General features: G+C 73.0%; 50 protein-coding genes and 1 pseudogene (1 of these 51 only partly in view). 23 read left to right on the top strand and 28 right to left on the bottom strand.

The features are described 5' to 3' along the window. The 5 genes from ACWCV3_RS24970 to ACWCV3_RS24950 all read left to right on the top strand — a co-directional run. Positions 1-29, top strand: partial view of a hypothetical protein gene (locus tag ACWCV3_RS24970; RefSeq protein ID WP_451228243.1) — the final stretch only. It extends 808 nt beyond the left edge of the window; only the last 29 of its 837 coding nucleotides appear in the window; its start codon lies off the left edge, out of view; its stop codon occupies positions 27-29. Positions 30-75: 46 nt separating this feature from the next. After that, positions 76-756, top strand: coding sequence for an O-methyltransferase (locus tag ACWCV3_RS24965; RefSeq protein WP_381938081.1), 681 nt, complete (start codon positions 76-78; stop codon positions 754-756). Positions 757-759: 3 nt separating this feature from the next. Beyond that, positions 760-2,253, top strand: a complete 1,494-nt coding sequence (locus ACWCV3_RS24960) for an FAD-dependent oxidoreductase (RefSeq protein ID WP_451228239.1) — start codon at positions 760-762, stop codon at positions 2,251-2,253. Between the two features lie 192 nt (positions 2,254-2,445). Then, positions 2,446-2,853 (top strand): hypothetical protein, encoded by a 408-nt coding sequence (locus ACWCV3_RS24955; protein ID WP_451228236.1) that lies wholly within the window; start codon positions 2,446-2,448, stop codon positions 2,851-2,853. 99 nt (positions 2,854-2,952) lie between these two features. Beyond that, a complete protein-coding gene (locus tag ACWCV3_RS24950) occupies positions 2,953-5,121 on the top strand; it encodes an MMPL family transporter (RefSeq protein WP_451228233.1) in 2,169 nt (722 codons plus the stop codon). Positions 5,122-5,595: 474 nt separating this feature from the next. Here ACWCV3_RS24950 and ACWCV3_RS24945 read toward each other — a convergent pair whose 3' ends face one another. The 4 genes from ACWCV3_RS24945 to ACWCV3_RS24930 form a co-directional block, all read right to left on the bottom strand. Continuing rightward, positions 5,596-6,258 carry a response regulator transcription factor gene (locus ACWCV3_RS24945; RefSeq protein WP_451228230.1) on the bottom strand — a complete coding sequence of 221 codons (663 nt, stop codon included), beginning with the start codon at positions 6,256-6,258 and terminating at the stop codon, positions 5,596-5,598. Beyond that, positions 6,243-7,571 (bottom strand): sensor histidine kinase, encoded by a 1,329-nt coding sequence (locus ACWCV3_RS24940; protein ID WP_451228228.1) that lies wholly within the window; start codon positions 7,569-7,571, stop codon positions 6,243-6,245. Before ACWCV3_RS24940 ends, ACWCV3_RS24945 begins: the two co-directional genes overlap by 16 nt. 1,275 nt (positions 7,572-8,846) lie before the next feature. Then, positions 8,847-9,725 carry an undecaprenyl-diphosphate phosphatase gene (locus ACWCV3_RS24935; RefSeq protein WP_451228225.1) on the bottom strand — a complete coding sequence of 293 codons (879 nt, stop codon included), beginning with the start codon at positions 9,723-9,725 and terminating at the stop codon, positions 8,847-8,849. Between the two features lie 160 nt (positions 9,726-9,885). Continuing rightward, positions 9,886-10,656, bottom strand: coding sequence for a TVP38/TMEM64 family protein (locus ACWCV3_RS24930; RefSeq protein WP_451228222.1), 771 nt, complete (start codon positions 10,654-10,656; stop codon positions 9,886-9,888). A gap of 313 nt (positions 10,657-10,969) precedes the next feature. Between ACWCV3_RS24930 and tuf the strand changes: the two genes are divergently transcribed. Together tuf and ACWCV3_RS24920 are read left to right on the top strand one after the other, a co-directional pair. Next, positions 10,970-12,139, top strand: coding sequence for an elongation factor Tu (gene tuf / locus ACWCV3_RS24925; RefSeq protein WP_451228219.1), 1,170 nt, complete (start codon positions 10,970-10,972; stop codon positions 12,137-12,139). A 62-nt stretch (positions 12,140-12,201) separates the two neighbouring features. Next, entirely contained in the window at positions 12,202-13,047 is an 846-nt protein-coding gene (locus tag ACWCV3_RS24920; RefSeq protein ID WP_451228216.1) for a spermidine synthase, read from the top strand. Positions 13,048-13,183: 136 nt separating this feature from the next. Here ACWCV3_RS24920 and ACWCV3_RS24915 read toward each other — a convergent pair whose 3' ends face one another. Further along, on the bottom strand, positions 13,184-14,176 hold the full coding sequence (locus ACWCV3_RS24915) for a hypothetical protein (RefSeq protein ID WP_451228213.1): 993 nt from the start codon (positions 14,174-14,176) through the stop codon (positions 13,184-13,186). A gap of 118 nt (positions 14,177-14,294) precedes the next feature. Here ACWCV3_RS24915 and ACWCV3_RS24910 point away from each other — a divergent pair, with 118 nt between their 5' ends. Together ACWCV3_RS24910 and ACWCV3_RS24905 are read left to right on the top strand one after the other, a co-directional pair. After that, positions 14,295-14,747, top strand: coding sequence for a DUF4442 domain-containing protein (locus ACWCV3_RS24910; protein ID WP_451228210.1), 453 nt, complete (start codon positions 14,295-14,297; stop codon positions 14,745-14,747). A 282-nt stretch (positions 14,748-15,029) separates the two neighbouring features. Continuing rightward, positions 15,030-15,677 carry a DedA family protein gene (locus tag ACWCV3_RS24905; protein ID WP_451228207.1) on the top strand — a complete coding sequence of 216 codons (648 nt, stop codon included), beginning with the start codon at positions 15,030-15,032 and terminating at the stop codon, positions 15,675-15,677. Between the two features lie 20 nt (positions 15,678-15,697). On the opposite strand, the gene ACWCV3_RS24900 is transcribed toward ACWCV3_RS24905, so the two are convergent. Beyond that, positions 15,698-16,225, bottom strand: a complete 528-nt coding sequence (locus tag ACWCV3_RS24900) for a gamma carbonic anhydrase family protein (protein ID WP_451228204.1) — start codon at positions 16,223-16,225, stop codon at positions 15,698-15,700. 155 nt (positions 16,226-16,380) lie between these two features. Here ACWCV3_RS24900 and ACWCV3_RS24895 point away from each other — a divergent pair, with 155 nt between their 5' ends. The 3 genes from ACWCV3_RS24895 (at position 16,381) to ACWCV3_RS24885 (ending at position 18,494) form a co-directional block, all read left to right on the top strand. Continuing rightward, positions 16,381-17,169: an acyltransferase gene (locus ACWCV3_RS24895; protein WP_451228201.1), complete on the top strand. Its 789-nt coding sequence runs from the start codon at positions 16,381-16,383 to the stop codon at positions 17,167-17,169. A 164-nt stretch (positions 17,170-17,333) separates the two neighbouring features. Beyond that, entirely contained in the window at positions 17,334-17,906 is a 573-nt protein-coding gene (locus ACWCV3_RS24890; protein WP_451228266.1) for a helix-turn-helix domain-containing protein, read from the top strand. 33 nt (positions 17,907-17,939) lie between these two features. Then, the gene (locus tag ACWCV3_RS24885; protein WP_451228198.1) at positions 17,940-18,494 is read left to right on the top strand and encodes a YbaK/EbsC family protein; all 555 of its coding nucleotides are present in this window, start codon (positions 17,940-17,942) and stop codon (positions 18,492-18,494) included. A gap of 128 nt (positions 18,495-18,622) precedes the next feature. Here the strand turns inward: ACWCV3_RS24885 and ACWCV3_RS24880 are convergent, their stop codons facing one another. Then, a complete protein-coding gene (locus tag ACWCV3_RS24880) occupies positions 18,623-19,030 on the bottom strand; it encodes a CoA-binding protein (RefSeq protein WP_451228263.1) in 408 nt (135 codons plus the stop codon). 140 nt (positions 19,031-19,170) lie between these two features. On the opposite strand from ACWCV3_RS24880, the gene ACWCV3_RS24875 reads away from it, so the two are divergent. Then, on the top strand, positions 19,171-19,902 hold the full coding sequence (locus tag ACWCV3_RS24875; RefSeq protein ID WP_451228195.1) for a hypothetical protein: 732 nt from the start codon (positions 19,171-19,173) through the stop codon (positions 19,900-19,902). A gap of 4 nt (positions 19,903-19,906) precedes the next feature. Here ACWCV3_RS24875 and ACWCV3_RS24870 read toward each other — a convergent pair whose 3' ends face one another. After that, entirely contained in the window at positions 19,907-21,889 is a 1,983-nt protein-coding gene (locus ACWCV3_RS24870) for an amino acid transporter (RefSeq protein WP_451228192.1), read from the bottom strand. Between the two features lie 123 nt (positions 21,890-22,012). Here ACWCV3_RS24870 and ACWCV3_RS24865 point away from each other — a divergent pair, with 123 nt between their 5' ends. From ACWCV3_RS24865 to ACWCV3_RS24855, 3 genes are all read left to right on the top strand, one after another. Further along, complete coding sequence (locus ACWCV3_RS24865) at positions 22,013-22,639, top strand: YigZ family protein (protein ID WP_451228189.1); 627 nt, start codon at positions 22,013-22,015, stop codon at positions 22,637-22,639. Between the two features lie 79 nt (positions 22,640-22,718). Then, positions 22,719-23,882, top strand: a complete 1,164-nt coding sequence (locus tag ACWCV3_RS24860; protein ID WP_451228186.1) for an exonuclease SbcCD subunit D — start codon at positions 22,719-22,721, stop codon at positions 23,880-23,882. Continuing rightward, on the top strand, positions 23,879-26,869 hold the full coding sequence (locus ACWCV3_RS24855) for an AAA family ATPase (RefSeq protein ID WP_451228183.1): 2,991 nt from the start codon (positions 23,879-23,881) through the stop codon (positions 26,867-26,869). Before ACWCV3_RS24860 ends, ACWCV3_RS24855 begins: the two co-directional genes overlap by 4 nt. A gap of 6 nt (positions 26,870-26,875) precedes the next feature. Here the strand turns inward: ACWCV3_RS24855 and ACWCV3_RS24850 are convergent, their stop codons facing one another. The 6 genes from ACWCV3_RS24850 to ACWCV3_RS24825 all read right to left on the bottom strand — a co-directional run bounded on the left by ACWCV3_RS24850 (position 26,876) and on the right by ACWCV3_RS24825 (position 32,895). Beyond that, the gene (locus ACWCV3_RS24850; RefSeq protein ID WP_451228180.1) at positions 26,876-28,114 is read right to left on the bottom strand and encodes a cytochrome P450; all 1,239 of its coding nucleotides are present in this window, start codon (positions 28,112-28,114) and stop codon (positions 26,876-26,878) included. Positions 28,115-28,156: 42 nt separating this feature from the next. Beyond that, positions 28,157-29,548, bottom strand: coding sequence for an NAD(P)/FAD-dependent oxidoreductase (locus tag ACWCV3_RS24845; protein WP_451228177.1), 1,392 nt, complete (start codon positions 29,546-29,548; stop codon positions 28,157-28,159). Beyond that, the gene (locus ACWCV3_RS24840) at positions 29,538-29,798 is read right to left on the bottom strand and encodes a ferredoxin (RefSeq protein WP_451228174.1); all 261 of its coding nucleotides are present in this window, start codon (positions 29,796-29,798) and stop codon (positions 29,538-29,540) included. The genes ACWCV3_RS24845 and ACWCV3_RS24840 overlap by 11 nt, the downstream gene beginning before the upstream one ends. Before the next feature lie 107 nt (positions 29,799-29,905). Then, positions 29,906-30,577 (bottom strand): hypothetical protein, encoded by a 672-nt coding sequence (locus tag ACWCV3_RS24835; RefSeq protein WP_451228171.1) that lies wholly within the window; start codon positions 30,575-30,577, stop codon positions 29,906-29,908. 90 nt (positions 30,578-30,667) lie between these two features. Beyond that, entirely contained in the window at positions 30,668-32,356 is a 1,689-nt protein-coding gene (locus ACWCV3_RS24830) for a DUF885 domain-containing protein (RefSeq protein ID WP_451228168.1), read from the bottom strand. A gap of 53 nt (positions 32,357-32,409) precedes the next feature. After that, positions 32,410-32,895: an Lrp/AsnC family transcriptional regulator gene (locus ACWCV3_RS24825; protein WP_451228165.1), complete on the bottom strand. Its 486-nt coding sequence runs from the start codon at positions 32,893-32,895 to the stop codon at positions 32,410-32,412. Positions 32,896-32,954: 59 nt separating this feature from the next. Between ACWCV3_RS24825 and ACWCV3_RS24820 the strand changes: the two genes are divergently transcribed. Next, positions 32,955-34,145, top strand: a complete 1,191-nt coding sequence (locus tag ACWCV3_RS24820; RefSeq protein ID WP_451228163.1) for a trans-sulfuration enzyme family protein — start codon at positions 32,955-32,957, stop codon at positions 34,143-34,145. Positions 34,146-34,220: 75 nt separating this feature from the next. Here the strand turns inward: ACWCV3_RS24820 and ACWCV3_RS24815 are convergent, their stop codons facing one another. Further along, positions 34,221-35,567, bottom strand: coding sequence for a GNAT family N-acetyltransferase (locus ACWCV3_RS24815; RefSeq protein ID WP_451228261.1), 1,347 nt, complete (start codon positions 35,565-35,567; stop codon positions 34,221-34,223). Between the two features lie 282 nt (positions 35,568-35,849). Further along, the gene (locus tag ACWCV3_RS24810) at positions 35,850-36,695 is read right to left on the bottom strand and encodes an alpha/beta fold hydrolase (protein ID WP_451228160.1); all 846 of its coding nucleotides are present in this window, start codon (positions 36,693-36,695) and stop codon (positions 35,850-35,852) included. 395 nt (positions 36,696-37,090) lie between these two features. Here ACWCV3_RS24810 and ACWCV3_RS24805 point away from each other — a divergent pair, with 395 nt between their 5' ends. Further along, positions 37,091-38,005: an RNA polymerase sigma-70 factor gene (locus ACWCV3_RS24805; protein ID WP_451228157.1), complete on the top strand. Its 915-nt coding sequence runs from the start codon at positions 37,091-37,093 to the stop codon at positions 38,003-38,005. Positions 38,006-38,160: 155 nt separating this feature from the next. Beyond that, positions 38,161-38,919 (top strand): GntR family transcriptional regulator, encoded by a 759-nt coding sequence (locus ACWCV3_RS24800; protein WP_451228154.1) that lies wholly within the window; start codon positions 38,161-38,163, stop codon positions 38,917-38,919. A gap of 81 nt (positions 38,920-39,000) precedes the next feature. Here ACWCV3_RS24800 and ACWCV3_RS24795 read toward each other — a convergent pair whose 3' ends face one another. From ACWCV3_RS24795 to ACWCV3_RS24785, 3 genes are all read right to left on the bottom strand, one after another. Then, complete coding sequence (locus ACWCV3_RS24795; protein WP_451228151.1) at positions 39,001-40,152, bottom strand: ROK family protein; 1,152 nt, start codon at positions 40,150-40,152, stop codon at positions 39,001-39,003. Between the two features lie 77 nt (positions 40,153-40,229). Then, positions 40,230-40,883 (bottom strand): response regulator, encoded by a 654-nt coding sequence (locus tag ACWCV3_RS24790; RefSeq protein WP_451228148.1) that lies wholly within the window; start codon positions 40,881-40,883, stop codon positions 40,230-40,232. 14 nt (positions 40,884-40,897) lie between these two features. Continuing rightward, positions 40,898-42,043, bottom strand: a complete 1,146-nt coding sequence (locus ACWCV3_RS24785) for a sensor histidine kinase (protein ID WP_451228145.1) — start codon at positions 42,041-42,043, stop codon at positions 40,898-40,900. Positions 42,044-42,150: 107 nt separating this feature from the next. On the opposite strand from ACWCV3_RS24785, the gene ACWCV3_RS24780 reads away from it, so the two are divergent. The 3 genes from ACWCV3_RS24780 to ACWCV3_RS24770 are packed head-to-tail and all read left to right on the top strand — an operon-like array spanning position 42,151 to position 44,215. Then, the gene (locus ACWCV3_RS24780) at positions 42,151-43,071 is read left to right on the top strand and encodes an ABC transporter ATP-binding protein (RefSeq protein WP_451228142.1); all 921 of its coding nucleotides are present in this window, start codon (positions 42,151-42,153) and stop codon (positions 43,069-43,071) included. 2 nt (positions 43,072-43,073) lie between these two features. Further along, on the top strand, positions 43,074-43,784 hold the full coding sequence (locus ACWCV3_RS24775) for an ABC transporter permease (RefSeq protein WP_451228139.1): 711 nt from the start codon (positions 43,074-43,076) through the stop codon (positions 43,782-43,784). 41 nt (positions 43,785-43,825) lie between these two features. Further along, positions 43,826-44,215, top strand: coding sequence for a hypothetical protein (locus ACWCV3_RS24770; protein WP_451228136.1), 390 nt, complete (start codon positions 43,826-43,828; stop codon positions 44,213-44,215). 160 nt (positions 44,216-44,375) lie between these two features. Here the strand turns inward: ACWCV3_RS24770 and mug are convergent, their stop codons facing one another. Beyond that, positions 44,376-44,861 carry a G/U mismatch-specific DNA glycosylase gene (mug, locus tag ACWCV3_RS24765; protein ID WP_451228133.1) on the bottom strand — a complete coding sequence of 162 codons (486 nt, stop codon included), beginning with the start codon at positions 44,859-44,861 and terminating at the stop codon, positions 44,376-44,378. A gap of 53 nt (positions 44,862-44,914) precedes the next feature. Then, the gene (gene purB, locus ACWCV3_RS24760; RefSeq protein WP_451228130.1) at positions 44,915-46,357 is read right to left on the bottom strand and encodes an adenylosuccinate lyase; all 1,443 of its coding nucleotides are present in this window, start codon (positions 46,355-46,357) and stop codon (positions 44,915-44,917) included. Between the two features lie 110 nt (positions 46,358-46,467). Here purB and ACWCV3_RS24755 point away from each other — a divergent pair, with 110 nt between their 5' ends. Next, positions 46,468-47,373, top strand: coding sequence for an NAD-dependent protein deacetylase (locus ACWCV3_RS24755; RefSeq protein WP_451228127.1), 906 nt, complete (start codon positions 46,468-46,470; stop codon positions 47,371-47,373). A 29-nt stretch (positions 47,374-47,402) separates the two neighbouring features. Here the strand turns inward: ACWCV3_RS24755 and ACWCV3_RS24750 are convergent, their stop codons facing one another. The 7 genes and pseudogenes from ACWCV3_RS24750 to ACWCV3_RS24720 all read right to left on the bottom strand — a co-directional run bounded on the left by ACWCV3_RS24750 (position 47,403) and on the right by ACWCV3_RS24720 (position 56,329). Next, positions 47,403-48,203, bottom strand: coding sequence for an SGNH/GDSL hydrolase family protein (locus ACWCV3_RS24750; protein WP_451228124.1), 801 nt, complete (start codon positions 48,201-48,203; stop codon positions 47,403-47,405). A gap of 56 nt (positions 48,204-48,259) precedes the next feature. Then, positions 48,260-49,273: a hemolysin family protein gene (locus ACWCV3_RS24745; protein WP_451228121.1), complete on the bottom strand. Its 1,014-nt coding sequence runs from the start codon at positions 49,271-49,273 to the stop codon at positions 48,260-48,262. Continuing rightward, on the bottom strand, positions 49,270-50,622 hold the full coding sequence (locus ACWCV3_RS24740) for a hemolysin family protein (RefSeq protein ID WP_451228118.1): 1,353 nt from the start codon (positions 50,620-50,622) through the stop codon (positions 49,270-49,272). The genes ACWCV3_RS24745 and ACWCV3_RS24740 overlap by 4 nt, the downstream gene beginning before the upstream one ends. 164 nt (positions 50,623-50,786) lie before the next feature. Next, positions 50,787-51,017, bottom strand: a pseudogene (locus tag ACWCV3_RS24735) (GNAT family N-acetyltransferase); the annotation flags it as partial. 49 nt (positions 51,018-51,066) lie between these two features. Next, positions 51,067-52,764, bottom strand: coding sequence for a DEAD/DEAH box helicase (locus tag ACWCV3_RS24730; RefSeq protein ID WP_451228115.1), 1,698 nt, complete (start codon positions 52,762-52,764; stop codon positions 51,067-51,069). 177 nt (positions 52,765-52,941) lie between these two features. Beyond that, positions 52,942-55,509 carry an ABC transporter permease gene (locus tag ACWCV3_RS24725; protein ID WP_451228112.1) on the bottom strand — a complete coding sequence of 856 codons (2,568 nt, stop codon included), beginning with the start codon at positions 55,507-55,509 and terminating at the stop codon, positions 52,942-52,944. A 7-nt stretch (positions 55,510-55,516) separates the two neighbouring features. Beyond that, a complete protein-coding gene (locus ACWCV3_RS24720; RefSeq protein WP_451228109.1) occupies positions 55,517-56,329 on the bottom strand; it encodes an ABC transporter ATP-binding protein in 813 nt (270 codons plus the stop codon). Positions 56,330-56,466: the final 137 nt, after the last annotated feature.

The raw sequence follows: 56,466 nt of genomic DNA, 5'->3' as shown, positions 1-56,466 counted from the left end.
GCGTACTCGTCGACCACCTCGGACTGTGACCACCCCTCCAGCATTTCCCGCAGCACTTCCCGAGAGGAAGAAAAAATGAGCGATCTCGAAGACGTCCTGACCTCCATAGCCAAGGTCGACATTTTCCTCAAAGACCTCTACGTCGGCGACGACAAGGCCCTGCAGTCGGCCCTCGACCGCATTGACGAAAAGGGCTTCCCGCCGGCCAGCGTCTCCGCCGCGCAGGGTAAATTCCTCCACCTGCTGGCGAAGCTCGTGAATGCGCGGAACATTCTGGAGATCGGCACGCTCGGCGGCTACAGCACGATCGCGATGGCCCGCGCGGTCGGTGCGGGCGGGCGTGTCATCACGCTCGAATTCGAGCCGGCGCACGCCGAGATCGCGCAGGAGAGCATCGAGCAGGCGGGTCTCGCGGACATCGTGGACCTGCGGGTCGGCGCCGCGCTGGATTCCCTCCCGAAAATCGCGGAAGAGGGCCTGCCCCCGTTCGACCTCGTCTTCATCGACGCGGACAAGGAGAACAACGTCGCCTACATCGACTGGGCGGTGAAGCTCTCGCGGTCCGGCGCCGCCGTCGTCGTGGACAACATCATCTGGAACGGGGCGATCCTCGACGAGGCGAGCGAGGACGGCAGCGCGACCGGAGCCCGCGCCGCGCTGCTCGCGCTGAGCGCCGACGACAGGCTGGACACCACCGTCCTGCAGACCGTGTGCTGGAAGGGCTGGGACGGATTCGCCCTCGCGGTGGTGAAATAACCCATGGAATCAGCAACGGTCCTCGTGGTCGGATCCGGTCCGACGGGTCTGACGCTGGCCTACGAATTGACGCGCCGCGGTGTTCCCGTGCGCATCATCGAAAAGCAAGCGGAATTCACCACCGCATCGCGCGGCAAAGCGGGAGTGCAGCCTCGGACACTTGAGGTGTTCGACGACTTCGGAATCATCGACAAGATGCGTGAAGCCGGCACGCACCGCCTTCCTTTCCGGCGGCTTCTGAGGGACCGGATCATCAGCGAGGTGATCCCGTACGAGAAGAACGACCCGCGCCCCGACGCCCCCTATCTGCGGATGCTCTACATCCGCCAGAACGACGTCGAGGAAGTACTCCGGGGCCTGCTGAGCGAGGCCGGCTGCGAAGTCGAGCGGAGCACGACACTCACCGGTTTCACCCAGACCGACACCTCGGTGACGGCGACGCTGGAGAGCCCGTCCGGAACCGAGGAGACCGAGTTCGCCTACCTCGTGGGATGCGACGGCGGCGGCAGCACCGTCCGCAAGCAACTCGGCGTGGAATTCCGGGGTTTCACGGACGAGACCCAGTGGCTCTACGTCGGCGACGTCGAGGTCGACGGGCTGCCCGACGACGCCTGGCACCAGTGGTACGACTTGGAGCGCGGCCTGCTCCTGATGTGCCCGCTGCCGGGCTCCCGCTCCTGGCAGGTCCAGGGCTCGGCACCGGCCGCCCCCGACGGCACGATCCCGCCCCCCACGCTCGAAGCGCTCCAGGACGCGGTCGACCGCATCAGCGGAATGCCCATCAAACTGAGCAACCCGACCTGGCTGTCCGTCAACAAGAAGAACGTCCGGATGGTCGACACGCTGCGCTCCGGCCGGGTCCTCCTCGCCGGCGACGCGGCCCACATCCACCCCGTGTCGGGCGCGCTCGGAGCCAACACCGGTGTGCAGGACGCCTACAACCTCGGCTGGAAACTGGCCGGGGTCGTCAAGGGCGCAGGCCAGAGCCTCCTGGACACCTACCAGGAAGAGCGCCTGCCCATCGCCGAGTGGACCCTGCGCACGTCCCTCTCCTCGGGCGACCGCATCGCCGAAGCCGTCGTCGGCGGCACGGGCGGCGCCGAAGCGGGCCTCACCGAGGAGACGATGCAACTCGGCCTGAACTACCGCGACAGCTCCCTCAGCTGGCACCTCACCGCACCCGGCGAGGGCGTCCAGGCGGGCGACCGCGCCCCGGACTCACCATGCCCGGACGGCACCCACCTGTTCGACGCCTTCCGAGGCCCCCACTCGACACTGCTGGGCCTGGGCGCCACCTCCCGCGAAGCGCTCGACCGAGTCCGCTCCGCCGGCCTCCCCGACCTCCGCACCCTGCACCTCCCCGAATGCCCCCCGGCCTACGGATACACCGAGGACACCCTGGTCCTGGTCCGCCCGGACGGCCACGTCGGCCTGGTCACCACGGCCGACGGCACCGCCGACGTCCTCCGGTACCTGGACTTCCTCCAGGCCCGCTGACCTCGCAAAACCCTTGCGTTGACGAGCCGTCCGGCGATCCGCCGGGCGGCTCACGGCGTCGCGGGACAGTTGCGGGACAAAGGGGTGGGTCTGGCCCCACCCACCCGTACGCCCAGACCCATACCGGGCCCCGCCCGTGATCCGTAGCGTCTACATCACAACGAGAACTCACAACGAGAAGGCGAGAAAGACATGGCGAACCACACCGGCACCACGGAAGAGGCTTTCGGGACGGTCAAGAAGTGCGTGAACCTCTTCGGCGCGGTCTCCGGCATCGTCCTCGCGACGACGGCCGTCGTGGCGGCCCTCGGCCACGACGTGACCGCGTTCATGTGGATCCGCGGCGGCGTCCTGCTCGCCATGGCCCCCGTGATCCTGCGGCTGGTCGCCGCCGCGGCCCAGGGTTCGCGGTCGAGCTTCGAGCGCGTCCGCATCCTCACCACCGTCCTGCCGGTCGCGATCATCGTCATCGACCTGATCCCCGGCCTCTGCCCCGGCTGGTACGCCGCCATGCAGGCCATCGGCGCCCTGGGCCTGCTCGGAGCCGCCGTCATCACCCGCCGGGCCCCGCTGAGCGGCGCCTTCACCAAGAGCGCCTGAGACCGACCGGACTTCGGCGCGCCCCCACCGCTCCTTCGCTCAGGCCGAGTTCACTCCGACAAGACGCGTGCTTTCCAGACAGTGATCAGGAGGACCCCCATGTTCCAACGCGTCGGGAAAGCCGTCGTGCGGCACCCCGTCTGGACGATCGTGGCATGGCTGATCGCGGCGGTGGCCATCGTGGCCACCGCGCCCAGCCTCCCCTCGAACAGCGACGAGAGCAGCTTCCTGCCCAAGAGCTACGAGTCCATCAGGGCATCGGACATCCAGCACAAGGCGTTCCCCAGCGCCTTCACCCCGTCGGCGATCGCCCTCTACCAGCGTGCCGACGGCGGCAAGCTGACCGCCGACGACGAGCGGGACGTCGCCCGCATCACCACCGAGCTGGGCCAGAAGCACATCGACCAGGTGCAGAAGGTCGTACCCGGTCCACCGTCCAAGGACGGCAAATACACCATGACCCTGGTCCAGATGGACAAGAAGACCGCAGGCCAGCCGGTGCAGGCCGACGCGGCCAAGGTGCTGCGCGACGACGTCGGCCAACTGACCAAGGGCACGCACCTCCAGGTCAAGCTGGGCGGCCCCGCCGCGCAGGCCCTCGACGCGCAGGACGCGTCCAAGGCCGGTAACGCCCTGATCGGGCTCGGCACCTTCGCGATCATCCTGGTGAGCCTGCTGGTCATCTTCCGGGCGCCGATCCTCGCCGTACTGCCCCTCATCCTGATCGCCCTGGTGTCCGCCGTCGCCAAGGGCCTGATCGCCTACGCGACCAAGCTGTTCGGCCTCCAGGCCAACGACTCGGTCTCCTCGATCCTGATCGTCGTCCTGTTCGGCGTCGGCACCGACTACTTCCTGTTCCTGATGTTCCGCTACCGCGAACGCCTGCGCGCCGGTGACGAACCCAAGCAGGCCGTGATCAACGCGGTCGCCCGGGTCGGCGAGGCCGTCGCCTCGGCCGCCGGAGCGGTCGTCATCGCCTTCCTCGCGCTGAGCCTGTCCACGCTCGGCTCCCTCAAGCAGATGGGCCCGGCGCTGGCCATCGCGGTCACCGCCACCCTCGTCGCGGCGCTGACCCTGATCCCCGCCGTGGTCTCGCTCATCGGCCCGAAGGTCTTCTGGCCCTCCAAGTCCTGGCAGCACGAGCCGCGAGGCGCGAGCTTCGCCGCGCTCGGCCGAGGCGTACAACGCCGCCCGGCGCTGACCGCCGCCGCCTCCGGCCTGGTCCTGGTCGTGCTGGCGATCGGCGGGCTCGGCTTCAAGGCCAACTTCGACCTGGCGTCCGGCTCGATGCCGAAGACCAAGGAGTCCATGGTCGTCCAGGACGAGCTGAAGACGGCGTACTCGGCGGGCGCCGCCGCCCCCACCGACGTCTACCTCTCCAGCACCGACGGCAAGCCGCTCGACAAGTCCGCCTTCGCCGCGTACGCCGACAAGCTCGGCGCCGTCGACGGGGTCGCCAGCGCCCGCGTGTCCCAGCTGAACAAGGACGGCACCACCGCCGACTTCACCGTCACCCTCAAGTACGAGGCGGCGACCGACAAGGCCATCGCCGCCGTGGACCGGGTGCGGGACGTCGCGCACTCCGACGCACCCGCCGGCACGGAAGCCGTCGTCGGCGGTCTCTCCTCGATCTATAAGGACATCGACACCGCCGTCGACCACGACTACCGCACGGTCTTCCCCGTCGCCGCCGTCCTGATCATGATCATCCTGGGGCTCCTGCTGCGCAGTGTCGTCGCCCCCTGGTACCTGATCGCCTCGGTGGGCCTCGGCTTCGGCGCCACCCTCGGCGCCACCGTGTGGGTCTTCCAGGGGCTGCGCGGCCACTCGGGCCTGATGTTCCTGATCCCGGTGATCGTGTACCTCTTCGTCGTCGCCATCGGCACCGACTACAACATCCTCATGATCGCCCGGCTCCGCGAGGAGGCCCGCGAGGGCCGCACCCCGCGCGAGGCCGCAGGCGTCGCGCTGCGCCACACCGGCCCGACGGTGGCCGCAGCGGGCTTCATCCTCGCCGCGACCTTCGCCACGATGATGCTCGCGGGTAACGCCCTCCTCAAGGAAATGGGCTTCGCCGTCTCCTTCGGCATCGCGATCGCCGCCTTCGTCATGGCGATGTTCTTCACCCCCAGCCTGACGGCCCTCATCGGCCACGTAGCGTGGTGGCCGGGCCACGCGGACCGCGCGCTCCCCGAAGCCGGCTCCGAGTCCCCCGCCGACGAGACACCGGACGGACCTGTACGCACCCCGTCGAAACTCCACAACTGAGCCCCACCCACACCCACCAGGACCGCCACCTCTCCGGAGGTGGCGGTCCTGGCGGGTGTGGGCTGCCTCGACCCAGGGTCCGTCGAACTCCGCTGCGACCGCGCCGAGTTCGACGCCGTCGCGGCTATCAGGACGGGCCCGAACACGGACGCCGACTCGTTCGCCGGCGCGAGCGTCCCGGCGTCCACCGGTGCGGTCGTGCTCTCACCGAGGTGCCCGAACCCCGTACCCCACGGAACCGGCCCGCCCGCGTGGTGTTCTGGGTGCGGTGTCGGCCCCGCTGCGCCCGCCTTCCTCACCGCAACCCCTCGGACACTCCTCGCCCGTGACGACACCGCCCCCACCACACCCCGAACCCCACCGTCGACACGCCGGAGACCCTCACCCGCAGAGCCACGATGCCACCGCCCGACAGCAAAGTGCCGCACCGGGCGCCATAGGTGTCCTACAGCGCCCGGTGCGGCATCTCCGGGTCTACTCGGCCCCCCGCGCATTGGCGCCGAGGTAGGCGAGCACCGCCCGCACCCGGCGATTGGTGTCGTCGTCGGTGGCCAGGTCCAGCTTGGCGAAGATGGTGGTGGTGTACTTGCTGATCGCGCCCTCACTGAGGAACAGCCGGCCGGCGATCGCGGAGTTGGACAGCCCTTCGGCCATCAGCGCGAGCACTGAGCGTTCCCGCTCGGTGAGGGTGGCGAGCGGATCGGCCCGCTCGGGCCGGCCCAGCAGTTTGGCGACGACCGTGGGGTCGAGGGCCGTCCCCCCGTCAGCGACGCGCTGAAGCGCGTCCATGAACTGCCCGGCGTCCAGAACCCGGTCCTTGAGCTGGTAGCCGATGCCGCCCTGCCCGTCAGCGAGAAGTTCACGCGCGTACAACTGCTCCACGTGCTGCGAGAGGATGAGGACGGGCAGCCCGGGCACGACCCGGCGGGCGGCGAGCGCGGCTTGGAGCCCCTCGTCGGAGAATGTCGGCGGCAGCCGGACGTCCACGATCGCGACGTCCGGCCGATGCGCGAGCAGCGCCTCAAGCGTGCCGGGCCCTGACTCGGTGGCGGCGACGACGGTGTGCCCGAACGCCTCGACCAGACGCACCATCCCGTCACGGAGCAGGAAAAGATCTTCGGCTACGACAATTCGCACGGTACCGCCACGGTGATATGAGTGGGTCCGCCGACGGGGCTGTCGATGTCCACGCGCCCGCCGAACGCTGCCATCCGGCGCTCGATGCCGCTCAGTCCGGAGCTTGCGGAGGCGCCGGCCCCGCCGACTCCGTCGTCGCTGACGGTAGCCGTCAACGTGCGTTCCGCGTAACCGAGTTCGACCGTCACCTGCTCGGCGCGGGAGTGCTTGGCCACATTCGCCAGGAGTTCCGCGACGGCGAAATAGACGGCCGACTCGACGGGCCGCTCAGGCCGAGAGGGCACCTGGCTGCGCACCTCGACGTTCACGGAGGAGTCGAGCGCGAGGGCCCGGACGGCGTCCACCAGCCCGCGTTCGGCGAGTACCGGGGGGTTGATGCCACGGACGAGCGAGCGCAGTTCGGCTAGTGCGGTGGCCGAGGTGGCCCGGACTTGCGCGAGGAGCGCCTTCGCGGCGTCGGGGTTGGTGTCGATGAGTTGCTCGGCCGCGCCCATGGACATGCCCATGGCGACCAGCCTGGCCTGGGCCCCGTCGTGCAGACCCCGCTCGATGCGCTCCAGCTCCGCCGCCTGAGTGTGCGTCAGATCCGCGCGGATGGCCTCCAGTTCCGCCACCCGCCGGCCCAGCCGGGTGCTCGGCACCGGCCCGAGGAACCGCTCCGCCACGGGCCGCAGAATCCGCCACGCGAAGGGGGCGCCGGCCAGGCCCGCCACGATCACGGCGACGCCGTATCCGACGAGACCGGGCGTCAGCGCCATGCGGACGCCGTAAGCGAGCACGAGCGGCGGCAGGACCGCGACCGGCAGCACGGTGACCCCGGCGACCAGCGCCCACACCCCGTCCCAGTGCAGTTGCGGATCGTGGAACCGCGCCTCGACCTTGGCGCGGCGGCGGGCCTCCCGCTCGGACCGGTGGTACTCGTGGCCGTCCCACCAGTACCCCGTGGCGACCCGGGTGACCTGCGGGACGGGACGGTAGGACACCTCGATGCGCAGACCGAGCCAGCTCGCCGCGCACCGGCGTGCGGCCTTGGCGAGCGTGCGGCTCATCAGCGAGTGGGTGATCCACAGAGCCAAGGAGATCCAGAGCATCACCACCAGGGTTTCCCCGACGGCCGCCAGCGCGCGCACGGCCAGCGGTGCTCCCGCGATCCCTGTGGACCAGGAGTAGGCCACGTGGGAGCCGGCCACGCCGACCGGCACGGCGACGAGGGGGAACACGCAGGTGAGAACGGCCACTACCACAGACCGGTAGAGGCCGAGCCCGATCTCGGCGCACCAACGAAGGGGACCGCCTCCCGGAGGTATCCTCATGCGCCTCATCCTTTCACCACGGTGATCATCGTGTCAGCCGGAGACCGACCAGCCGATACCGGAGAAGGTACGCAGGCCGCCCCGCGCTCGGTATCCCGCTACGCCCCGTCGGGAGTGGGCCTAGCCACACCCCCGCTCGCTCGCCCGGCCGGCCGCGCCGCGCTCCGCGGGGGCACGCGAACGCGGGATGGCATCGGACGGTGGAGCATCGGCACCGGGGGAGCCGAGACCGACGGCGCCCGACCGGAGCGGCGGCTCGTAGCCGTCGCAGTGGGACGGGCTTCGCCCGCCTGCCCTGCTCCCGGTGGGCCTAGGCCCACTTGTCCGTGGGTGTAGCGGGATACCGGGCACAGCTCGGCCTGCGTACCTTTTCAGTGTCAGCCGGGTGTCCCCCGCACCCGGCTGACCGGCGGGCCCCACCCCGGTGAAGACGGTCTTGGCGGCTGATTCGGGGCGAAACGTTGTGAAGTGGCGGGTGCGGGTGAGGTGGGCGCGGGTGGGGCAGGTCGCCGGCGTTCTCCGCCCTCGGCCGGCGCGAGGAGCAGCGAAGATACCGACGGCTGTCTGTACCGACACGACGATCTTGCGTTGATCGACGAACCGCGGCTGTTCGAGGTCGACGTGTCGCCAGTGATTCCTGATATGTAGCAGGTTCTTGTCAAGGGGCATGGGTATGCGGCCCCTCCTCGCTGAGAGGGGTGTGGGGCTGGCGGGGGCGGACCAGGGTGTGCGTGTCGTGGCGTCGACGCACGGTCAGCCTGATATGCGCGGGTTGAGCACCGCATGACCGGTTGCGCGTCGGGAACGGGCCGCTCTTCTGATGCCGGGCGTGGCCCGCAAGGAGCGGGCTGCTCATAGGAATTCCGCGGATCGTTCCTCGCGTTGCACGGCCCTCGGGCTGGTGCCCCCGCCAGCGGTTTTCGCGGAGGAGTTGATGGGTGTCAGTCCTCCATGATTGCCAGGCTCCAGCACCAGCCGGACAGTTCCCGGGCGACGGCCACGACGCTGATGAGGGCTTTCGCGACCCGCACGACATCCCGGCGGAACTCTTCCGGATGAGGCTTGAACCTCAGCTCACCCGCTTCACCCTCTGCACGGAAGGGCCCGCACGGCAAGCCGTGCGGGCCCTTCCGTGTCATCCCTTGCTTTGCGGACGCACACGCCCTAGGGGGTGCATCCCGCCTCCCCGGTGGGAGACGAGTGGGAGATGATCATGGCTTGATGATGCAGTCAGACGCTAGAAAATGCCAGGTAGCGCTACACGTGTGCACTCCGTCAGCCCGCCGACTCCGCCGCGTGCGGGCTCAGCGCGCCCGCTGTGACCAGGGCGATGATGACGATGCCCAGTGCGATGCGGTACCAGACGAACGGCATGAAGCTCTTGGTCGAGATGAATTTCATGAACCAGGCGATCACCGCGTAGCCCGAGGCGAAGGCGATGACCGTGGCGAAGAGGGTCGGACCCCAGGCGACCTCGCTGTTCTCACCCAGGGAGTCCTTCACCTCGAAGACGCCGGAGGCGAGGACGGCCGGAATGGCGAGGAGGAAGGAGTAGCGGGCGGCGGCTTCGCGCTTGTAGCCCATGAAGAGGCCGCCGCTGATGGTGGCGCCGGAGCGGGAGACGCCGGGGATGAGGGCGCACGCCTGGCAGAGGCCGAAGACGAGGCCGTCGCGGATGCCGAGGTCCTGCAAGGTCTTGCGCTGCTTCGGGCTGCGGTGCCGCCCGCCGGACTCGTCGCGGGCCGCCAGCCGGTCGGCTATGCCTATGACCACGCCGACCACGATCAGCATGGTGGCCGTGATCCTGAGGTCACGGAACGGCCCCTCGATCTGGTCCTTCAGGGTCACCCCGAGCACGCCGATCGGGATCGAGCCGACGATCACCAGCCAGCCCATCTGCGCGTCGTGGTCACCCCGCATCGACTTGTCGAACAGGGAGCGGAACCAGGACGAGATGATCCGCCCGATGTCCTTGCGGAAGTAGATGAGCACCGCCGCCTCCGTGCCGATCTGCGTGATCGCGGTGAAGGCCGCGCCGGGGTCCTGCCAGCCGGAGAAGGCCGCGGTCAGCCGCAGGTGCGCGCTGGAGGAGACGGGCAGGAACTCGGTGAGTCCCTGGACGAGTCCGAGGACGAGGGATTCGAACCAAGACATGGAGGTGTGGCGTCCAAGCGCTGGGGAGGGCAGGGGTGATCATGCGACGCAGGGCAGCGTAGCGGGCGCCGGAGGCAAAGCCTTCACAGGGGGTTGGTCATGCGTTGGTCATGAACGCCGGGAGGCCGGCGCGTGCACCAGCGCTGTCCCGGCGGTGGCGTCAACGTGCCCGCAGATGGTGGCGCTTGCGCCAGGCCAGCACCGTACCGGCCAGCGCGGGCAGCCCGATCACGGCCAGCGCGATCAGGAAGGCGGGAGAGGTCGGAGCCGAGGCGCGGGCCCCGGCGACGGCGTACGCGGCCGTGTTCGGGATCGAGCCCAGCGCCGTGGCGAGCAGGAACGGCAGCGTACGCATGCGGGAGACGGCCCCGCAGTAGTTGGCCGCCCAGAACGGCACCCCGGGGAACAGCCGGGCCGCCAGCATCGAGCGGAACCCGTGCCGGCTGAGCTGCCCGTCTGCCGCCTTCAGCCAGCGCCCGCGCAGCAGCGGACGCAGCGCGTCCTGCCCCAGCGCCCGGCCGAGGCCGAACGCCAGTCCGGCGCCCAGCACCGTACCCGCCAGCGCCGAGGTCAGGCCCAGGGCGGAGCCGAACAGCGCGCCCGCCGCAAGATTGAGCAGGGGGCGCGGCACGAACGCCACCGTGCACAGCCCGTAGGCCAGCGCGAAGACCCCGGCCGCGGCGAACCCGCCGAGCTGCGGCGGCCAGCCCTCGGTGAGCAGGCGCTGCGGGTCGAAGACCAGGACGGCGGTCGCCGCGGCCGCGAGCAGGGTGAGCAGCAGGCCGAGGCGCAGGTACGCGGACGGCCACGCGCGGACGGCGCGACCGGCGGAGTTCACGGGGGTGAGGGGCGCGGCTGGGGTCGGCCTCAGGACCACGGCCGGGGGAGCAGTCGTGGCGGTGCCCCCAGAGCGGGTGGTGGCATCGGGCATTCGGCGACAGTAACCGACATGAGGGTGTGATCGGCGTATGGTCCAGGGCCGTTGACGCTCCGGAAGCCGCAGAAAACCGTTCGACGTGGGACGACGCGTCCGCCATGATCTGCGTCATGTTCCGGTACGCCTTCCTCGCAGCCTCCGCCCTCGCGGACGCGCCGAAGGCTGCCGTCCTCGTCCTCGTGGCAGCCGTCGACGGCGCCCGAAGCTGACCCTCTCCGGAAAGTCCGGCGGACCCCGCGAGGGGAGGGTCGGCGGATTCCAGGGGTCCCGCGCTCTCCACGCACCACCAGGACCACGAGGGACAGCCATGCCCAAGACGGCATACGTGCGCACCAAGCCGCACCTGAACATCGGCACCATGGGCCACGTCGACCACGGCAAGACCACCCTGACCGCCGCGATCACCAAGGTGCTCGCCGAGCGCGGCTCCGGCACGTTCGTGCCGTTCGACCGCATCGACCGGACCCCGGAGGAGGCGGCGCGCGGTATCACCATCGACATCGCGCACGTCGAGTACGAGACGGACACCCGGCACTACGCCCATGTCGACATGCCCGGCCACGCCGACTACGTCAAGAACATGGTGACCGGCGCCGCCCAGCTCGACGGGGCGATCCTGGTCGTCTCCGCCCTGGACGGGATCATGCCGCAGACAGCCGAACACGTGCTGCTCGCCCGGCAGGTGGGGGTCGACCATCTGGTGGTCGCGCTCAACAAGGCCGACGCGGGGGACGAGGAGCTGGCCGACCTGGTCGAGCTGGAGGTGCGCGAACTGCTCACCGCCCAGGGGTATCCGGGCGACTCGGTACCCGTCGTACGGGTCTCCGGGCTCGGGGCGCTCGTCGGCGACCCGCGGTGGACCGCGTCCGTGGAAGCGCTGCTCGACGCGGTCGACACCTACGTGCCGATGCCCGAGCGGTACCTGGACGCGCCGTTCCTGCTGCCGGTGGAGAAGGTGCTCACCGTCACCGGGCGCGGGACCGTCGTCACCGGCGCGGTCGAGCGGGGCACGCTGCGCGTGGGCGACCGGGTGGAGGTGCTCGGCGCGGGCGTGCACAGCGTGGTCACCGGGCTGGAGACCTTCGGCAAGCCGATGGCGGAGGCACAGGCCGGGGACAACGTGGCGGTCCTGCTGCGCGGGGTGCCGCGCGACGCGGTCCGGCGCGGTCACGTCGTCGCCGCGCCGGGCAGTGTGGTGCCCAGCCGGCGGTTCACCGCGCGGGTGTACGTGCTCGCGGGGTCCGAGGGCGGCCGCACCAGGCCGCTGTCCACGGGGTACCGGCCGCAGTTCTACCTCCGCACGGCGGACGTGGCCGGGGACGTCGGCCTCGGGGAGGCGGCGGTCGCCCGGCCCGGCGAGACGGTGGAGATGACCGTGGAGCTGGACCGGGAGGTCCCGCTGGAGCCGGGGCTCGGGTTCGCCGTCCGTGAGGGCGGTCGGACCGTGGGCGCGGGGACGGTCACGTCGGTCGGCTGAACCGGCAGGGGGTGCGCGGGGCCGGTCCCCGCGCACCCCGGCCGATTGGCGACAATGAGCGGGTGAGCGAACCGATCCCCGTGAGCAGGGCCGTCGACCACGGCACCGCCAAGCTGATGCCCGACGTCGACCGGGACCGGGCCTGGCTGCTCACCGTCGACGGTGCTCCGCAGTCCTACGTCGACCTGGACGAGCCGGAGCACCTGGAGTTCGAGTACGCCCGGCGGCTCGGCCACGCCCTCGACGTGACGGCCGAGCCCGGCCGGGCGCTGGACGTGCTGCACCTGGGCGGAGGAGCGCTCACCCTGCCCCGGTACGTGGCCGCGACCCGGCCCGGCTCCCGGCAGGACGTGATCGAGGCCGACCGGGGCCTCCTCGGCCTGGTCACCGAGCACCTCCCGCTGCCGCCCGGCTCGGGCATCACCACCCACGCCGCCGACGCACGGGCCTGGCTGGAAGCGGCCCCCGGGGACAGCGCGGACGCGGTCGTCGCGGACGTCTTCGGCGGCTCCCGGGTGCCGGCCCACCTGACCTCGCTCGACTACGCCCGGGAGGCGGAACGCGTACTCCGTCCCGACGGCCTCTACCTGGCGAACCTCGCCGACGCGGCCCCCTTCACCTTCCTGCGCTCCCAACTGGCCAACTTCGCCGTCCTGTTCGAGCATCTGGCCCTGATCGCCGAACCGGCGGTCCTGCGAGGCCGCCGCTTCGGCAACGCGATCCTCCTGGCCTCCCACGTCCCGCTGCGCACGGCCCCCCTGACCCGCCGCACGGCCGCCGACGCCTTCCCGGCCCGCGTCGAGCACGGCCCGGCGCTGGGCAGGTTCGTCGGCGCGGCCCGTCCCCTCTCCGACACCGACGCCGTCCCGTCCCCCGAGCCCCCGGACGGCGCCTTCGGGATCGGCTGACACCGTCTTCGCCGTGTCCCTGCGGCCCGGCCGCCGGACGTCCGGACCCGCCGCGACGACGGGTCGCCCGCCCCGGCGGGGAGCGAGGAGGAGTCCGGGGCCGCCCGGCCGTGGCCGGCCGGGCGGCCGCCGTCCGTCAGCTTTCCGTGGGGTCCCCGTGCAGGCGCACCGACGACAGGATCTTCATGATGGTCGCCGTGTCGACCTCCTCCTTCACGCCCTTGGCGCCGTAGAGGTCGAACGACACGATGTCCTGGGCGGAGTTGCGGAAGGCGAAGGAGATCGCCTTGCCGTCGCTCGCGCACTTGCCCTTCTGCGGGCTGCCCGACGAACGAGCCCACGCGTAGGCGCCCTTGAGGCCCGAGGAGGTGGTGAAGGGCTTGGTCTTCCTGTCGTACGTGAGGCTCTTCTTGTCCGGCTGGGTGTAGCCGCCGTACACGTACCACGGCACCCGCATCACGGCGGCCTGCTCCGGGCTCTTGGCGCCCCTCTCGCCGCGCGTACCGGCCACGGCCAGTGAGGTGTCGTCGGTACGGCCGTCCTTGTCACTGTCGTCCGTGCACCACTTGGACTTGTAGACGGCGGGCGCGGACACCGACGTGACCAGCTTGTCGTCGTCCGCGTGGTCCTCCATGAAGTAGGAGGTGTCCGTGGACTCGAGCTGCCACTCCGGCGGCACGTCGAACGCGGTCCCGAACTTCGGGTTGACGACGACCTTCCAGCCCGCGACGACCGGCTTCTCGCCCTCCCCGCCACGCGGGTTGCCCTCCGGCGCGGACGAACTCACCGTCGGCGCGGGCGTGGGTGACTGGCTGGTCGTCTTCCCGCCCTTGGCCTCGTCGTGCCCGCCGTCCTTGGAACCGAGCACGAGATACCCCGTCACCCCGGCGGTGACGACGACCGCGAGGGCCGACACGATGGCGACGACCTTGACCCGGTTGCTGCCGCCCGGCTTGTGCGGCGGCTGCGTCGGCGGACCCCACTGGGGCTGCTGCCCGTACGGGTTCTGCTGCGGGTACTGCTGGTAGCCGGGCTGCTGATACGGACTCGGCTGCTGATAACCCGGCTGCTGGTACGGGTTGTCCTGCGGGTTCTGCGCGCCCCCTGGCGGCTGCTCTCCTGGCCACATGGCCTGAACCCTAATGCGCCACGGGACACGTTTCGGTCACCGTCCCTCGTCAGGGGCGTACCGAAACGGTGGGGAGCGGGGCTGGCCAGGTTCGCTACTCGTCGGTAACATCGCGGTCATGACAGTTGAGAGCGCCTCCATGGGCGACATGCTGGCCGCCGCGGTGCCGATGGTGCGGACCCTGAACCTGGAGTTCATCGAGGTCACCCCCGAGCGCGCGGTGCTCCGGCTGCCGGACCAGTCCGAGTACCACAACCACCTGGGCGGGCCGCACGCCGGCGCGATGTTCACGCTGGCCGAGTCCGCGAGCGGGGCCATCGTGCTGACCGCCTTCGGCGAGCAGCTCTCCCGGGCCGTGCCGCTCGCGGTGCGCGCCGAGATCGCCTACAAGAAGCTCGCCCTCGGCCCGGTGACCGCCACCGCCGTCCTGGGCCGCCCCGCCGCCGAGGTCGTCGCGGAACTGGACGCGGGCAGCCGCCCCGAGTTCCCGGTCGCCATCAGCATCCAGCGTGAGGACGGCGCCGTCTCCGGAGAGATGACCGTGGTCTGGACCCTGCGGCCCAACGGCTGACCTGCCCCACCGTGCCGCGGCGCCCGCGCCCGCGTCCCGGAGTTTGCCGGCGCCAGGTCGGCACCGTTCCGCCGCGGACCGGAGAGCGGAGCATGCGCAGACCGGGTACCACCTCGATCAGGTCCATGGCTCCAGCCCGCGCACGGCCGCGCGGCCGCGCGGCGCTCGCCGCGGGCTCAGGGGCGTGCCCGCCGGCGGTTCGCGATGACCGGGTAGCCTTCCCAGTGGACGCGCGGACACGGCGCGCCCGGCTGGGTGCGACAGCGACTGGGAGGAACCGCGGTGCACGTGCAGGAATGGCTCGACTCGGTTCCCCCCGTCGCCGTCTACGCCCTGGTGAGCCTGGTGATCGGGCTGGAGAGCCTCGGCGTCCCGCTGCCCGGAGAGATCGTCCTCGTCTCGGCCGCGCTCATGTCGTCCCAGCACACCGGCGTCGACCCCTTCGTCCTGGGCGCCTGCGCGACGGCCGGGGCGGTGATCGGTGACTCCATCGGCTACGCGATCGGCCGCAAGGGCGGGCGCCCGCTGCTCACCTGGCTGGGGCGCAAGTTCCCGCGCCACTTCGGCGAGGCGCATGTCGCCACCGCCGAGCGGTCCTTCGAGAAGTGGGGCATGTGGGCGGTCTTCTTCGGCCGTTTCATCGCCCTGCTCCGCATCTTCGCCGGCCCCCTCGCGGGCGTCCTGCGCATGCCGTACTGGAAGTTCCTGATCGCCAACCTCCTCGGCGGTGTCGTCTGGGCGGGCGGCACCACGGCCGTCGTCTACTACGTCGGCATGGTCGCGGAGGACTGGCTCAAGCGGTTCTCCTGGGTGGCCCTGGTCGCCGCGGTCGTCGTCGGCCTCGGCTCCTTCGTGGTGATGAAGCGCCGCTCGCGGCGCGAGGAGTCGGCGGAAGAGGCCCCCGAGCCGGTCGGCGCCGACCAGCCGTAGGGGCCACGCCCCCGGCCCGCCTACTCGTGCACGGCCCGGTGCGTCTTCGCCAGGTCCGCGTACAGCGTGCCGTTCAGGGTGATGCCCTGCCGCTCCTCCTCCGTCAGCTCCCGGCGGACCTTCGCGGGGACCCCCGCCACCAGCGAACCGGGCGGCACGACCATCCCCTGCGGGACGAGTGCCTGGGCGGCGACCAGGGAACCGGCGCCGATCACCGCGCCGTTGAGCACGGTCGCGCCCATCCCGATCAGGCAGTCGTCCTCGACCGTGGCACCGTGCACGACCGCGTTGTGGCCGACGGAGACCCGCTCGCCGATCGCCAGCGGGAAGCCGGGGTCGGCGTGCAGGGTGACGTTGTCCTGGATGTTGGCGTCCGCGCCGACGGTGATCCGCTCGACATCACCGCGCACCACGGCCCCGTACCAGACGCTCGCGCCCGCCCGCAGGGTCACGTCACCGATCACCGTGGCGTTGGGAGCCACGAACGCCTCCGGGGCGATCTCCGGTTCCCTGCCGCCGATGTCCACGACCAGGGCCTTGTGCGTCATCCGTGTCCACCGTCTCTCTGCCGGGCGAAAATCGGGCCGGACCGCGCCGGGCGGTCTCCCCGCGCACGGTAGGGCATCGCGGGGCCGGCCGGATGGGGTGAAGATCACAACGGTACGGCGCCGCGCGTCGAGTGACCGCTGAGTAACGTGGGCGGGTGCCGAAGCCCAAGAACACCTTCTCCTCCTGGCGGCAGGGGCTCGCCCAGCGTGCCGTCCATGCCGTGTGGGGCTGGGCGCAGCGCCGGGGCGCGGTCACCGCCGGGCATCCGGGCCGCTTCCGGTTCGGCGCGATGGGCGAGGCGACCCGGCTCGCCTTCCCGCTCGGCACGGTCTTCGGCGAGGCCTGGATCACCCTCGGATCGCACTGCATCATCGGCGAGCAGGTCACCCTCACCGCCGGTCTCATGCCCGACCTCGACCTCGGCCCCGACCCGATCCTGCGCATCGGCGACGGCGTGGTCCTCGGCCGGGGCAGCCACGTCATCGCGGACACCACGGTCACCATCGGGCGCGACTGCTACTTCGGCCCGTACGTCTACGTCACCTCCACCAACCACTCCTACGACGACCCGCACGAGCCCATCGGCCGGCAGTGGCCCCGGATGGAGCCCGTGGAGATCGGCCCCGGCTGCTGGATCGGCACCGGAGCGGTGATCCTGCCCGGTGCCCGGATCGGCCGGAACGTGGTGGTCGCGGCCGGCTCGGTGGTGCGCGGCACGGTTCCGGACCACGCCGTGGTCGCCGGGGCGCCCGCCCGCGTGGTACGGCGCTGGACCCCCGAGGAGGGCTGGCAGCCGCCGCTGCGCACCCCCGCGCCCGTGCCGCCCCCCGCCGGGGTCACCGGCGCGCAACTGGGTGCGCTGGCCGCGCTGGACGAGGCACAGGTCGAGCAGCTCGCCGAGCTGGACGCGGAGGGCTGGGGGGCGTCTCACCCCAGGGCCTGACCGGAGCGGGCGCGTGCTCCGTACCGCACCGCGCAGTACAGTGCGGTGCACGGCCGGGTGCGGCGTGCCGCCGTCCCGTGCACCTGATCCGGTCATTCCCTCCCGTGACCGACGAGGCCCCGGTGGCCTCTGTGCCCCCCGATGTCATCTGCAAGGGACGTGACGTGGCGGACCTCGACCTGCTGACCCGGTCCCTGGCGCGCAACGTCCGCCGCTGGCGCACCGAGCGCGGTTTCACGCTGGACACGCTGGCCGCCCGCGCCGGGGTCAGCCGGGGCATGCTCATCCAGATCGAGCAGGCCCGGACCAACCCCAGCATCGGCACCGTCGTCAAGATCGGTGACGCGCTCGGGATCAGCGTCACCACCCTGCTCGACCACGAACAGGGGCCGCGCGTCCGGATCGTCCCCGCCGACCAGGCGGTCCGGCTCTGGCAGACCGAGGGCGGCAGCTACAACCGGCTGCTGGCCGGCACCGAGGCGCCCGGCCCGCTGGAGCTGTGGGACTGGAACCTGATGCCGGGCGAGCGGAGCTGCGCCGACCCGCACCCCTCCGGCACGGTCGAGATGGTCCACGTCACCTCCGGTGAACTCACCCTGGAGGTCGACGGGGTGCGGCACGCGGTCCCTGCCGGGGCCAGCGTCACCTTCGAGGCGGACACCCCGCACGCCTACGGCAACGAGGGCGACGTACCGACGCGGATGGTGATGGCGGTGTCCGTGCCTCCGGTGCGCTGAAGGGAGCGCGCCGACGGCTGCTACGGTGCCGCCATGCGCGCCCCCATCGGAGACTTCGACAACGCCGTACCCGCCCCCGAGGCCCTGGCCGAACTGACGGCACCGGTGGCGGAGGCGGTACGGAACTGGCGGGGGTCCGTCCCGGCCGAGCAGATCCTGTACGTCGACACCGACCCCGACCTCGCGGACACCGCCGTGTTCGTCCGGCACTACGGCGCCGACCTGCCCGAGCTGAGCGCCAACTGCGTGGTGGTCGCGGGCAAGCGCGGTGGCGAGACAACGCTGGCCGCCTGCCTGGTGCTGTCCCGGACCAAGGTCGACGTCAACGGCGCGGTCCGCCGTCAACTGGGCGCCCGCAAGGCGTCGTTCGCCCCCATGGACCTGGCCACCGGGGAGACCGGCATGGAGTACGGCGGCATCACCCCGATCGGACTCCCCGCCGCCTGGCCGGTGCTGGTCGACTCCGCCCTGCTGGACCTGCCCTACACCCTGGTCGGCAGCGGCCGCCGGCGCGGCAAACTCCTGGTACCGGGCAAGGCGTTCGCTCAGATCCCCGGCGCGGTCGTGATCGAGGGGCTGGGCATCTAGGGCCCCTCGTCCGGATCATGCCGGGCTCGCGACGGCCGGTGCCGCCCCTCGCCGCGTTGTCGTCGGTTGCCATGGCTCCGCCATGACGCCCTCCTCCGCCTCGCGAGGCACGGCACCGGCCGAAGCCTTCAGCCCAGGCGGGGGATCTCGATAGCCGGGCAGGCGTCCATCACCATCTCCAGACCGGCCTTCCGCGTCCGCTCGTACGCCGCCTCGTCCACCACGCCGAGCTGGAACCAGACCGCGCGGGCGCCCTTGGCGACCGCCTCGTCGGCGACCACGCCGGCCAGCTCGCTGTTGACGAACACGTCGACCACGTCCACGTCGAACGGGATGTCGGCGAGGCTCGCGTACCCCTGCTCGCCCGACACCGGCTCGGCCTTCGGGTGCACCGGGACCACCCGCTTGCCGTGCCGGCGCAGCACCTCGGCGACCCCGTAGGCGGCCCGGTTCCGGTTGCCGGAGAGGCCGACCACCGCCCAGGTGTCGCCCAGGCCGGTCAGAATGGTGCGGATCGTCGCCTCGTCGCCGTACACGGCGGCCTCCTCCAAGCGCGGGAACTGTGCCGTCGGGACAACAGCGCCCGCCGCCCGCCGATTCCCCCGCCTGCCCGCCACGCTGTCCGGAATCGGCGCCAGGTGCTGCGTCCGGGCCCTGGCACGCCTACGCTCGCAGGGTGCTGCGCATCCTGGACGCCCGGACCGGCGAGTCCGTTCCCGCCACCCCCGCCCGCCGGGGCCTGACCCGAGTGGAGGCCCACGCGGGCGGCCTCGACCTGACGGCGCTGCGGGTGCTGCTCACGGCCGATCTCCTCGTCCGCGCCCTGGAACTGGGCGGCACCCCCGTCTGGACGATGCTGACCGCACCCCGTGAACGGGCCGAACTCGGCGCGGCAGCGACGGCGTTGAGCATCCGTCCGTTCGAGGACAGCCGGGATGTCGCATCGGGCCTGGGGGAGGCCCAGGTGGTGCACGTGCGGGCCGCGAACGAGGAGCCGCCCGGCGCCGGAGTGGTGGTCGCCGTCGCACCGGCCGAGTGGAGCGGGGAGGACGTCCAGGAACTTCTGGCGGACCCCGGCGCCCTGCGCCTGGCCCTGCTCTCCGTCCCGCGCGACGAGCCCGCCGCTCTGGACGCCGGCGCGCTTCAGGGCGCCGCGCGGACCGCCGCCGAGTGGCGGACCGGGGTGGCCCGCTGGGCGAACCAGCCCTCGCGCCCGGTGCCGGAGGAGGTGCGGACCCGGCTGCGCGCGGCCTGGGAGAACGACCTCGACCTGCCCGGCGTCCTCGCGGTGCTGCGGGACGTGGCGAACGTCCCGGACCTCCCCGACGGCGCCCGCTTCGAGACCTTCCTCTACGCGGACCGCCTGCTCGCCCTCGACCTCGCGGGCGAGCTGGGCAACCCCGGCTGAGTGCTCAGCCCACGTGCACCCAGGGCCTGCGCTCCGGGTCCGGTTCCGCGCGGCGCAGTACCTCGCGGGTGACCGGGGCGGTCTCGCCCTCGCCGAAGACCAGGAACTGGAGCAGGCGGCCGATCGGGTTGCCCTCGGTCCAGCTGAAGTAGGCGTGCGGCACCTTGCCGGTGCGCTCGCGCAGGGCGAGCAGGACCGCCGCGATGGTGTTGGGCACCGTCGGCCCGTCCACGCGCAGCCGCCGTACCCCGTGCTTCTCGTCGCCGTGGACGGCGATCTCGGTGGTGAAGTCGGAGGAGTCCCGCACGAACACCTCCAGGAACACCGCCGAGGCGCCCTTGGGGAGCCGGGTGTGCTGGCGCTGCTCGCGCTCCTTCTCCCGGTACTCCCGCCTGCTGTGCTCCTGCGGCTCGTTGGCGATGAGCTGGAGCGGGCCCTGTTCGGCGGCCTCGTCGACGATGCGGAGCGCGGCATCGTCGAACACCACGTCGGTGGCGCGGAGTTCGAAGGCGCGGTGCGCCCGCGAGCCGAGCGAGGTCAGCATGATCAGCACGATGAAGATGGAGGCGATCTTGATGCCGTCGGGCCGCTCGATCACGTTGGCGACCAGGGTGTACGCGAAGACCGCGGTGATGGTGCCGAAGCCGAGGGCGGCCGCTCTGTGCCCGCGCCGGTGCACCGCGACCGTGGAGGCGAAGGCGGCGGAGAGCATCAGGACCAGTACGCCGGTCGCGTACGCCCCGCTCTGCGCGTCCACGCTCGCGTGGAACCACAGGGTGATCAGCACGGCCGCCACCAGGAACACCAGCACCAGCGGCCGTACCGCGCGCGTCCACTCCGGGGCCATGCCGTAGCGGGGCAGGTAGCGCGGGACCAGGTTGAGCAGGCCGGCCATCGCGGAGGCGCCCGCGAACCACAGGATGGCGATGGTCGACAGGTCGTACACCGTGCCGAAGATCTCGCCGAGGTACTGGTGGGCGAGATAGGCGAGGGCTCGTCCATTGGCCGGACCGCCGGCCTGGAAGTCCTTCTCGGGGATCAGGATCGTCGTCGCCAGGCTGGAGAGCAGCAGCAGGCAGCTCATGATCAGCGCGGCGGTGGTGAGCAGTTTGCGGGCGCCCCGGATGCGGCCCGCCGGGTTCTCGTAGGTGTCCTGGGAGCCGCCCTTGATCTGCGGCATGACCGCCACACCGGTCTCGAAGCCGGACATGCCGAGCGCGAGCTTGGGGAAGACCAGCAGGGCCACGCCGAGCATGGCGAGCGGGGAGGAGTGCTCCGCCGTCATCAGACGCGTCCAGTCCTCGATCCGCACCGGATGGGTGAGGACCTGGTAGGCACAGACGGCGAGCACCACCACGTTGAGCGCGAGATAGACGGCGACCAGGACGACGCCGATTCCGATGGCCTCCTGGAAGCCCTTGAGGAAGACGGCGCCGAGCAGCACGAGCAGAACCAGGGTGATCCAGACACCCTCGCCCTCCGTCCAGTGCGGGGCGAACGGGTTCTCCGTCACGTGGGCCGCCGCGTCCGCCGAGGACAGCGTGATGGTGATCATGAAGTCGGTGGCGGCGAACCCCAGCAGCACCAGCACCAGGATCTTCGCCGACCACCAGGACAGCAGCCGCTCCAGCATGGCGATCGAGCCCTCGCCGTGCGGGCTCTCGTGCGCGACCCTGCGGTACACCGGGAGCGCGCCGAACAGGGTCAGCGCGATCAGCACCAGGGTGGCCAGCGGGGAGAGGGCGCCGGCCGCGAGGGCGGCGATCCCGGGCTGGTAGCCAAGAGTGGAGAAGTAGTCGACGCCGGTCAGGCACATCACCCGCCACCACCGGTGGCCCTCGTGCTCCCGGTGCGCGGTGCGGTGCGGCCCCGGATGCCGGGCGGTCCGCTCGCTCAGCCCCTCCAGCAGCCAGCTCCGGCAGCGGGCCCGCACGGAGTCCGGGGCCGGTCCGCCGGGTTCCGTCGGCCGCACGGGGACGCTGGTCATACGCTGCTGCCTCCTCACCCGCGGCCGACCGCGCGGGCCGCCCGATCGCTGAGCGCGTCTGCCCCGCATCCTCCCCCGCACACCGGCGGCGGCGGTGCGCGGCGCTCCGCATAGGCTGGCACGATGCAGGACGAGTACCGCACAGTGGCCCGCGCGGGCGTGCACGAGACCGAGATCAACCGCTCCCGCTTCCTGTGCGCGCTCGCCCCGGCGGCCACCGAGCAGGAGGCGCAGGAGTTCATCGCCGGGGTCCGCAAGGAGCACGCCGACGCCACGCACAACTGCTGGGCCTACGTCATCGGTGCCGACGCCTCCATCCAGAAGGCCAGCGACGACGGCGAGCCCGGCGGCACCGCCGGAGTGCCCATGCTGCAGATGCTGCTGCGCCGCGACATGCGGTACGTGGTCGCCGTCGTCACCCGGTACTACGGCGGGGTGAAGCTCGGCGCGGGCGGCCTGATCCGGGCCTACGGCGGCTCGGTCGGCGAGGCGCTGGACGCGGTCGGCACCCGTACCCGGCGCCGCTACCGGCTGGCCACGGTGACCGTCGACCACCAGCGCGCGGGCAAGGTGCAGAACGACCTCCGCGCCACCGGCCGCGAGGTCCGCGACGTCCGCTACGGCGAGGCGGTCGCCATCGACATCGCCCTTCCCGACGCCGACGTCGACGCCTTCCGCGGCTGGCTCGCGGACGCCACGGCCGGGTCCGCGGGCCTGGAACTGGGTGGAGAGGCGTACGGGGACGCCTGAACCGGGCCAATCGGGCATAACGCTCAAATCCGAAGCGACCGGGGCGCGTTGTCCGACCCGGCCGTTAGTCTCGGGGTCCATGAGACTCCTGCACACCTCCGACTGGCATCTCGGCCGGGCCTTCCACCGGGTGGGCATGCTCGGCGCCCAGGCCGAGTTCATCGGTCACCTCCTCGCCACCGTGCGCGAGCGGGCCGTGGACGCCGTCGTGGTGTCGGGAGACGTGTACGACCGCGCGGTGCCCCCACTGGCCGCGGTCGAGCTGTTCGACAGCGCCCTGCACCGGCTCGCCGGCCTGGGCGTGCCCACCGTGATGATCTCCGGCAACCACGACTCGGCCCGCCGCCTCGGGGTCGGTGCCGGACTCATCGACCGCGCGGGCATCCACCTGCGCACCGACCCGGCCGCCGTCGGCACCCCCGTGATCCTCGCCGACGACCACGGCGACGTCGCCTTCTACGGGCTGCCCTACCTCGAACCCGCCCTGGTGAAGGACGAGTTCGCCGTGCCGAAGGCCGGTCACGAGACCGTGCTCGCCGCCGCCATGGACCGGGTGCGCGGCGACCTGGCCGGCCGCGCCCCCGGCACCCGGTCCGTCGTCCTCGCCCACGCCTTCGTCACCGGCGGCGAGGCCAGCGACAGCGAACGGGACATCACCGTCGGCGGAGTCGCCGCGGTACCCGCCGGGGTCTTCGCCGGAGTCGACTACGTAGCCCTCGGTCATCTGCACGGCTGCCAGCGGATCAGTGAGCGCGTCCGCTACTCCGGCTCCCCGCTCGCCTACTCCTTCTCCGAGGCCGACCAGCGCAAGAGCATGTGGCTGGTCGACCTGGACGCCGGGGGCGCTGTCACCGCCGAGCGCCTCGACTGCCCGGTGCCGCGCCCGCTGGCCCGCCTCCGGGGCACGCTGGAGGAGCTGCTCGCCGACCCCGCGCTCAGCCGCCACGAGAACGCCTGGGTCGAGGCCACCCTCACCGACGCCGTCCGGCCCGCCGACCCGATGGCCCGGATCGCCGCCCGCTTCCCGCACACCCTCAGCCTCGTCTTCGCGCCCGACCGAGCCCCGGACGACCCGGCCGTGTCCTACGCCCGGCGCCTCGCCGGCCGCGGCGACCAGCAGATCGCCGAGGACTTCGTCGCCCACGTGCGCGGCGCGGCCCCCGACACGCGGGAGGCCGAGGTGCTGCGCGACGCCTTCGACGCCGTGCGCGCCGACGACGCGGTGCGGGAGGTCGCCCGATGAGGCTGCACCGGCTCGACATCACCGCTTTCGGCCCCTTCGGCGGCTCCCAGAGCGTCGACTTCGACGCGCTCTCCGGCGCCGGACTCTTCCTGCTGCACGGTCCGACCGGCGCAGGGAAGACCTCCGTCCTGGACGCCGTCTGCTACGCCCTCTACGGCTCCGTCCCCGGTGCCCGGCAGGGCGCCCAGGGCGCCCACCTGCGCAGCGACCACGCCGAACCGGGCACCCGCACCGAGGTGCGGCTCGAACTCACCGTGGCCGGAAGACGGTTGGAGATCACCCGGCAGCCCCCCTGGGAGCGCCCCAAGAAGCGCGGCACCGGCACCACCCTGGACAAGGCCCAGACCTGGCTGCGCGAGTACGACGCCGTGCGCGGCACCTGGAAGGACCTCAGCCGCTCGCACAACGAGATCGGCGAGGAGATCACCCAGCTCCTCGGCATGAGCCGCGAACAGTTCTGCCAGGTCGTCCTCCTGCCCCAGGGCGACTTCGCCCGCTTCCTGCGCGCCGACGCCGAGGCACGCGGCAGGCTGCTGGGCCGGCTCTTCGACACCCGGCGCTTCGCGGACGTCGAGAAGCGGCTCGCCGAACGCAGGCGGGCCGCCGAGGCACGGGTGCGCGAGGGCGACACCGCGCTGCTCGCCGACGCCCACCGCATGCAGCAGGCCGCCGGTGACGCCATGGAGCTGCCGGGCCTCGAACCGGGCGACCCGGGGCTCGCCGTCGCCGTCCTCGCGTCGGCGGCCGTCGCCCGCAGCACCGCCCGCGAACTCCTCACCGTCGCTCGCTGCGGGCTCACCGCCGCCGAGTCCGCCCACACCCGCGCCCAGGAGGAGCTGGCCGCGGCCCGCGAACTCGCCCGGCTCCAGCAGCGGTTCGCCGGGGCCCGGGAGCGTGCCGCGCGGCTCGCGGAGCAGGCGGGGGAGTACGAGGAGACGCGGGCCCGCATGGAGCGCGGCCGCAAGGCGGAGACCGTGGCACCGGCGCTGGAACTGCGCGAGGACGCGGAGAACGCCCACCGGCGGGCGGCCCTGGAGGAGGCGAACGCCCGGCGCGCGCTGCCGGCGGACCAGGCGGGCTCCGGCGCCCCGGGTCTCGCGGCCGCGGCCCGGCGGGTGGCCGAGGAGCTGGGCGGCCTCGCCTCCGCCCGTCGCGCCGAGCACCGGCTCACCGAACTGCTCGCCGAGCGTGACGGGCTCGACCGGGAGGAGCGCGCGGACGAGGACACCGGCCGCGAGGCGGACGCGTGGCTCGACGGCTGGGAGCCCGCCCGCGCCGCCCTCCAGGAGCGCATCGGCGCGGCCCAGGAGGCGGCCTCCCGCGCCGAGGCACTCGCCGCCCGCCGCGATCCCGCCCGGCGGCGGCTCGACGCGGCCCGCCGTCGCGACCGGCTGGCCTCGGAGGCCGCGGCCGCCGAGCGGCAGGCGCTCGACTCCGGGCGGCGCGCCCAGAAGCTGCGGGGAGACTGGCTCGACCTCAGGGAACAGCGCCTGACCGGGATCGCCGCCGAGCTGGCCGCCCACCTCAGCGAAGGCGCCCCCTGCGCCGTCTGCGGGGCCACCGAGCACCCCGCCCCGGCCCGCAAGGACGCCGGTCACGTGGACCGGGAGGCCGAGCAGCACGCCTTCGACGAACACCAGCAGGCCGAACGGAAGCACGCCGAGCACGAGCGTCGCGCGACCGAGCTGCAAGCCGGCCTGAAAGCCGTCACCGCCGAGGTCGGGGACGTCCCGGCCGACCGTGTCGCCGCCGAAGTCACCGAGCTGGACAAGGAGTTCGAACAGGCCCGCCGGGACGCCTCCGCCCTGCACGCGGCGCACGAGGAGCTGCGCCGGGCCGAGGGGGAACGTGAACGGCGGCTCCAGGCACGCCAGGAGGCCGCCGTGCGGAGTGCCGCCAGGCTGACCCGGCGCGACACCCTCGACCGCGAACAGGTCATCCTCGAAGCCGAGTTGACGCAGGCGCGCGGAGCCGCCGAGAGCGTCGCCGTCCGCGCCGCCCAGCTGGAGCGGCTGGCGGCCGTGCTCACCGAGGCCGCCGACGCCGCCCGTACGGCCGAGGAGGCGGCCGTCCGTCTGAAGGACGCCGACGCCCGCCTGGCCGACGCCGCCTACCGCGCGGGCTTCGACACCCCGGCCGCCGCGGCAGCGGCCCTGCTGGACCCCGCAACCCATCGCGCCCTCCAGCACCGCCTGGACGAGTGGCAGTCGGAGGAGTCCGCCGTACGCGCCGTCCTCGCCGAGCCCGAGACGGTGGCGGCCTCCGAGCAGGCCCCCGCCGATCTCGTCGCTACGGGGGACCGTGCCGCCGGAGCCGAGCGACGGCTGCGGGAGGCCGTCTCCGCCCGCGACGAGGCCGCACGCCGCACCACCGAGCTGGACCGGCTCTCCGCCCGTGCCGAGGACGGCGCCCGGCGCCTCGCCCCGCTGCGCGAGGAGTACGACCGGGTGGCCGGGCTCGCCGCCCTCGCGGCCGGCACCAGTGCGGACAACGAGCGCCGGATGCGCCTGGAGTCGTACGTCCTGGCCGCCCGGCTCGAACAGGTCGCCGCCGCCGCGACCGCGCGCCTGCGGCTGATGTCCGCCGGGCGCTACACCCTCGTCCACTCCGACGGCCGCAGCGGGCGCGGCCGCAGCGGCCTCGGGCTGCACGTCGTGGACGCGTGGACCGGCCGGGAGCGGGACACCGCGACCCTGTCCGGCGGCGAGACGTTCTTCGCCTCGCTCGCGCTCGCCCTCGGCCTCGCCGACGTGGTAACCGGCGAGGCGGGCGGGGTCCGGCTCGACACCCTCTTCATCGACGAGGGTTTCGGCAGCCTGGACGACCAGACGCTCGACGAGGTCCTCGACGTGCTGGACTCGCTGCGCGAACGGGACCGCAGCGTCGGCATCGTCAGCCATGTCGGCGACCTGCGCCGCCGCATCCACGCCCGGCTGGAGGTCGTCAAGGACCGGACCGGGTCGTCACTGCGCCCGCGCGGGATCTGACAGGACTCAGGACAGCACCCCGTCGATGGTGAGCGGCAGATGGCGCGGCCCGCGCAGCACGGCGTTCGGCCGGTACGGCGGCGGGTCCGCCACCAGCCGGGGGTTCTCCAGCCGCCGCGCCAGCTCGGCCAGCGCGATCTGCGCCTCCAGCCGCGCCAGCGGCGCGCCGAAGCAACTGTGGATGCCGCTGCCGAACCCGAGGTGCTGGAGGTCGTCCCGGTCGGGGTCGAAGCGCTCGGGGTCCTTGAAGCGCTCCGGGTCCCGGTTGCCCGCGGCCAGCATCAGCCAGAGCCGGGAGCCCTTGGGGATCGTCACCCCGCGCACCTCGATGTCGGTGATGCAGGTGCGCTGCGGCACGAGCTGCACCGGAGGCTCGTAGCGCAGCAGCTCCTCCACGATGTTCACCGCCAGCTCCGGCTCGTCGCGCAGCCGCCGGAGGTACTCGGGATGGCGCAGCAGGGTCAGCATGCCGTTGGCGATCAGGTTGACGGTGGTCTCGTGACCGGCGATCAGCAGCAGTACGGCCGTGCTGAGCACCTCCATCATGGTCATGGCACCGTCCGGGCCCTTCCCGCCGGCGAGGTCGGACAGCATGTCGTCGCGCGGGTCCTTGGTGCGCTCCTCCACCAGCCCGGCCAGGTACATGCCGAGCTGGGTACGTGCCTCCTGCGTCCTCTGCACGAAGTCGGGGTCGGCGCCCTGCCGGGTCTCCGGGTCGAGGCTCGCCACCAGCGGGTCCACCCAGGACCGGAAACGGGGCTCGTCCTCGCGGGGCACCCCCAGCAGCCGGCAGATCACCGTCACCGGGAACGGATAGGCGAACTGGTCCACCAGGTCGATCTCGGTCTCGCCCGCCAGCCCGTCGATCAGCTCGGCGACGATCCCGTGCAGTTCGCCCCGCATGTCGTCGACCCGGCGAGGCTTGTGCGGCGGCCCGAACGCGCTGTTGGCGATACGCCGCAGCCGGTCGTGCTCCGGCGGGTCCAGCCGGATGAACGACGGCGGCAGCCCGGTGGCCTCCGCCTGGTTCAGCTCGTCCGCGCCCGCCGCCGCCATGTTCGCCGCGTCCGAGCTGACCCGGGGATCGTGCAGCAGGCTCTCGATGTCCCAGTAGGAGGAGATGACGTAGGGGCCGTCCGCCTCCTCGTGCAGCACGGGGGTGCGGCGCAGCTCGGCGTAGAGCGGGTAGGGGTCGGCGCGGTTGGCGAAGTCGGTGATCCGGGCCACCAGCGAGGGTTCGGTCATGGCAGTTCCTTGGAGCGTCGGGGCGGCGGGGCCGGACGGCGGTCAGTGGTGGCCGGGAGTGAAGACGAGCTGGCGGTCGGCCGGTGAGTAACCGCTGAGGGTCACGGTCGGGCCGTGGGTCGGCAGGGACGGGTCGGGGAAGTCGGCCGGGACCGCCTTGCGCCCCTCGGGGCGCCGGTCCACCGTCGGGTACTCCACCGGGAAGGGCGCGCCCTGCTCGATCTGCCGCTGGCAGTACTCCAGCCAGCGGGCGTTGTCGAAGGTCACGGCGGCCACGATCCGGCCCTTGTACCCGTACACGCCGACGAACCGGCGCTCGGCCGTGGACCCCTGGATGATCATCAGCTCGTCGCCCATGGGCGGCACACCCACCGACTTGATGTTCACCCCGAACTGCGAGGACCAGAACGCGGGCATCCACAGGTGCGGGCGCCGGTCGGAGGCGGAGCAGATCATGTTGTGCGCGGCCGTCTCCGCCTGCGCCACCGCGTTGCCCCAGTGCTCCAGCGACAGGAACTGGTAGCCGAACAGCGCGTGCGGGGAGCGGGCGACGTCACCGGCGACGAACACGTCGTCCGTGACGATCCCCCGGAAGTCGAACGCCCGGCACCCCGCGTCGCTCGCGATTCCGCGCGGTCCCGCGCCGAGCCCCGAGCCGGACAGCCACTCCGTGTTGCGCAGCGAGCCCAGCGAGACCACCACCACGTCCGCCTCGACCACGCTCTCGTCGGACAGGTGCACCGACCGCACCCGGCCCATCGGGTCGCCCTCGATCGCGGTCACGGTGACATGGGTGCGCAGGTCGATGCCGTTCTCGAGCTGGAGGTCGGCCGCGACCGCCCCGATCACCCCGCCGAGCGCCCCCACCAGAGGCGCTCCCGCGCGTTCGGCGACCGTGACCTCGAGACCCATCTCCCGGCAGGCGGAGGCAACCTCGGACCCGGCGAACCCGGCACCGATCACCACCACCCGCTTCGCGCCGGCCCGCAGCCGCTCGGTGAGGGCGACCGCGTCGTCCCGGGTGCGCAGCACGAAGACGCCGTCCAGTTCGGCCTCCTCCGCCACCGGCCAGGGCCGGGCGCGCACCCCGGTGGCGATCAGCAGCCGGTCGTACTCCACCTCCTCGCCGTCGGCGAGGAGCACCCGCTTGCCCGTCAGATCCAGCCCGGCCGCCGGGACCCCGAGCCGCCACTGGGCGTCCAGGCGCCGGCGCCGGGGCAGCTCGGTGTGCCGCGGGGACGCCTTGCCGAGCAGCACCCCCTTGGACAGCGGCGGCCGGTCGTACGGCTCGTACGGCTCGTCGCCGATCAGGGTGAGGGAGCCGGTGAAGCCTTCCGCGCGCAGCGTCTCCGCCGCCCGGAGCCCGGCCAGCGAGGCGCCGACGATCACGATGCGGCCCTCGCGGCGCAGCCAGTCCGCGTAGTCAGCGGCCATCGCGCGCCTCCCGGCCGGCACCGGAGAAGACCTGCACGGGCTCGACGGCCGCGCCCTCGCGCAGACCTTCCACCGTGATCGCCCGCACCGGGCAGGCGGCGGCCGCACGGGCGACCGCGTCCCGCTCCTCCTCGGCGGCGAGCGGGTTGTACAGCAGAGCCTCCTCGCCGTGCATGGTGAACACGTCGGGGGCGAGGAACGCGCACTGGGCGTATCCCTGGCACTTGTTGAGATCGACGACGATCCGCATCGACGCTGCGCCCTTTCCGGTGGTCCGCTCAGGTCGTCCCCCGACCGCAAGCATCGGCGCGCCGGTGCCCGGGCCGCGCGCCGGGAGGCACCGATCGGGTGAGCCGGTCAGCTCCGGGACTCCCGCCGCCGGCGCCTGCCGGCCAGCAGGATGTGTCCGCTGAGCAGCAGCGACCAGGCGGGGAAGACCAGGTCCGTCCAGGGCACGTTGGAAGCGACGAAGAGCAGTACCAGCGCCGTCACCGCGCCCACCGCGGTCAGCCAGCGCGGCAGCACACCCATCCGCATGCCGATCACCGACATCGACGACACGAAGACGGCCGCCATCCGCGTCGCGTAGTCCGTCATCAGCGTGTACGCGAAATGCCGGCCGAAGTCCCAGGCGGCCGGCGAGGGCGTGCTGCCGGCGGGGTGGGCCACGCTCAGCACCGCCGTGGCGGCGGCGGCCCCGCCGAACAGGGTGGCGGTGAAGACCAGACCGCTGCCCAGCAGCACGGTCGCCAGGAACCGGTCCTCGGCGTCGCCGACGTGCGCGCGCACCGCGCCGACGAACCACAGGAAGAAGATGCCCGCGAACGGGATCAGCGCCAGCGCCACCCGTACCGCGTCCCGCCGGGTGGAATCCGTGAACCCCGCGGCCTCGCTCGCGTCGCCCCCCTCGGGGATACCGAGCCGCATCAGCACGATCGTCGCCGTCAGCAGCAGCGCGAACACCACCCCGGCCAGCCCGGCCGCCCCGGGCGTCTCCAGAGCCCCCTGGTCAGGTCCCTTGCGCTGCATGAGCGGCCCACCTCCATCGAGCGACAGCCCCCGCACCAGCAAGCAGCCGGTACGGGGGACTTGCCACCCGGGCAGGGCCGTACGGCCCACTCAGAGCCGGGAAAGCTCGTCCACCAGGTCGTCCAGGCCGAGCGAACCCTGGGACAGCGCCGCCATGTGCCACGCCTTCGGGTCGAAGGAGTCGCCGTACCGCTCCCGCGCCCGCTCCCGGCCCAGCAGCCAGGCCCGTTCGCCGAGCTTGTAGCCGATCGCCTGGCCCGGCATCGTCAGATAGCGGGTCAGCTCGCTCACCACGAAGTCCGCCGGACGGCTGCTGTGCGCCCGGAAGAACTCCTCCGCCAGCTCCGGCGTCCACCGCTCACCCGGGTGGAACGGCGAGTCCGCCGGAATCTCCAGCTCCAGGTGCATGCCGATGTCGATGATCACCCGGACCGCGCGCATCATCTGCGCATCCAGATAACCGAGCCGCTCCTCCGCGTCCGTGAGATAGCCCAGCTCGTCCATCAGCCGTTCCGCGTAGAGCGCCCAGCCCTCGGCGTTGGCGCTGACCATGCCGACCGTGGCCTGGTAGCGGGACAGGTCCGCCGCGACGTGCGCCCACTGGGCGATCTGGAGGTGATGGCCGGGGACGCCCTCGTGGTACCAGGTGGACACCAGGTCGTACACCGGGAACCGGGTCTCGCCCATCGTGGGCAGCCAGGTCCGGCCCGGCCGGGAGAAGTCCTCGGAGGGGCCCGTGTAGTAGGGAGCCGCGGCTCCGCCCGGCGGGGCGATACGGGACTCCACGCGCTTCACCCGCTCGGCGAGTTCGAAATGGGTGCCGTCCAGGTCCGCGATGGCACGGTCCATCAGGCCCTGAAGCCATTCCCGGACCTCGTCCACGCCCTCGATGTGCCGGCCGTGCTCGTCCAGGTGCGCCAGCGCGACCCAGGGCGTCCCGGCGTCCGGCAGCACCTTCTGCGCCTCCTTCTGCATCTCGCCGAGCAGCCGGTGGAACTCCGCCCAGCCGTAGGCGTACGCCTCGTCGAGGTCGAGGTCGATGCCGTTGAAGTAGCGCGCGCAGCGGGCGTACCGCTCACGGCCCACCGTGTTCGGCGCGTCCGCGACGGCCGGGGCGTACACGTCCCGCATCCAGTCGCGCAGGGAGGCCACCGACGCCGTCGCCGCGCGGGCCGCGTCGTCCAGCTCCGCGCGCAGCGAGTCGGGGCCGGCCGCGGCGAAGTCCTCGAACCAGCCGCGCCCTTCACCGGTGTCCGCCCATTCGGTGAGCTGCCCGACGAAGGTGGCCGTCGGCCGTGGCGCCGCGTACAGGCCGCGCTCCAGACCGAGGGCGAGGGAGGCGCGGTAGCCCTCGTAGGCGGCCGGGACCGCGCGGAGCCGCTCGGCGAGGGCCGACCAGTCCTCCTCCGTCTCCTGCGGGGTCACGGTGAAGATGTCCCGCACGGAGTGGCCCGGTGTGTGCATGTTGCCGACCGCGCGCAGATGTTCGTGAGCGTCGTGCATGGCCAGTTCGGCGGTCAGCCGCTCCCGCAGCAGCCGCCCGCAGCGGCGCTCGGCGTCACTGTCCGCGCCGGGCAGGCGTTCGGCCTCGTCCAGCCGGGCGAGCGTCGTGCGCGCCAGAGCGGCCCGCGCCTCCTGGCCGGCGGGGGAGTAGTCGGGCAACCGGCTGGAACTCACCTTCACACCGAGATAGGTGCCGGTGACCGGGTCGAGGGCTAGAAGGTCGTCCACATAGGCGTCGGCGACCTGACGGGGCAGCAAGCTCTTGGTGTCGGACATGGCGCCCATCCTGATACCCGAGCCGCGTCCGCGTCACCCGAGCACCGGCGTTTTCAGCTCTCGGCATGACCCGGCGGCAGCAGCGGCCCGCACTCCCACTGCTGGAAGATCAACCGGGTCTCCACCCGCGCCACTTCGCGCCGGGAGGTGAACTCGTCCAGCACCAGCCGCTGGAGGTCGGCCATGTCGGCGACCGCCACATGCACCAGGTAGTCGTCCGGGCCGGTCAGATGGAACACCGTCCGCGTCTCCGGCAGCGCCCGCACCCGCTCCACGAACGGCCCGACCAGCTCCCGCCGGTGCGGTCTGACCTGCACCGACAACAGCGCCTGCAAGCCCCGGCCCAGCTTCGCAGGGTCCAGCCGGAGCCGGTGGCCGAGGATCACGCCGGACCGGCGCAGCCGGGCCACCCGGTCCAGACAGGTCGACGGCGCCACCCCGACCTGCGCGGCGAGGTCGCGGTACGTGGTCCGGGCGTCGTTCTGCAGCAGCCGGAGCAGCTGCAGATCGACCGGATCCAGTACGACGGAGGCGTCCACCGGCCGAACGTAACACGGGTTCCCACCACCTGAGCCCGTCCGGTGTTCACCCTTCGGTCATGGAATCGAGCAGCAACGGCGCCGCCGACACCGTACGCAGGGCACTGGCCACCGAGGCCGTGCACGCCGGCCGGGAGGACCTGACCGCACAGGGCCTGCACACCCCGCCCATCGATCTCTCCACCACCTACCCGTCCCACGACAGCCGGGACGAGGCCGCCCGCATCGACGCCTTCGCGGCCGAGGGCGTCCTCCCCGGGGGACCGCCCGTCTACGCCCGGCTCGGCAACCCGACCGTGGCCCGCTTCGAGACCGGACTCGCCCGCCTCGAAGGCACCGAGTCCGCCGTCGCGTTCGCCAGCGGCATGGCCGCGCTCAGCGCCGTGCTGCTCGCCCGCTCGGCCGCCGGCCTGCGCCATGTGGTCGCGGTCCGGCCGCTGTACGGATGCAGCGACCACCTGCTGACCGCCGGGCTGCTGGGCACCGAGGTCACCTGGACCGACCCGGCCGGGATCGCGGACGCGCTGCGCCCCGACACCGGTCTGGTGCTGGTGGAGTCCCCGGCCAACCCGACACTCGCCGAGGTCGACATCCGGGCCGTCGCCCACTCCTGCGGGACCGTCCCGCTGCTCGTCGACAACACCTTCGCCACCCCCGTGCTGCAGCGCCCCGCAGAGCACGGCGCCCGGCTGGTGCTGCACAGCGCCACCAAGTACCTCGGCGGGCACGGTGACGTCATGGCCGGAGTGGTGGCCTGCGACGAGGAGTTCGCCGGACAGCTGCGACGGATACGGTTCGCCACCGGCGGGGTGCTGCACCCGCTGGCCGGCTATCTCCTGCTGCGCGGTCTCGCCACGCTGCCGGTCCGGGTCCGCGCGGCCTCCGCGACCGCCGCCGAGCTGGCCCGCAGGCTCGCCGACGACCCGCGCGTGAACCACGTCCACTACCCGAAGCTGGGTGGAGCGATGGTCGCCTTCGAGGTGCACGACGACCCGCACGAGGTGATCGCCCGCGTCCGGCTGATCACCCCGGCGGTCAGTCTGGGCAGCGTCGACACACTCATCCAGCACCCCGCGTCCATCAGCCACCGCATCGTGGACACCGCCGACCGGCACAGTGCCGGGGTGGGTGACCGGCTGCTGCGGCTCTCGGTCGGCCTGGAGGACGTCGAGGATCTGTGGGCCGATCTGTCCGCCGCGCTGGGGGAGCGGGTCCGGGTTCCGGTGCCGCTGCACGAGGCCGTCAACTGAGACGGTCTCGGCAGGGGTTGCCAGCACGACGGCCCGGCGGGTGGTCACCGCCGGGCCGTCCGCCGTACCGGGAGGTCAGAGCCTCAGCTGCTCCTCGCCGCGCCTCGAAGGGGCGCTGGAGCGGGCCGGGCCCAGCCGGGCGGTGATCACGAGCGTGCCCTCCTCGACCTGGTAGTCCAGCGGCAGCCCGAGTCCGCGCATGGCCGCGACCATCCCGGTGTTGGCGGACCGGGTCACCGCGTACACGCTCGCGCAGCCCGCCTCCACCGCCATCCGCACCAGCCGCTCCAGCAACTCGGTGCCGACACCGCGCCGCTGCCAGTCGTCCTCGACCAGCAGGGCGACCTCGGTCTCCTCGCCGTCCCACAGCAGATGACCGAGGCCGACCAGCCGGCCCGAGGCGGTCTGCGCGGCCAGGGTGCGGCCGAAGCGCGGGCTGAGCAGGTGGTTCAGGTAGCGGTCGGCGTCGCGTACCGGCCCGTGGTAGCGCAGGTCCAGGGTGCGGTCCGAGCAGCGCTCGTGCATCGCCCGGGCCGCGTCCAGGTCGCCGGTGTCCACCCGGCGCACGGTGATCGCGTTGCCCTCGGGCAGCGTCAGCACGTCATGGGAGCGCGGGATGCGCGGGCCGAGGCGGCTGTCCAGCTCCACCAGCGCCCGCGCCCGCGCGAACTCGGTCGGTGTGAAGGGCGGATACGGCCGTTCCACGCTGAGCACTCCGCCGCCCGGCGCCCGCAGACGCAAGCCGGTGTCCTCCAGCACCCCCTCGGCGGGGACCGGCTCGCCCGAGCCGGCGGGCAGCGAGCGGATCGTGCACCGGCCGAGCAGCTGGCGCAGGGCCAGAGGAAGCTCCGCCGCGTCCAGCGCGGTGCGGGCGGCGAGGCCCAGGACGCGGGTGGGAGCGTCTACCAGATCATGGGCGTCGGCACGCTCGGTCCAGGTGGACCTGCCGCCCGACTCCGCGACGACCCGGGTCAGTTCGGCGACCGCCAGGGAGTCCGGGGCCCGCAGCAGGAACTCGTCCACCGTGCCGTCGGCCAGCGGATGCGTCTGGAGGCTCAGGATGTCGACCCGGTGCGTGGCCAGCGCCGTGCACAGGGCGGCCAGCGAGCCCGGCTCGTCCCGTACGGTCGTCCGCATCCGCCACAGGGCGCCGGGGCCCCCTTGCGCGGACGGCCCGGCCGGATGCGCGGACGCGCTCGGCCGGGCGCCGGTATCGCCTTCCTCACCGGTGGGTGGTGCGTGCACATGGCGCCGGGCCCACCAGGTGTGGAACCCGGCCGTCGCGGCCAGGGCGAGCGCCGAGATCAGCAGCAGGGCCGGGCCGTCGGGGCCGTGCCCGATCAGGTTCGCCGTCGCGTCGGCCACCGCGACGGCCGTGAACAGGGCCGCGAGTTCGACGAGGTCCCGCCGCCAGTGGTGCACGGGACGTCCGTGCCGGTTCCGGGCCGCGCCCCGCGTCGTCCGCCGCGCGGGTTTCCGGTTCGTTCGGGAGAAGTCCGCAGTCATGCGGCCACTGTGCAGGAATGGTGTTGCGTGATCACGAACGCGCTGTAACCGACGGGTAAAGCGTGGTTGTGCCCGGATTCGCCGCACTTCTCACCACCGGTGGACGCCTCATCAAAGTGCGTGCTCACAAACACAGTTGACGTGCCGCGCGCCGGGGGATGACGCCGGTGCGCGACACGTCGTCGAGGGTACGGGACGTCAGACGCCGGCGGCGCGGCTGCTGCCGTCGAGGATGACGCGGGCGACGAGCGCCGGGTCGTCGTTCATCGGGACGTGCCCGCATCCGGGCAGCCGGACCAGCCGGGCGTGCGGGATGATCCGCTTGGCCCGCACCCCCTGGCGGCGCAGCAGGATCCGGTCGTGCGCGCCCCATGCCACGGTGACCGGGACGCCTGCCACCGGGTCGGTGAACCGCACCGTGGTACCGGTGCGCAGCGTCGCCTCGAACGCGGTGGCCCCGGCCAGCGCCAGTGTCTCCGCGACCACCGCCTCCGGGGTGCGGCGCCCGGGACGCCGGTAGATGGTGCTGGTCAGCGCCGTGCGCCCGGCCGCGCTGCGGGACATCCGCTCCACCACCGGCAGCGGCAGCCGCTGGGCCAGCCCGCGCATGGTGAGGAGCACCCCGAAGGCGTACCGCCGCTCGGCCTCGGTCCAGAACCCGGCCGGGGCCAGCGCGGTGACGGACCGTACGCTCTTCTCGCGGCCCAGCTCCAGCGCGAGCAGTCCGCCGAGTGAGTTCCCCGCCACGTGCGGGCGGTCCAGCTCCAGGGCCTCGAACAGCGCGCCCAGTACGGAGTTGATCGTCGGCAGATCGTGGACGAGGCCGCTGGGCAGGTCCGGGGAGGCGCCGAAGCCGGGGAGGTCCACGGCGATCACCTCGCGCTCGGTCGCCAGGATGTCCACCACCGGGTCCCACGCCTGCCGGTGGTGCCCGATGCCGTGCAGCAGCACCAGCGGATCACCCCGCCCCACCCGCTGGTACGAGACGGTCACATCTTTCGTCCCGGCCGGGGCGGGAACCTTGAAGGAGACGGTGGCGGACATGCGAAGCTCCTCGGTACGGCTGCTGACGGAGGCCGTAGACAGCTTGTCAGCAATTGCTACCGGCGGGTAGCCCCGCGGTGCCGTGTCACGCGACCGGGCCGACTTCGGATGGGCGGCCGCCTCGGCGAAGCAGGCCGCCGCCGTGGCAACCGGACCGTGCGCACGAACGCGGGCGGCGACGCTCCCCGGCAGCTCCACCCGCCGCGGGCGGTCACCAGGGGCGGTGACGACGGCGTCCCGGATGCTCACCGCGTTCCCCCGGCCGACGGTGTGCGAGCGGGTGATCCCAGGCCTTCGCCCGCCCCTCCGGCCCCGCCCCGGCGGGCTCCGCGACGCGCCAGGAACGACCGAATCCGTCTGGACACCGGCGGGTGCGCCGGGATGGGATGGGAACTGTGACGACCGAGACCGCGATCGATGTGTTCGAGGAGAACCGGCCGCTGCTGACCGGCGTCGCCTACCGCATGCTGGGCCGCGTGGCGGACGCCGAGGACGTGGTGCAGGACGCCTGGCTGCGCTGGTCCCGCGCCGACCGCGCCGAGGTCCGCGAACCCCGCGCCTACCTGGTCCGCGTCACCACCCGGCTGGCCCTGGACCGGCTCCGCCAGGTCAGGACGCGCGGCGAGGCGTACGTCGGCCCCTGGCTGCCCGAGCCCTACACCACCGACTTCGGCGACACCGTTCCGGACACCGCCGACCGGGCACTGCTCGCCGACTCCGTGTCCGTGGCCGTCCTCGTCGTCCTGGAGTCGCTGTCCCCCCTGGAGCGCGCGGTGTTCGTGCTGCGGGAGGCGTTCGGCTATCCGTACGCCGAGATCGCGGAGCTGCTCGACCGGGGCGAGCCCGCGGTACGGCAGCTGGCCGCGCGGGCCCGCAGGCACGTGGAGGAGCGCCGGCCGCGCTACGACGTGGATCCCGCCCAGCGCCGGAGACTGACCGAGCGGTTCCTCGCCGCGGCCACGGAGGGTGACCTCGACGGGCTGATGTCCCTGCTCGCGCCGGACGCCCGTCTGGTCGGCGACAGCGGGGGCAAGGCCAAGGCGCCGGTGCGGGTGCTGTTCAGCGCCGACAAGGTGGCGCGCTTCCTGGCGGGGGTGTCCTCGAAGAACCCGCTGCCCGGCATGACCCACCGGTTCATCGAGGTGAACGGCGGTGTCGCGGTCCTCGTGCTGTCGGAGGGCCGGCCGGACACGCTGTTCCAGCTCGGCATCACCGACGGCGCGGTCAGCGCCGTCTACATCATCCGCAATCCCGACAAGCTGTGCGTCCTCACCGAGGGCGGACGCCGGGGGCGTGCGAACTCCATGTGAACCCTCGGTCACCACGGCGCCGGGCGACCGGGCAAGGATGGGACAATTGGTCTTGACCAAGGATCAGGGCCGCCCTATGGTCGCAAAGAACTGCAACAACCTTTAATAAACAAGGGCGCCAAAACCGCCGGAGCACGGCACTTGCGGAGGACAGGGTGGGGACCACGCAGCTGGAAACGGTGCCGGAGCCGAAGTACTTGCACCTCAAGACCGTGCTGAGCCAGGCGCTGGACTCCGAGTTCTCGGTGGGCGAGATCCTGCCGAACGAGCGCGATCTCGCCGCCCGGTTCGGAGTCGCCCGCGCCACGCTCCGGCAGGCGCTGGATCAACTCGAGCTGGAGGGGCGCCTGCAGCGCCGCAGGGGGGTCGGCACGACCGTCGCGCCGCCGCGCGTCGGCGTCGCCCTCGGTACCGGTCGCCAGACCTGGCCCGGCACCGGTGACGACGCCTGGCAGCCGATGGACTGCGAGCCGGCCCTGCCGCCCGCCCCGGTCGCGTCCGCCCTGGACACCGGCACCGAAGAGGTGCACCTCGTACGCCGCTTCCGGATGTCGCAGGGCCGGCGCGTCGCCACCGAGCTGCTGTACATCCCGGTCGCCTCGGTGCCCGACCTGAGCGCGATCGACGCGCCCTTGGGGCCGGCCCGCGCCCGTGCGGTGCTGCGCGAACTCCAGCGGCTCGAACTGGACGGCCAGGACCGCGCGGTGGAGCTGGGCTCGGCCGGCGTCGAGGACGCGAAGGAACTCGACCGGCTGCCCGGCTCACCCGTCCTCGTGGTCACCACCCGGTTCGCCGCCGGGGGCCGGACCGCGGCGCTCGGCGTGGCCACCTACCGCGCCGACACCTGCCGTCTCACCTTCGGCGACACCCCGGACGTCGAGATACGCCACGACCCGGAGCAGCGCGCCTCCTGAGCGCACCCGCACCGCACACCCACCGCCGCGCCCCGGAACCCCGCCAGGCGCGCGGCATGCGGGCGCCACGCGTCGGGGACCTCACGCCCCGACGGCGCCCTCCACCGCGAACAACTGCCGTTCCACGTGGTCCAGCGCCAGCCGCAGCGCGCCGGTGGCCACCACGGCCTCGCCCAGCCGGGACAGCGCCACGGCCGGGGGCCGCAGACAGTAGCGGGCCAGTTCGCGGCGGAGCGGATCGAGGACCCCGTCCAGACCGGCCGCCCAGCCGCCCACCACCACCAGTGCCGGGTCGAGCGCCAGCACCAGGGCGGCCACGTCGTGCACCAGCCGCTGGATGAACCGGTCCACCGCCGCCAGCGCCGAGCCGTCGCCCTCGCGCGCCAGCGCGAAGACCTCGGTGACCGCCTGCTCGTCCAGCGGCGGCAGCGGCTCGTCCGTGGTGGACAGCAGTGCCTCGGGGGTGGCCTCCCGCCCCAGCAGGTGCAGCGCGCCGATCTCCCCGGCGGCGCCGCCGTGCCCCCGGTGCAGCCGGCCGCCGATCAGCGAACCGGCGCCCGGACTCAGCCCGGCCAGCACGAACACCACGTCGTCGGTGCCCTGGGCGGCGCCCTGCCAGTGCTCGGCCACGGCGGCCACATTGGCGTCGTTCTCCACCAGCACCGGGCACCGGAAGGAGCGGCTTAGCCGCTCGCCCAGGTGGAGCCCGGTCCACTGGGGCAGCGCGGTGCCCAGGCGAACCGTTCCGTCGGCCTCCACGATGCCCGGAGTCCCGACGCCCACCGCGCGCAGCGAGCCCCGCGGGACGCCGGTGTGGCGCAGCAGCTCGGCGACCGTGCCGCGCAGCCTCTCCAGCCGCTCGCCGGCCGGCGCCTTCTCGTCGACGTCGCGGGTCTGCGTGCCCAGCACCCGCCCGTCCAGGTCGGAGACGACCGCGACCACCCGGTGCGCGCCGATCTCCAGCCCCAGCAGGTGCCCCGCCTCGGCCCGGAACCGGAACCGGCGCGCAGGCCGTCCCTGACGGCGTGTGGTGCCCTCCTCGGCCGCCCGCTCCACCACCAGCCCCGCCTCGGCCAGGCCCTCCACGACCCCCTCGACGGTCGGCCGGGACAGCCCGGTCGCCCGGGTGATCTCCGTGAGCGTCGCGCAGTCGGTGTCGCGCAGCGCGCGCAGCACCACCGCGGAGTTGATCCTCCGCAGCAGCGAGGGATCGCCACCGGTCAACTGCCCCACGGTCCGTCCTCCCAGCTCGCGGGCGTGTGTGGGGCGGATCGTACTCGGCTGTGACCACCCCGGCGAGGGCCGGGCGGTCATCGGGGCGCGACGAACCCCGACTCGTAGGCGGCGATCACCGCCTGGGTGCGGTCGCGTGCGCCCAACTTGGCCAGTACGGCGCTCACATGCGACTTCACCGTCTCCGCCCCGACGACCAGCCCCGCGGCGATCTCCGCGTTGGTCAGCCCACGCGCCATCAGCCGCAGCACCTCCGCCTCCCGTTCGGTCAGCCGCGCCCCCGCCAGCGGCCCGCCGGCCACCCGGCTTGTGCCGTACCGGGCGGCCAACCGCCGCACCGAGGCCGGGAACAGCAGTGAGTCGCCCGCCGCGACCAGCCGTACCGCGTGCACGATCTCCTCCGGGCGGGAACGCTTCAGCAGGAATCCGTCCGCGCCCGCGCGCAGCGCCTCGTAGACGTACTCGTCGTCCTCGAAGGTGGTGACCACCAGGATCTTCGGCGGCTCGGCCACCGTGCGCAGCACCGCGCGGGTCGCCTGGATGCCGTCCAGCAGCGGCATCCGGACGTCCATCGCCACCACGTCCGGCCGCAGACTCCGCACCAGCGGAATCACGGCGGCCCCGTCGGCCGCCTCACCGACCACCTCGATGTCGGCCTGCGCCGCCAGCACGGCCCGCAGACCGGCACGGACCAGGGGTTCGTCGTCGACGAGGAGAACGGTGACCGGCATCCGGCCAGCGTAGATCAGCTCAGGGGCAGCTCGGCCCGTACGAGCCAGGCCCCCGCCTCCGGGCCGGTGTGGGCGCTGCCGCCGAGGAGGGCGGCCCGCTCGCGTATGCCGCGCAGGCCGCTGCCGCCGCTGCTTCCGGGCAGCGTGGCCGGTAGCGGATTGCTTATCTCCAGGGCGAGTTGGCGGACACCGGCCGTCACCCGTACCCGCACCGGGACGGCACCCGCGTGCCGCAGGACGTTCGTCAGCGCCTCCTGGAGGATGCGGTAGCCCTCGCGGGACACCGGGCCGGGCAGCGACTCCACCGCGCCCGTGGCCCGGAAGTCGACCTCCGCGCCCGAGGTCCGCGCCGACTCCAGCAGGCGGTCCGCGTCGGCCAGCGTCGGACGGGCGCTCACCGGCCGTTCCGTCTCGCGCAGTACCCCGAGCACCCGCTCCAGGTCCTCCAGCGCGGCCCGGCCCGTCTCCTCGATGGCCGCCAGAGCCCGCCCGGTGAACCCCGGGTCCCCGGCCGCCCGCGCGGCCCCCGCCTGCACCACGGCCACGGTCAGCGCATGCCCGATCGAGTCGTGCAGCTCCCGTGCGATCCGGGTCCGTTCGAGGAGCTGCTCGGTCCGCTCCTCCAGCGCGGCCAGCCGCTCGGCCGCCGAAGGCCCCAGCAGCCGGCGCGCACACCAGGTGACGAGCGCGCCCAGACCGAGCACCACGCCGTACAGCGCGACGAGGGGGAGCGGGGCGAGCAGCGCGTACGCCCGGTGCGGCGCGAGGCCGTCCACGAAGGCGGGCGGCCGCCCCCAGGCGCACTGCGCCAGTTCGAAGCTGAGGAGCGGCAGCCGCACCGTGGCGAACATGGCCACGACGCCGAGCAGCATCCGCAGCTCCAGCCAGAGCAGCGTGCGCCCCCGGTCCCGCCAGCTCCGCGCGGGCGCCTCGGAGATGCCTGGCTCCGCCTCGCCGGGGGTCAGCAGCAGCCTCGCCTGCACGCCCTCGCCCCGCCGCACGGCCGGGATCAGCCCGACGGGCATGAGGAACAGCGCGGGCGCCCACGGCGTGCGGGGGTCGATGAACATCCAGAAGGCCACGCTCAGCATGGGGGTACACAGATGCAGCAGACGCGTGTACGTCGTCCCGCGCAGCAGCGGGCGCAGGAAGCGGACCATGCGGCCATCCTGACAGCCGCGCCCCGCGGACGGCCTCCCCCGCACGGGGGAGCAGGTCCCCGCTCGCGGGGGAGGCGCGCGCCCGCCCGCCCGGCGAGGCTCGTGGCATGACCAGCATCGAACTCCGCGACCTCACCAAGGACTACGGTGGCAGGCGCGCCGTCGACCGTCTGACCCTCACCGTCCGTCCCGGGCGGGTGACGGGCTTCCTCGGCCCCAACGGCGCGGGCAAGTCCACCACCATGCGCCTCGTCCTCGGTCTCGACCGGCCCACCTCCGGCACCGCCACCCTCGACGGCCATCCCTACGCCGGACTCCGTGACCCACTGCGCCGGGTGGGCGCCCTGCTGGACGCCCGCGCCGCCCACGGCTCCCGCACCGCCCACGACCACCTGCTGGCTCTTGCCGTGAGCAACCGCCTTCCCGCCGCCCGTGTCGGCGAGGTGCTGGAGCGGACCGGCCTCGCCTCCGTGGCGCGGCGCCGGGTGCGCACCTTCTCCCTGGGCATGCGCCAGCGCCTCGGCATCGCCGCCGCGCTGCTCGGCGACCCCGAGGTGATCCTGCTCGACGAGCCCGCAAACGGCCTCGACCCGGAGGGCATCGTCTGGGTCCGCACGCTGCTGCGCGGGCTCGCGGGGGAGGGCCGCACGGTCCTTGTGTCCAGCCATCTGATGGGGGAGACTGCCGCCTTCGCGGACCACCTGGTCGTCCTCGGCCGGGGCCGTCTCCTCGCCGACACCCCGGTACGGGACTTCATCGCCGCCCGCGCATGTCCCGCGGTCCGGGTCCGCAGCACGGATGCCGACGCGCTCGGTGGGCTCCTCGCCCGGCACGGGCACGAGGGGGAGCTGGCGCCCGACGGTACCTGGACCGTGCGGCAGGCGCGCGTGGAGGAACTCGGCCGGCTGCTGGCCGAGGAGGGGCTGCCCGTACTCGAACTCGCCGCACAGGAGGCGAGCCTGGAGGATGCCTACCTCGATCTGACGGCCGGGGAGGCCGAGTTCACCGCACGGCCGCAGGAGGTCTGACCATGCCGTTCGTACCCGTACTGCACGCCGAGTGGATCAAGATCCGGACGCTGCGGTCGCTGCTCGGCGCACTGGGCGCGATGCTCGTCGTCACCGTGGCCCTCTCGGCGGTCACGGCCACCCGGGCCGACCGGTCCGACCCGCTGTACGCCGTGTTCTCCGGCGTCAGCCTCGGCCAGGTCGCCGCAGTGGTCTTCGGCGCGCTCGCGGTGTCCGGCGAGTACCGGGGCGGAGCCCTGCGGCTGACGCTCGCCGGGGTGCCGGACCGGACGAGATGGTTCGCCGCGAAGGCCGTCGCCGTCGCGCTGCCGGCGCTCGCGGTGGGGCTGCTGACCGGGCTGGTGACGCTCACGGTGGGCAGGGCGACGGCGGGGGAGTCCGGGCCCTCGCCGGCCGACGGGCTGCGCGGGGCGGTCGGCTGTGCGCTGTACCTGACGCTGATGGCCTTGTTCGCCGCCGGACTCGCGGCCGTGCTGCGCAGCGGGGTCGGCACGCTCGGGCTGCTGATCCCGTTCCTGCTGATCGTGTCCTTCGTCGTCGGAGACCTCGCCTCCGCAGCGGCCGACTGCCTGCCCGACCGTGCGGGCCAACTCGTGCTGCACAGCGGCCCCGCGGGCTCACTCGGTCCCTGGACGGGGCTCGCGGTGACCGCGCTGTGGGCGGGAGCGGCACTCGGTGCGGGCGCCTGGTGCGTGCGGCGGCGGGACGCCTGACGCACCGCCAATTGTCAGTGGCGGCAGCTTTACTGGAACACATGGACGTCGTCGCACGGCACCTCGCCGCCCTCGACCGGCTCCGCGCGCGGGACCTCCCGGCGGCCGGGGCCGGTCACCACACCGTGGAACTGGAGCCCGGCCAGGGTCCGGGACCGGCCGCGGACGACCTCCACGCCCTGCGCGTGGCGATAGCCCAGCGTCTGAGCGCCCGCTGGGGCGAGGCACCCCCCTGGGGCCAGCTCACCCTCCGCCTGCGGCTCGCCCGGGGCGAAGAGATACCCGAGCCCTGGGCCACCCTCTGCCTGCGCACCGACGAACTCGACGTCTGGCAGGCGGAGGAGAGGTGGCTCGCCGTCGGCGTGGCCGACCGGGACGAGACCGACGCGATACGCCTCCTCGCCACGGTGACCCGTACGGCCCCGCCCTGAGGGCCCTCCCGTGATCCCCGGCGGGCGCGCGACGACAGCCACGGCACCTCGCCGTGTTGTCGGATCGCCCGCATACGCCCAGTACGAGAGCGATCCTCCGCCTTGCGAGGCACGGCGCCGGGCCCCGCCCCCTCATCCGGCCCGATCCGAACGAAAGACCCTAGCCGGCCGCCTCGCGCAGCCGGGCGAACTCCTCCGCCATGCCCGCCACCGTCCAGTGGGCGTTCAGGCCGCTCGGGTTGGGCAGCACCCAGACGCGGGTGTCGCCGAACGTGCGCTCCTGCGGGCCCACTCGGGCCCTGCGGTCACCGAAGGCGGCCCGGTAGGCGGTCACGCCGACCACGGCCAGCCAGCGGGGCGCGTACCGCTCGACCTTGGCGGCCAGCACCCGGCCGCCCTCGACGTACTCCTCGGGCGACAGCTCGTCCGCGCGGGCCGACGCCCTGGCCACCACGTTGGTGATCCCGAGCCCGTAGGAGAGCAGCTCGCGCTCCTCGGCGGGCTTCAGCAGGCGCGGGGTGAAACCGGAGCGGTGCAGCACCGGCCAGAAGCGGTTGCCGGGGCGGGCGAAGTGGTGGCCGGTGGCTGCCGACATCAGGCCCGGATTGATGCCGCAGAACAGGACATGGAGGCCGTCGGCGAGCACGTCGGGGACCAGACGGTCGCGTGCGGCCTCCAGATCCGCCTGGGAGAAGGGGCTCAGAGGATCGCTCCGGGCGTGTAGCCGGCCGCCTCCGGGCGCTGCTTGGCGATCTCCTCGATCCGGCCCACGACCACGCCGACCTGGTCGGCGGCCGCGCCCGTGAAGGACAGCTTGTCGGCCATCAGCGCGGCCAGCTGCTCGCGGTCCAGCGGCAGCCGGTCGTCGGCCGCCAGCTTGTCCAGCAGGTCGTTGCGCTCGGCGCCCTGCTCCCGCATGGCGAGCGCGGTGGCCACCGCGTTCTCCTTGATCGCCTCGTGCGCGACCTCGCGGCCCACGCCCGCGCGCACCGCGCCCATCAGCACCTTGGTGGTGGCGAGGAACGGCAGGTACCGGTCCAGCTCGCGGGCGACGACGGCCGGGAAGGCGCCGAACTCGTCCAGCACGGTCAGGAACGTCTCCAGCAGGCCGTCCAGCGCGAAGAACGCGTCCGGCAGCGCGACCCGGCGCACCACCGAGCAGGACACGTCACCCTCGTTCCACTGGTCGCCCGCCAGCTCGCCGGTCATCGAGGCGTAGCCGCGCAGGATCACCATCAGGCCGTTGACGCGCTCGCAGGAGCGGGTGTTCATCTTGTGCGGCATCGCGGACGAGCCGACCTGGCCGGGCTTGAAGCCCTCGGTGACCAGCTCGTGCCCGGCCATCAGCCGGACCGTCTTCGCCAGCGAGGACGGCGCCGCCGCCAACTGCACCAGCGCGGTGACGACCTCGTAGTCCAGCGAGCGCGGGTAGACCTGGCCGACCGAGGTGAACGCCTGGCCGAAGCCCAGGTGGTGGGCGATGCGCCGCTCCAGCTCGGCCAGCTTGCCCGCGTCCCCGCCCAGCAGGTCCAGCATGTCCTGCGCGGTGCCGACCGGGCCCTTGATGCCGCGCAGCGGGTAGCGGCCCAGCAGCTCCTCCACCCGGCCGTAGGCCACCAGCAGCTCGTCGGCGGCGGTGGCGAAGCGCTTGCCCAGGGTGGTGGCCTGCGCGGCGACGTTGTGCGAGCGCCCGGCCATGACCAGCTCGGCGTACTCGCCGGACAGCCGGCCGAGGCGGGCCAGCACGGCCACCGTGCGGTCGCGGACCAGCTCCAGGGAGAGCCGGATCTGCAGCTGCTCGACGTTCTCGGTGAGGTCGCGGGAGGTCATGCCCTTGTGGACGTGCTCGTGCCCGGCGAGATCGTTGAACTCCTCGATCCGCGCCTTGACGTCGTGCCGGGTGACCTTCTCGCGTTCGGCGACGGAGGCCAGGTCCACGGTGTCGAGGACGCGCTCGTAGTCTGCGATCGCCTCGTCCGGCACCTCGATGCCCAGGTCCTTCTGGGCGCGCAGCACGGCGAGCCAGAGCTGCCGCTCCAGTCTCACCTTCTGCTCGGGCGACCAGAGCGTGGCGAGCTCGGCGGAGGCGTACCGTCCGGCGAGGACGTTGGGGATGCGGGGCTTGGCGGGCGCTGAAGTCACGTGCACCGAGTGTACTGGCGATTCGTGCAGGCCAGCGCCGTGGGGTGACTCGGAGGAAGCTACAAGGCGCGCGGGGCGGGTACCGGGGGCGGGTTCCCTACCCTTGCAGTATGCGCATGCGTCCTACGTTGAGCTGGACCCCGAGCGGAGATCTGCCGCCGGGCATCACCGACCCGGAGCCGGTCGCCGAGGCGCTGGGCGCGGGCGGGGTGCTCGTCCTCAGCGGGGCGGGCATCTCCACCGAGTCCGGCATCCCCGACTACCGGGGCGAGGGCGGCAGCCTGAGCCGGCACACCCCCATGACCTACCAGGACTTCACCGGCGGGGCGCAGGCCCGGCGCCGGTACTGGGCCCGCAGCCACCTCGGCTGGCGCACCTTCGGCCGGGCCCGCCCCAACGCCGGGCATCAGGCGGTCGCCGCCTTCGGGCGGCACGGCCTGCTCGCCGGTGTGATCACCCAGAACGTCGACGGCCTGCACCAGGCGGCCGGGAGCGAGGACGTCGTGGAACTCCACGGCAGCCTCGACCGGGTCGTCTGCCTCTCCTGCGGCGACGTCAGCGCCCGCCGCGACCTCGCCGCGCGTCTGGAGGAGGCGAATCCGGGGTTCGACCCGGTGGCCGCCGGCATCAACCCCGACGGGGACGCCGACCTCACCGACGACCAGGTGGAGGACTTCCGCGTCATGCCCTGCGCGGTCTGCGGCGGCATCCTCAAACCGGACGTGGTGTTCTTCGGCGAGGCCGTCTCACCCGCGCGGGTCGCGCACTGCCGCGCCCTGGTCCGCGAGGCGGCCACCCTGCTGGTCCTCGGCTCCTCGCTGACGGTCATGTCCGGCCTCCGCTTCGTCCGGCAGGCGGCCGAGGCCGGCAAGCCGGTGCTCGTCGTGAACCTGGCCCCCACCCGCGGCGACGCCCACGCCCGCGCACGCGTCGCCCTCCCGCTCGGCCCGGCCCTCACCGCCGTCGCCGGCCGGCTCGGGGTTCCCCTGGACGGGTCCGGCTCCCGCGTCGGCTGACCGGTGCGAATCGGGGCACCGCCCGGGTGCTACGCCGGTTCCTCGTGCGTCAGCTCGTACGGCAGCAGCTCCGGGCGCTTGGCCGGGAGACCGTCGCCGGAGGAGCGGCCGGTCAGGCGGCGGGCTATCCACGGCAGCAGGTACCGCCGGGTGAAGCGGACGTCGGCGACCCGGCGGGCCGCCCAGCCGGGCGGCGGGGTGGTCGCCATGGGGGTGCGCCACTCGGCGTCCTCGGCGTCGTGGCCGAGCGCCTGCCAGACCGCCTCCGCCACCCTGCGGTGCCCCTCGTGGGTGAGGTGCAGCCGGTCCACGTCCCACAGGCGCGGGTCGCCCAGCGAGGGCGCCCCGTACAGGTCGACCACGACCGCGTCGTGCTTGGCCGCCAGTTCGTCCACGCAGGCGAACAGCTCCTCCATGCGCGGCCGGAACCGGTCCAGCACCGGGCCGTGGCGGCCGGGGCTGCGCATCAGCACCAGCCGCTCGCAGTGCGGCGCGAGCCCTTCCACGGCCTCGGTCAGCAGGTCCCGGACGCGGACCATGTCGCACTTGGGGCGCAGCGTGTCGTTCAGCCCGCCGACCAGCGTGATCACGTCGGGGCGCATCGCGGCCGCGACCGGTACCTGCTCGTCCACGATCTGCTGGATCAGCTTGCCGCGCACCGCCAGGTTGGCGTACCGGAAGCCGGGCGTGCGGGCGGCCATCCGGGCCGCGAGGAGGTCCGCCCAGCCCCGGTAGGAGCCGTCGGGCAGCAGGTCCGACATGCCCTCGGTGAAGGAGTCGCCGACGGCGACCAGGCTGGTGTACGCGGGAGGTGTGGGATTCGTCTGCATGGCGACACAGATGCTATCCCGGCGCCATACCCACCAGTCGGTCCCCCCGGCACCTCTCAGGCGGGCTGCCCGAACAGCTCCCGCAGCACGTCCTCCATGGTCACCAGCCCGGCCAGCTTCCCGTCCGCGCCGATCACCGCCGCCACGTGCGTACGGCTGCCGCGCATCGCGGTGAGCACGTCGTCCAGCGGGGAGGACTCCCGCACCCGCGCGATCGGCCGCATGTCGCGCAGCCGGAACGGCACGTCGCGCGGCGAGGCGTCCAGCGCGTCCTTCACGTGCAGGTAGCCCACGATCCGGCGCCCCACGTCGACCACCGGGAACCGGGAGAACCCCGATTCGGCCGACAGCCGCTCCAACTGCTCCGGGGTCACCCCGACGCTCGTGTAGACCACTCGCTCCAGCGGCACCACCACGTCCCGGACCGGGCGGCTGCCCAGCTCCAGGGCGTCGCGCAGGCGCTCCTGCGCCCGGCCGTCGATCAGGCCCGCCTCGGTCGCGTCCTTGACGATCTCGGCCAGCTGGGTGTCGGTGAAGGTCGCGGACACCTCGTCCTTGGCCTCCACCCGCAGCAGCTTCAGCAGACCGTTGGCGAAGGCGTTGATGGTGAAGATCACCGGCCGCAGCGCGCGGGCCAGCGCCACCAGCGGCGGCCCGAGCACCAGCGCGGTGCGCACCGGTTCGGCCAGCGCGATGTTCTTCGGCACCATCTCGCCTAGCAGCATGTGCAGATACGTGGCCAGGGTCAGCGCGATCACGAAGGACACCGCGTGCCCGGCGCCCGCGGGCACACCCACCGCGTGGAACACCGGCTCCAGCAGATGCGCGATGGCCGGCTCCGCGACCACACCGAGGACCAGCGTGCACAGCGTGATGCCGAGCTGCGCGGCCGCCAGCAGAGCCGACACGTGCTCCAGCCCCCACAGCACCCGCCGCGCCCGCCTGTCGCCCTCCTGGGCCAGCGGCTCCACCTGTGAGCGGCGCACCGAGATCAGCGCGAACTCGGCACCCACGAAGAAGGCGTTGACGACCAGGGTCGCCAGACCGATCAGGATCTGTACGGCGGTCATCGCGCCCTCTCGGTCGACTCGTCGGTGTGCCGGCCGTGCGGCGCCCTGGCCGGGGCGTGCAGCAGCACCCGTGCGGCCCGGTGCCCGGAGGCGTCCACCACGTCCAGCCGCCAGCCGCCGGCGTCCACGCTGTCCCCGACCTCGGGGATACGGCCCAGCTCGGTGGCGACCAGCCCGGCCAGCGTCTCGTACGGGCCGTCGGGCACCCTGAGGCCCACCCGCGCCAGTTGGTCGGTGCGGGCCGCTCCGTCCGCCGAGTACAGGGTGCGGCCCTGGTCGTCGGTGCCCGCCGGGGCCAGGTCGGGGGTCTCGTGCGGATCGTGCTCGTCGCGGACCTCGCCGACGACCTCCTCGACGATGTCCTCCAGGGTCGCCACGCCCGCCGTGCCGCCGTACTCGTCTATGACGACGGCCATCGTGCGCCTGCCCGACAGCCGGTCCAGCAGGCGGTCCACGGTCAGGGACTCCGGGACCAGCAGGGGCTCGCGCATGATCTGGGTGACGGAGCGGACCGGCCGGTCCTCGGCTGGCAGCGCCAGGACGTCCTTGATGTGGGCGACACCGACGACCGAGTCCAGCCCTCCCCGGTGAACCGGGAAGCGGGAGAGGCCGGTGGCCCGCGTCGCGTTCGCCACGTCCTCGCAGGTGGCCAGGGTGTCGAGGGCGACGACCTGGACGCGCGGGGTCATCACGTTCTCCGCGGACAGGTCCGCCAGGTTCAGCGTGCGCACGAACAGCTCGGCGGTGTCCGGCTCCAGCGCACCCGCCTTGGCGGAGTGCCGGGCGAGCGCCACCAGTTCCTGCGGACCGCGCGCGGAGGCCAGTTCCTCGGCGGGCTCCAGGCCGAAGCGGCGCACGACCCGGTTGGCGGTGTTGTTGAGGTGGGTGATGAAGGGCCGGAAGACCAGGCTGAACCAGCGCTGCGGCGTGCCCACCCGCTTGGCCACGGCCAGCGGCGAGGAGATCGCCCAGTTCTTCGGCACCAGTTCGCCGACGACCATCAGGAACACCGTCGACAGGGCGGTCCCCAGCACCAGCGCGGCCGAGCGGGCGGTGGCGTCGGACAGGCCCATCGCCCGGAACGGTCCGGAGAGCAGCGACGCGATGGACGGCTCGGCGAGCATGCCGACGACCAGATTGGTCACGGTGATGCCGAGCTGCGCGCCGGAGAGCTGGAAGGTGAGCTGGCGTACGGCCTTGAGCGCGCCCGAGGCGCCGGTCTCACCGTTCGCCGCCGCACGCTCCAGTTCGCCGCGCTCGACCGTGGTCAGCGAGAACTCGGCCGCCACGAAGGCGCCGCAGGCGAGTGACAGCAGGATCGCCACCAGCAGGAGGAGCACTTCGGTCATCGGGTCACCTCCGTCCCAGGATCGGTCAGGACGGGGAGGACCGCGCGATGTCGGTGACGTGGACCGGCAGGGTCGTCCATGGGTGGACGCTCACAACCTTTCATCGAGTGCCGAGGTGCCGCCTCAATGGTAAAGGATGGGCAAAGCGACCTCTACGGGGTCAGCACCGCGAGCCGGCAGGCCGAGCACCGCCGGCCGTCGAAGCCCACGATCACCGTGCCCACCAGCACTCCGTCCAGCTCCGCCGGGAGCAGGGCCTTTGGGTCCCGCTCGATCAGCCGGGCCACCCCGGCGCGGTCGTCGCTGGTGCTCGTCCCCTCGGCGGCCTCACCCCAGAACGCCGGCACGGCGTCGATGCCGGCGGGCAGCGCGTGCCGGGCGCCCGGATCGCCCATGTCCCGGGCCGAGCAGACCACCCGACCGCCCGGCCGGGAGGCGGGGCCTTCAGCGGGACTGGTCTCGCTCCCGGCGCACCTGCGCACGGCGGCCCTTGACATTGGCGCCGCGCATCGCGCGTACGACGTCGTCCGCCGCCTCCTCGGGAACCTCCACCAGCGAGAAGCGGTCCGCGATCTCGATGGCGCCGATGTCCCGGCCGCTCAGCCTGGTCTCCCCGGCGATGGCGCCCACGATGTCCTGCGGCCGTACGCCCGCGCTGCGTCCGGCGCCGACGAACAGCCGGGTCATGCCCGGCGAGGTCCGCCGATCGCGGGGCCGTCCGCGCTGGCCCCGGTCGCGCTCGCCCCGGCCCCGGTCACCGCGATCCCGGTCGCGGTCCCTCGGCGCCGGCTCCGGGATCTCCTCCTCGTCGAAGGCCGCGCCCCCCGACTCGTGGGCCAGCTTCACCGCCGCCAGCGCCACGTCCATCACGTCGAACTCGTCCCCGAGAGTCTCCACCACCACCCGGAAGCGCTCCAGGTCCTCGTCCTCCAGCAGACTCTCCTGCAGCGCGGCCCGCGTCAGCTCCAGCCGCCTGGCCCGCAGGTCCGCCACCGAGGGCACCTTCTCCAGCGGGACCTTCCGGCCGGTCGCCCGCTCGATCGCCTTGAGCATCCGGGACTCGCGGGGCTCCGCCAGCGTGATCGCCACACCCTCGCGGCCCGCGCGCCCCACCCGGCCGATGCGGTGCACGTACGACTCCGGCGCGGAGGGCACGTCGTAGTTGATCACATGGGTGAGGTGCTCGACGTCGATGCCGCGCGCCGCGACGTCGGTGGCGACCAGCAGGTCCGCCGTGCCGCCCCGCAGCCTGCCCATCACCCGGTCCCGCTGCTCCTGGCTCAGCCCGCCGTGCAGCGCCTCGGCGCGGTAACCGCGGCCGTTCAGGGTCTCCGAGAGCTGGTCGACCTGGTCGCGGGTGCGGCAGAACACGATCGCCGCCTCCGGGGACTCCACGTCCAGCAGCCGGCCCAGCGCCGCCGCCTTCTGCGCCCGGCCCACGATGTACGCCGACTCCCGGACGCGCGGCGCCTCGCCCGGCGCCGGGGCCTCCCGCTCGATCCGCACCCGCACCGGATCGTTCAGGTGCTTGCGTGCCATGGAGTCGATCCGGGAGGGCATCGTGGCCGAGAACAGCACCGTCTGCCGGTCCTCGGGCACGTTCTCCAGGATCGAGTCGATGTCCTCCGCGAACCCCATGTCCATCATCTCGTCGGCCTCGTCCAGCACGACCGTGCGCAGTTGGCCGAGGGGCAGTGTGCCGCGCGCGATGTGGTCCAGCGCGCGGCCCGGTGTCGCCACCACCACGTCGACCCCGCGCTGCAGTTCCCGGAGCTGGCGGCCGATGGGCTGGCCACCGTAGACCGGCAGGACACGCACGCCGAGGTCGGTGCCGTAACGGTGGACCGCCTGCGAGACCTGGATGGCCAGCTCGCGGGTCGGCACCAGTACCAGCGCGCCGGGCCCCTTGCCCCTGCCCTCGGCGGCGATGCGCTGGATCAAGGGCAACGCGAACGCGGCGGTCTTGCCGGTGCCGGTGGCCGCCTGCCCCAGCAGGTCGTGGCCCTCCAGCAGGGGCGGGATGGCCTCCTGCTGGATCGGGGTGGGCTCCTCGTAGCCGAGGGCGGTCAGCGCCCGCTGGATCTCGGGGGCCAGGGCCAGATCGGCGAAACCGGCCTGGCCCTCGCTGGAGTCGGTCGTCATGGCGCATCCCTTTTCCGGCTGGGGGACGCGGTACCTGGACGGACGGCCGGGCTCGAAGACACGCGGGCCCGCGTGGGGCCCGAGGTCCGCGCCGGGACGCGCCCCCTTGCAGATCACGCGGTACGGACCATCTATACCGTGCCGCGCCGGCAGGAAACCCGCCACCGGACCGTGCCCTCACTCGTGGGCGATGGCAGCCAGGACGTTCATCCGCGAGGCCCGCAGTGCCGGGAGCAGGGCCGCCACCACACCCACCGCCGCCGAGCCGATCATCACGGCGACGATGGTGCTCCACGGCACCTGCAACTCCTTCATCCCGCGCAGCGCCAGCACCTGCTGACCGCACACGCCCCACACCAGCCCCAGCGCCAGCCCGAGCACCGCGCCGAAGACCGCGATCACCACCGACTCCAGCCGGATCATCCGGCGCAACTGCCGCCGGCTCAGCCCGATCGCCCGCAGCAGCCCGATCTCGCGGGTGCGCTCCACCACCGACAGCGCCAGCGTGTTGACCACCCCGAGCACCGCGATGACGATCGCCAGCCCGAGCAGCGCGTACACCAGGTACAGCAGCACCGAGATCTGGTCGTGCACCAGCTTCTTGTAGTCGGCCTGGTCGCGGATCTGGAGCTGCGGGTACGGCCTGAGCGCCGACGTCAGGTTCGCCCGCAGACCGGCCGCGTCGGTGCCGGGCGCGGCGTTGACGTAGAGGACCGAGTCCTGGCCGCCGGGTACGTACTTCTCCACCGTGCCGAGGCCCAGGAAGATCCCGCCCTGGGTGCCGAAGCCCTCCGGCGACTCCAGGTCGGTGAGCGCGCCCACCGTCAACGGCGCCACCTTGCCGCCGGGGAACTCGACGGGCAGCGTGCTCCCCACGCGCGCCCCGTGGTCCCGGGCGAACCCGGCGTCCATCGCCAGCCGGCCGTCCGCCAGCGCGGCCTCGGTGCCGCCGCTCGCGTAGGTGAGGTGCACGACGTCGTCCAGCCCCGGGCCGTAGGCGGACGCGGCCGTCTGCACCCGCCTGCCGTCCGGCATCCGCACCGCGAGCGGCGTGATCCGCTGCGCCACGACCAGACCGACCCCCTGCGTGCCCCGCACCGTGCGCCGCACATCGGCGCTGAACGGGGTGAAGTTGGCACTCTGCACGATGAGGTCCGCGCCCAGGGTGCGGTCGATCTGGCGGTCGAACGAGGCCGACATCGAGGCGCTCGCCACCGACATCCCGCCTACCAGAGCGAGGCCCACCATCAACGCCGCCGCCGTGGCACCCGTACGGCGCGGGTTGCGCAGCGCGTTGCGCTGGCTCATCCGGCCCACCGAACCGAACAGCGCCGGGAACGCGCCGCCCAGCACCCGGATCACCGGCCGTACCAGCAGCGGACCGGCGATCACCGTGGCGATCAGCGTCAGCACCACGCCCAGCCCCAGCAGCGCGGCGGCCGGAGCCGCCTTCGTCGCCGCCACGCACCCCGCCAGCGCCGCGGCCCCGGCCACGCCCATGACCGCGCCCGCGACCGCCCGGCCGGTCAGCGGCCGGTCCACCCCGGCGATCTCCGCGTCCGACAGCGCCGCCATCGGCGACACCGTCGCCGCCCGCCGCGCCGGGAGGTAGGCGGCGACGAAGGTGACGCCCACCCCGACCACGTACGCCGCGACCGGCGTGCCCCAGCCGATCACCATCTCGGTGGCCTTCAGGTTCATCCCGAACAGGCTCATCAGCCGGATCAGCCCGTACGCCATCCCGATCCCGGCCGCGAGGCCCAGCGTGGAGCCCGCCACGCCGAGCAGCAGCGCTTCCAGCAGCACCGAGCGCCTGACCTGGCGCCGGTCCGCGCCCAGCGCCCGCAGGAGGCCGAGTTCCCGGGTGCGCTGGGCGATCAGCATGGAGAAGGTGTTGACGATCAGGAAGATGCCGACGAGCACCGCGATCCCGGCGAAGCCCAGCATCACGTACTTGATCACGTCGAGGAATCCGCCGAGGTTCGCCGCCGCCGACTTGGCCTGCTCGGCGGCCGTCCTCAGCTCGTAGCCGCCGCTGCCGATCGCGGCGGCTACCCGGTTCTTCAGCTCCGTGTTCGTGACGCCCGGCGCCGCCTCCACCGAGATGGAGGTGGCCTTTTCCGCCGAGCCCAGCAACTGCTTCCCGGCCGTGCCCTGGTCCAGGAAGACCAGCGCGGCGCCGGGATTGGTGGTGCGGAAGGTGGCGATGCCGACGACCCTGACCCGGAACGTGCCCGGCTGGGCCTGCACGGTCAGCGTGTCGCCGACCCGCACGTGCTTCTTGCCCGCGGTGTCCGCGTCCAGCAGCGCCTGGTCCGCGCCGTGCGGGGCGTGACCCGATGTCAGCTCCACCGGGCTGCGGTCGGTCAGGTGCCAGGAGGTGGCGATCGTGGGGGCGCCGGTGGTCGGGCCGACGGACCGGTTGCGACTGTCGATCACCGTGACGTTCTGCACCGACACGTCCGCGTGAGCCGAGGCGGCACCGGGGACCGTCGCCACCTTGCCCGCGAGGCCGGCTGGAACCGTCTGTACCGCGCCGCCCGGCACCGGGGAGCGCAGGTCCTGCTTCGGGCCGACCGTCACGTCGGCCGCGGTGGAGGCGAACAGCCGGTCGAAGGTACGGGTCACCGTGTCGGAGAAGATCAGGCTCCCCGAGACGAAGGCCACGGACAGCACGACGGCTAGGGCGGACAGCGCCAGTCGCCCCTTGTGCGCGAGAAAACTCCTCAGAGTCGCCTTGAGCACGGTGGTCTCAGTCCTCCCGCGCCACGGCGTCGTCACCGAGCCGGCCCCGGACCACGTCGAACGCCTTCATCCGCTCCAGCACGGTGTCCGCCGTGGGCCGCTCCATCCGGTCCACGATCCGGCCGTCGCCCAGGAAGAGCACCAGATCGGAGTGGGCGGCCGCGCCGGGGTCGTGCGTCACCATGACCACGCTCTGCCCGAGGTCGTCCACCGCGCCGCGCAGGAAGCCCAGCACCTCCAGACCCGAGCGGGAGTCCAGGTTGCCGGTGGGCTCGTCCGCGAAGATCAGCTCCGGCTGCGAGGCCAGCGCCCGCGCGCAGGCCACACGCTGCTGCTGTCCACCGGACAACTGGGACGGACGGTGGCCGAGCCGGTCTCTCAGCCCCAGGCTGTCGATCACCTGGTCCACCCAGCCGGTGTCGGGCGCGCGGCCCGCGATGTCCATGGGCAGCGTGATGTTCTCCGCCGCCGTCAGGGTGGGGATCAGATTGAACGACTGGAAGACGAACCCGATCCGGTCCCGGCGCAGCCTGGTCAGCTCACCGTCCTTCAGCCCCGTGATCTCGGTGTCCCCGAGCCACACCTGCCCGGCCGAGACCGTGTCCAGCCCGGCCAGGCAGTGCATCAACGTCGACTTCCCCGATCCGGAGGGCCCCATCACGGCGGTGAACCGACCGCGCGCGATGTCCACGTCCACCGAGTCCAGCGCGACCACGGCGGTCTCCCCGGTCCCGTACGCCTTGGTCAGCCCCCGTGCCCGGGCCACCGTCCCCCGGCCCGGCGCCGCACCCGGCGCGTCCTGAGCAGCAGATGTGAACAAGATGCACTCCCCGTCGCCTCGACACCACGGCTACGCCCGAGCCTAGTGCTGTGACCGGCAAGGTTCACCGGCTCGCGGCGTCCGGCACGGCACCTCGCCGCGTTGTCGCGTCGCCCGAGTACATCCAGTACGCGGGC

The sequence above is a fragment of the Streptomyces sp. NPDC001781 genome (genome assembly GCF_053596035.1).
The sequence above is the reverse complement of the archived record's forward strand: the minus strand, read 5'-3'. Positions and strand labels throughout refer to the sequence as shown.

What these genes read in the sequence shown, in the direction of transcription:
- ACWCV3_RS24885 (WP_451228198.1), top strand. Translation starts at nt 17,940, where the DNA reads ATGCGCGCCCCCATCGGAGACTTCGACAACGCCGTACCCGCCCCCGAG.
- ACWCV3_RS24865 (WP_451228189.1), top strand. Translation starts at nt 22,013, where the DNA reads ATGCAGGACGAGTACCGCACAGTGGCCCGCGCGGGCGTGCACGAGACC.
- ACWCV3_RS24840 (WP_451228174.1), bottom strand. Translation starts at nt 29,798, where the DNA reads ATGCGGATCGTCGTCGATCTCAACAAGTGCCAGGGATACGCCCAGTGC.
- ACWCV3_RS24820 (WP_451228163.1), top strand. Translation starts at nt 32,955, where the DNA reads ATGGAATCGAGCAGCAACGGCGCCGCCGACACCGTACGCAGGGCACTG.
- ACWCV3_RS24930 (WP_451228222.1), bottom strand. Translation starts at nt 10,656, where the DNA reads ATGCCCGATGCCACCACCCGCTCTGGGGGCACCGCCACGACTGCTCCC.
- ACWCV3_RS24845 (WP_451228177.1), bottom strand. Translation starts at nt 29,548, where the DNA reads ATGGCCGCTGACTACGCGGACTGGCTGCGCCGCGAGGGCCGCATCGTG.
- ACWCV3_RS24755 (WP_451228127.1), top strand. Translation starts at nt 46,468, where the DNA reads ATGCGCATGCGTCCTACGTTGAGCTGGACCCCGAGCGGAGATCTGCCG.
- ACWCV3_RS24860 (WP_451228186.1), top strand. Translation starts at nt 22,719, where the DNA reads ATGAGACTCCTGCACACCTCCGACTGGCATCTCGGCCGGGCCTTCCAC.
- ACWCV3_RS24740 (WP_451228118.1), bottom strand. Translation starts at nt 50,622, where the DNA reads ATGACCGAAGTGCTCCTCCTGCTGGTGGCGATCCTGCTGTCACTCGCC.
- ACWCV3_RS24960 (WP_451228239.1), top strand. Translation starts at nt 760, where the DNA reads ATGGAATCAGCAACGGTCCTCGTGGTCGGATCCGGTCCGACGGGTCTG.
- ACWCV3_RS24780 (WP_451228142.1), top strand. Translation starts at nt 42,151, where the DNA reads ATGACCAGCATCGAACTCCGCGACCTCACCAAGGACTACGGTGGCAGG.
- ACWCV3_RS24955 (WP_451228236.1), top strand. Translation starts at nt 2,446, where the DNA reads ATGGCGAACCACACCGGCACCACGGAAGAGGCTTTCGGGACGGTCAAG.
- ACWCV3_RS24745 (WP_451228121.1), bottom strand. Translation starts at nt 49,273, where the DNA reads ATGACCGCCGTACAGATCCTGATCGGTCTGGCGACCCTGGTCGTCAAC.
- ACWCV3_RS24770 (WP_451228136.1), top strand. Translation starts at nt 43,826, where the DNA reads ATGGACGTCGTCGCACGGCACCTCGCCGCCCTCGACCGGCTCCGCGCG.
- ACWCV3_RS24910 (WP_451228210.1), top strand. Translation starts at nt 14,295, where the DNA reads ATGACAGTTGAGAGCGCCTCCATGGGCGACATGCTGGCCGCCGCGGTG.
- ACWCV3_RS24785 (WP_451228145.1), bottom strand. Translation starts at nt 42,043, where the DNA reads ATGGTCCGCTTCCTGCGCCCGCTGCTGCGCGGGACGACGTACACGCGT.
- ACWCV3_RS24775 (WP_451228139.1), top strand. Translation starts at nt 43,074, where the DNA reads ATGCCGTTCGTACCCGTACTGCACGCCGAGTGGATCAAGATCCGGACG.
- ACWCV3_RS24915 (WP_451228213.1), bottom strand. Translation starts at nt 14,176, where the DNA reads ATGTGGCCAGGAGAGCAGCCGCCAGGGGGCGCGCAGAACCCGCAGGAC.
- ACWCV3_RS24850 (WP_451228180.1), bottom strand. Translation starts at nt 28,114, where the DNA reads ATGACCGAACCCTCGCTGGTGGCCCGGATCACCGACTTCGCCAACCGC.
- ACWCV3_RS24830 (WP_451228168.1), bottom strand. Translation starts at nt 32,356, where the DNA reads ATGTCCGACACCAAGAGCTTGCTGCCCCGTCAGGTCGCCGACGCCTAT.
- ACWCV3_RS24940 (WP_451228228.1), bottom strand. Translation starts at nt 7,571, where the DNA reads ATGAGGATACCTCCGGGAGGCGGTCCCCTTCGTTGGTGCGCCGAGATC.
- ACWCV3_RS24950 (WP_451228233.1), top strand. Translation starts at nt 2,953, where the DNA reads ATGTTCCAACGCGTCGGGAAAGCCGTCGTGCGGCACCCCGTCTGGACG.
- ACWCV3_RS24900 (WP_451228204.1), bottom strand. Translation starts at nt 16,225, where the DNA reads ATGACGCACAAGGCCCTGGTCGTGGACATCGGCGGCAGGGAACCGGAG.
- ACWCV3_RS24835 (WP_451228171.1), bottom strand. Translation starts at nt 30,577, where the DNA reads ATGCAGCGCAAGGGACCTGACCAGGGGGCTCTGGAGACGCCCGGGGCG.
- ACWCV3_RS24855 (WP_451228183.1), top strand. Translation starts at nt 23,879, where the DNA reads ATGAGGCTGCACCGGCTCGACATCACCGCTTTCGGCCCCTTCGGCGGC.
- ACWCV3_RS24935 (WP_451228225.1), bottom strand. Translation starts at nt 9,725, where the DNA reads ATGTCTTGGTTCGAATCCCTCGTCCTCGGACTCGTCCAGGGACTCACC.
- ACWCV3_RS24750 (WP_451228124.1), bottom strand. Translation starts at nt 48,203, where the DNA reads ATGCAGACGAATCCCACACCTCCCGCGTACACCAGCCTGGTCGCCGTC.
- ACWCV3_RS24790 (WP_451228148.1), bottom strand. Translation starts at nt 40,883, where the DNA reads ATGCCGGTCACCGTTCTCCTCGTCGACGACGAACCCCTGGTCCGTGCC.
- ACWCV3_RS24965 (WP_381938081.1), top strand. Translation starts at nt 76, where the DNA reads ATGAGCGATCTCGAAGACGTCCTGACCTCCATAGCCAAGGTCGACATT.
- tuf (WP_451228219.1), top strand. Translation starts at nt 10,970, where the DNA reads ATGCCCAAGACGGCATACGTGCGCACCAAGCCGCACCTGAACATCGGC.
- ACWCV3_RS24730 (WP_451228115.1), bottom strand. Translation starts at nt 52,764, where the DNA reads ATGACGACCGACTCCAGCGAGGGCCAGGCCGGTTTCGCCGATCTGGCC.
- ACWCV3_RS24870 (WP_451228192.1), bottom strand. Translation starts at nt 21,889, where the DNA reads ATGACCAGCGTCCCCGTGCGGCCGACGGAACCCGGCGGACCGGCCCCG.
- ACWCV3_RS24810 (WP_451228160.1), bottom strand. Translation starts at nt 36,695, where the DNA reads ATGTCCGCCACCGTCTCCTTCAAGGTTCCCGCCCCGGCCGGGACGAAA.